A 56174-nucleotide genomic window follows, 5' to 3' on the forward strand; every position below is an offset into this window, starting at 1 on the left:
GGACGACCCGTGGGGCTACGGCAACTCACTCGAGTGGGCCACCAGCACCCCGCCGCCACGGCACAACTTCACCGAGATGCCCCGGATCCGCTCCGAGCGGCCCGCGTTCGACCTGCACTACCCGCACGCGGTCGAGGAAGCTCACCGCGACAAGTACGTGGGCGCGTTCAGTGGCAAGCACAAGACGACCGTGCCGGACGCGCCGTCCGAGAAGCTCTCGTCGATCATGGAGGACAGGCCACCCGACGACACCGCAGCCGGGACCTGAGAGCACCCGGCGCCGATATGTGGAGTCATCGGCGCGCCGATCCTCTGACGGTCGGCCTGGTGACGTGAAGCGCGGCGAGTAACTCTGCCAGCTCGGTGGCGTGGGCGCGATCGGACCGACCAGTCGAGGACGAGGCGTAGCTCTGCTTCGGTCAGCTGTCCCTGCTCGAAGCGGACACGCACGACCGCCACCCGTAGCGAGCCACGTGATCCCTGCCGCCGCAGGATCACGGCGATTCCGACTCTGATGGCATTCGGTGAGGGTGTCCTCGTCCTCACCAGGCTGGAGCCCTGCCCGCCGCGACTCTCGCGCAGGTCGTGGACGCGGTCAAACGCCTCGACATGGACGAGGTCGGCAAGGAAATCGCCGCTCGCCCTCGGTCCGGCGGTGCGGGCGCGCGAGGACACGTCGTACGTCACGTCGTGGGCGGGTGACCAGCAGACCCGCCTGCTCGGCGACACAGAGAGCGGCCGGGCCTCACCGCCTGAGCTCGTTACCCTTGAGCACGTGAGTCTTCGCCTGTACGACACCAAAACCCGCAGCGTACGCGGCTTCGAGCCGCTCGACCCGCCCAAGGTGACGGTGTACCTGTGTGGCGACACTGTCTACGCGCCGCCGCACATCGGGCATGCGCGCAGCAAGGTGATCTTCGACGTGCTGTGGCGGTGGCTCGAGCGGTCCGGCCACGACGTCGTCTTCGCGCGCAACATCACCGACGTCGACGACAAGATTTTCGTCCGTGCCGCCGAGGAGGGCGTCCCGTGGTGGCAGGTCGGCCAGCGGGTGATCCACCAGATGGAGCGGGCCTACGACGTGCTCGGTCTGCGCCCGCCGACGGTGGAGCCGCTCGTCACCGGGCACATCACGCAGATGATCGAGTTGATCCAGCAGCTGATCGACCGGGGCCACGCGTACGCCAGCGGCGGCGACGTGTATTTCGACGTGCGCTCGCTGTCCGAGTACGGCGCGCTGTCCGGCCAGCAGCCGGACCAGATGGTCAAGACAGAGAAGACCGACCCGGACCGGCCGAAGCGCGACCCGCTCGACTTCGCGCTGTGGAAGGGATCCCGGCCGGGCGAACCGTCCTGGCCGGCGCCGTGGGGCCCGGGCCGGCCCGGCTGGCACCTGGGGTGCTCGGCGATGGCGACGACGTACCTCGGCCCGACGTTCGACATCCACGGGGGTGGTACCGACATCGTGTTCCCGCACCACGAGAACGAGCTGGCGCAATCCCGCGGCGTGGGCGACAGGTTCGCGCGCTACTGGCTGCACAACGGGTTGCTGAACCTCGGCGCGCAGAAGATGAGCAAGTCGATCGGCAACACGTTGCTGATCACCGAGCTGGTCAAGCGGTGGCGTCCGGTCGAGCTGCGCTACTACCTCGTCGCGCCGCACTACCGGTCGACCGTCGAGTATGCCGAGGAGGCACTCGACAAGGCCGCCGCGGCGTACCGGCGCATCGAGGGCTTCGTGACCCGGGCCGTCGAGGTAGCCGGTGCCGTGCCGGCGGCGTCGGACGTGCCGGCGGCGTTCCGTGATGCGATGGACGACGACCTCGGCACGCCGCAGGCACTCGCCGTCGTGCACGCCGCGGTGCGGGAGGGCAACGCGGCACTCGCCGCCGGCGACAAGGAGGCGATCGACCGACTGCTGGGCGAGTTGCGTGCGATGCTCGACGTGCTCGGGCTCGACCCACTCGCCGAGCCCTGGGCCGAGCAGGCGGGCGCCGGTGACGGGTGCTGCGACGCGCTCGGCAAGCTCGTCGACGTCACGCTGGAGCAGCGCCGGCTGGCCAGGGCGCGCAAGGACTACGCGACGGCCGACGCGCTGCGGGACGGGCTGGCTGCGGCCGGGGTCGTCGTCGAGGACACGCCGAACGGGCCGCGCTGGTCGCTCGGCCGATGAGTTCGCGGCAGGCCGGGAACCGTGGCAGCGCAAGGGATCCCGGTGACGTTCGTCGCCGGTCGCGACCCGGTCGTCGAAGCGCTGCGGGCGACGGTGCCGGCTCGCGCCCTGTACATCGTGGAACGGCGGCGACGACCGTCGTCGCCGAGGCCGTCCGTCTGGACACCGTGCGCTTGCCGAACGCGCGCTCACGACCGTTGAGCAGGTAGTGGGCGCCGATGCCGCCGATCATGAGGCACGCGGCGACCACACGCTGCAGGTGTACCGGGTTCGTCCGGCGGACCTGGCCTGACTCGCGGCGAAGCCACGGTCTCGCCGAGTTGCCGTGGTTTCCCGCGGGCGCCCGGGCTACGGATGCGTACGGGCACGTCCGCAGCCCCGCCGGCGCCATCCCCGCGTTACGTTCGAGGGTCAGTTGCGGCCGGCCATGATGCCGCCGTCGACGTCGACGATGGCGCCGGTCATCCAGCTCGACTTGTCCGACAGCAGGAACGACACCGTGTTCGCGATGTCCTCCGGGCTGCCGACCCGCCCCAGCGGGTGGAAGCTGTCGAAGCCGTCGACCGTTTCATCGAGCTTGTCCGCTGGGACGAAGCGCAGGTACAGGGGTGTCTTCACGACCCCGGGCGCGACCGCGTTGACCCGGATGCCGTGCGGCGCCAGCTCAATCGCGAGCGCCTTCGTGAGCGCGTGGATGCCGCCCTTCTGCACGGAGTAGCCGGTGTGCGGCGTCGCCGCGATGCCCTGGTGCGCCCACATCGAGCCGATGTTGACGATGGCGCCGCCCTGGCCACCGGCGACCATGCCCTCGACGACGGTCTGCGTGATGAAGAACAGCGCGCGGTTCAGTTCGTTGTACGAGTCGTAAAAGGCTTCGTCGTACTCGCTGAACGCCTTCGGGACGAAGAAACCCGCGGCGTTGACGAGCAGGGTCGCGTCGGCGTGCTCGGCGGCGAGCTGCTTTCGGACCTCGGGCACCTGGTCACGGTCGGTCAGCTCAGCCGTGATGCCCCACGCCTTTCCGTTCCGCGACAACGCTTCGACCGCGGCACGCACCTTGTCCTGGTCTCGGCCCGTGATCACGGCGGTGCCGCCCCCGGCGACCACCTGGTGGGCCGTGGCCAGGCCCATGCCGCTGCTACCGCCGACGACCACAACCTTGCGGCCCTCGAAGCTCTCACTCATGACAGTTGCTCTCTCCCCACCGAATCGCGGTGTTTGCAGAACCCGGCTCCCCGGGAGTAGCGCGACGTCCGTGGAGCTCGACGCCGGTTGGTCCAGTCGCACAGTTCGTCGCTAGCGGAGGCACACAGGCGGACGACCCCGAACCTAGCCCCGGCATAACTGGTCGGTCAAGTCCACTATGAGATCGCCGGGCGCTACCGCGCGTGGCGACGTACCCCAGGTCACATGTGCCGACCGCAGCATCAATGCCAAGCCGCTCCCAGCTATGGTTTCGGACTAAATAGTCCACAGAAGGCAGGATCCGCGGGAATACGACCGGCCCGTGGGGTGTCTGTACATGTGCGTGTCCAGGTGCGTTTCACCTGGTTCCCCAGCTTCGCGCCGCAAGGCCGGGAACGGAGAGCTGTGCCCCAGCAGACCCAGTACCACAAGAACCCGGAAGCCGTTTCGCGGCTCGATCCGGAGCAGTACCGCGTGACCCAGCAGGACGGCACCGAGCGCCCGTTCGTCAACGCCTACTGGGACAACCACGAGCCCGGTATCTACGTCGACGTCGTGTCCGGCGAGCCGCTGTTCGCATCGGTCGACAAGTACGACAGCAACTCCGGCTGGCCGAGCTTCACGACGCCGATCGCCGAGACGAACGTCGTCGAGCGCGAAGACTCCGGCCACGGGATGATCCGGACAGAAGCCCGCTCGCTGCACGGGGACAGCCACCTCGGCCACGTCTTCGACGACGGTCCCCCCGACAAGGGTGGACTGCGCTACTGCATCAACTCAGCGTCGTTGCGGTTCATCCACGTCGACGACCTGGAGGACGAAGGGTACGGCGAATACCTCACCCTGTTCACGAGTGACACCGACACCGACGACAAGTAAGGAGACGACGTGACCACCGAGAAGGCGATCCTCGCCGGCGGCTGCTTCTGGGGCATGGAGGAGCTGTTCCGCCACCAGCCCGGCGTCGTGTCCACGCGCGTCGGCTACAGCGGCGGCGACGTCCCGAACGCCACCTACCGCAACCACGGCACCCACGCAGAGTCCATCGAGGTCGTCTACGACCCCGAGAAGACCGACTTCCGCGCGCTGCTCGAGTTCTTCTTCCAGGTGCACGACCCCTCGACGAAGTACCGCCAGGGCAACGACATCGGCACCAGCTACCGGTCGGCGATCTTCTACACCAGCGACGAGCAGAAGCGGGTCGCCGAGGACACGATCGCCGACGTCGACGCCTCGGGCCTGTGGCCCGGCAAGGTCGTCACCGAGGTCACCCCGGCGGGCGACTTCTGGGAGGCCGAGCCCGAGCACCAGGACTACCTGCAGAAGTACCCCAACGGCTACACCTGCCACTTCCCCCGCTCCGGGTGGAAGCTTCCGAGGCGGGCGACGGCCTGACACCTCCGGCGCGTGGACCCGGGTCCGCGCGCCGGTCCGGGCCGAGGTGGTCGGCTTGGACGAGGAGTCAGCCAGATGGGTGCGGGCTCTCTTCGGCACCGGTGTCGAGCGAGACGTGGCATCCGATCGGTGCCGGTGGGTTTCTTGAGGCGGTGGACGGTGGCGCCGTCGAGCGGGGTGTCATCGTCGTTGACGGTCAGCCAGAGCACTGCGCACCCGGTGGCGAGGAGGCGGTCGAGGCGGGTTTGCGCGTCGCGGCGTTGGTCGGTGCTGTACTTGCCGTCGGAGACGATCACAACGAGGCGGGCGGCGTTCGGGGTGGACAGGTCGAGCGCGCCGTCGAGGGCGTCGAGGGCGTTGCCGAGTTTGTGGCCGCCGCCGTCGGCGTGGAACTCGGTCACCCGTGCGGACGCGGTGCCGGGTAGGTGATCGGGCGGACCTCGTAGTTGCAGGTCACGGTCGCGGTGGTCGCGGGCACGGTGGTGAGGCGGGCGGCGTTGGCCATGATCCACGCCGCTGAGGCGACCGGGCGGGTGAAGTCGGCCATCGACCCGGTCACGTCGCATGCGATCCCGAGCCGCAGTGGCGGGGTCGGGACGGTGGTGCGGGTGAACGGTTCGGCGGTCGGGATGCGACCGGCGACGAGTTGTGCCTCGCGGGCGAGGGCGCCTCGCATCCGCGACCGCCCGGGCGGTAGGGGCGCGGTCGCCTTCGTGGCGACCCGGTCACGGGTACCGGCAGTCGACAGTGCCCGGGCGAGCACGCGGGCGGCGGTGCGTTCGGCGGCGGTCGGTGCCCGGTGACCCGCCGGGGCGGTGGTGCCGCCGCCGAACACCTGGCTTTGTCTGTGAGAAGTGACCGCACTCGGTGGTTGTGTGGTGGTCTGTCAGTGGCCAGTGGGAAGTGGCTCTGTCCCACATTCCGTGATTCGGTGGTCGTTAGTCGCTGAGGAGGATGCGGAGTCGGAGCAGGTCGGGTTTGGCTCGGCCGTACATTTGTCGTTTGATGGCCTTGATTCTGGTGACGTTGCCTTCGACGCCGCCGGAGTTGTAAGGCAGGGTGAGTCCGGCTGTGACGGCGTGCCAGTCCTTGCGTAGTCCGGTGGCGAAGGCGCGTAGCTCGCGGACGGGGCCGTTTTCGGCTTTGCAGACCCATTCTTCGAGTTTGGCGCCGCCGAGGTGGCAGAGCATTTTCGCGAAACTGGCGACGAGGTCGCGGGTGGCCGCCAGCTCCGCGCAGCGACCACAGGCGTCTTCCAGTCCGGCGCGGTCGTCGTCGGTGAGGTTGTCGGGGTTGCGGACGATCCAGCCGACGACGTCGCGCGCCTTCGGCGCTGGTGGTGGCTCTGGTTTGGTGAGCGTGGCACGCAGCTCGGCGGTGTAGCGGCGCAGGGTGCGGATACTGCCGTGGAACCCGCGGTCGCGGATTTCCTCGAGCAGCTGGTTGGTGCTGGTGCAGCCCTCCTCCCAGCGTTGGCGTAGGTAGGGCTTGTAGGGCTTCAGGGTGCTGGTGCGCCCGGTCGGGTTCGCGCCGATGAGCTCGTCCGGGCTGGCGGCCTGGGCGTAGCGGCGGACGGTTTTGCGGTCCAGCCCGAGGGTGTGGCTGATCGTGGTCAGTGACAGGCCTCGGGCGAGTAGCGCGTGAATTTCGGCATGCCGGGCGCGGGTCTGCTCGGCGCGTAGTCCCTCGACTGCGTCACCGATCGAGGGTGTTGCGATGGACTGAGCCGGGTCGGGTTCGGCGCGCAGGCAGCGGCGATGCCGTCCGACCACGCGTTTCACCGCGCCGGTGAGGTTGTGCAGCAGGTGCCAGCGGTCGGCGACCTGCACGGCCGCCGGAGCGCCACGGTTGGCGCCCTCGGCATAGCATCCGGCGCGGTCGCGGCAGATCACCTCAACCCCAGGGTGGGCGTCCAGCCACGTCGCCAGCGAGTCGGCCGACCGATCAGGCAGGACGTCGACCGGCTTACCGGACTCGATGTCGATCAGCACTGTGCCGTAGTTGTGCCCGCGCCGCAGGGCGAAGTCGTCCACCCCCAGCACGCGCGGTGTCGACATCTCGGGCTCGGGCAGGTTACGGATCAACCGCAGTAACGTCATCCGGCTCACCGCAGCGGCCAGGTGACTGGTCAGCCGTGCGCCAGCACGGCCTCCCAGAGCGAGCGCGACCGCACGCGACGCCGCGGTGAGCACCGTGCTGCGACGTCCATAACGGACGGTCAATCCCGGGACCTGTTCCGCGAAGGTTTCTTGGCGCACTCGAAGTTGTCGCACAAGAACGACGCACCCGCAACTGGACCAGCATTTCCCGGCCGCCGACCGCGGTGTCGGACAACCGCCGCTCATAGCTGCTATGCACCCGACCCGACGCAACCCCACAGCCAGAACACGAGGCCTCGGCAGCCTGCGTGCTCGCCTCGATCCGCACCGACCGGCCCCTCGCGCACACACCATCGATCCGCACACCAGCCAAATGCGGGAACAGGACCCCTACCAGACCAAGATCATCGCACTTCGATCATGATCAACTATCTGGGAGGGTCAGCTCCGACTGGCCCGCACTGACAGACTCTGGCCATGAACGATGAGGCAGACGGTGACGGCCTGAGAGCGAGCGAACTCGTCCCGGCCACCGGTGGGCAGTGGGATGGGCTGCTGTTCGACAACCCGACGCTCGGCATGATGCCCTGGTTGAGTTGGAGTTTCACCTTCCTCTTCGCTGACGTGTCACGCGACGACGGGAGCAGCCCTGTGTCGCTGTGCATCGAATGGGTTCCCCTCACAACGGCAACCTGGCGCGACATGGCCGGGCAAGCCCTGCGCAACTCGAGGTTTGCCGAACCTGCGGAGGCGAGCGTCTATTTCTTCGAACACCACCGCTATGACACAGTCGACCTACAAGTCGTTGAGCAGCACGGCCTGGAGATCCGTGTCGCCGCGACGGTCTCCGGTGACCTGGACGGACTCGGCGTCGACCAGCTCACTGTCGATCAATGGATGACCTTTGCCGGCATCCATGTGTCGCTCAGCACCGCACGGTCAGCTGAAGCGGCTTCGGCACGACTTAAGGACTTCACCGATGTTATCGGCCTGTCCTGCTCCCCGCGCCGTACAGCCGGCAACTTCATGTTTAGCCCAAGCGGCTGAAGCCGGGCCCAAGTGGAGTCCATGGTCACCGACATTGATCACCCGACCTCGGTGACCACCACTGCCGAAGTCACGAAAAGTGGGACAGAGCCACTCCAGACTGGCCGCTGGCAGTGGTCAGGGTTGGTGGGGCCAGCGGCTGTCGGCGATACTCCTGCCGGGGAGGCGCACCGGCTGTCGGAGCGCAGGCTGGTGGCGGTCGAGCAGTTGTTCACCGCTGAGCTGGCCTGTGCTCGTCATGCCGAGATCGTCGCTGAGCCGTCCGATGTGGTGCGAGAGCACCCGCTGCGTGAGCGGTTGCACGGCCTGTTGATGACCGCGTTGTACCGCGCTGGACGGCAGGGTGAGGCGCTGGCGGTCTATCGGGAGGTGCGGCGGACGCTGGTCAGAGAGCTGGGGTTGGAGCCGGGGCCGGACCTGCGGGCCTTGGAAGGGCGGATCCTGGCCGGTGAGCCGCTCGGTGCGCCGAGTACGGCGGCAACGCCTCTGCCGGCACCGGCTCAGCTTCCAGCCGATGTCTCCGACTTCGTCGGCCGAGCCGCCGAGTTGTCCAAAGTGGATGGTCTGTTGTGTGCGGGTGATCCGTCGGCTCGTCTGGTCGCGGTCACGGGCGCCGCTGGTGTCGGCAAGACGGCTCTCGCGGTTCGGTGGGCGCACCGGGTCGCTGGTCGCTTTTCCGGACGGTCAGCTGTATGTGGACCTTCGCGGTTATGGCCCGGACCAGCAGGTGACGCCGGGCGACGCTCTGGCGGGTTTTCTACGTTCCTTCGGCGTGCTGGGCGCCGCGATCCCTCCAGAGGACGCCGAGCGGGCGGCCATGTTCCGGACATTGGTCGCCGGCAGGCGAGTGCTGCTGTTGTTGGACAACGCGCGCACCGCGGACCAAGTACGGCCATTGCTGCCTGGATCCGCGTCGTGTTTCGTCGCGATCACCAGCCGGGACCTCCTGACCGGGCTGGCCGCGCGGGACGGGGTGCGCCGCATTGACCTGGACCGGATGACCCCTGCGGAGGCCGTCAGCCTGTTGGGCCGGTTGATCGGCGACCACGCCCACGCCGACCAGGACGCGATCGCGCACCTGATCGAGCGGTGCGCCCGGTTGCCGCTGGCCCTGCGAATCGCCGCGGAGCGGGTCCGCGAGCGCCGGGGCAGGCGGGGTCGCCGACCTGGTTGCCGAACTCGGTGACGAGCAGGCCCGGCTGGACGCATTTGAGGTCGGGACCGACGCACACACCTCGGTGCGCGCGGTGTTGTCGTGGTCGTACCAGCAGCTAGAACCTGCCGCCGCCCGGCTGTTTCGGTTGTGCGGCCTGCATCCCGGCCACGATGTGGACGTCTACGCGCTCACCGCGTTACTCGGAGCCGACACGCCCCGGACGACTCGCCGCCTGCTCACCACCCTGACCCGTGCACACCTGATCGAGCGGACCGGCACGCACCAGGAGAGGTACCAACAGCACGACCTGTTGTGGGGGTACGCGGCCGAACTCGCCGAGTCCACTGACGGCGACGACAGCCGCGCCGCAGCGCTGACCAGGTTGTTCGACCACTACCGGTACACCGCGTCGCTGGCAGTGGACTCCGTCTATCCCGACGGCGCGGACGCCAGGCCGCGGTTTCCGGAGCCGGCAACACCGGTGCCGGATGTCCACACCACGAGCAGAGCCGAACACTGGCCGGAGGCAGAACACGCCAACCTGCTCGCCGCAGCCGTCCACGCCGGCAACCACGACTGGCCGCACTACGCCGGCGACCTCTCGGCCACCCTGTACCGGCACATACGCCGCCGCGCCCGTCATGCCGACACCCACACCCTGCACAGCCAGGCGCTCGCGGTCGCCCGCACGCTGGGCAACCGCGACAACGAGCAGACCGCACTAGCCGGGCTCGCGCACACCTACCAGCGGACCGGCCGTTACGAGAAGGCAGCCGAGCACTACCGGCAGGCTCTGACAGTGGCACGTGAGTGCGAGAACTCGCACGGCGAGCTGACCGCACTCGGCGGCCTGGCCGACAACCTGCTGCTCACCGGCAACTACCGACAATCTGCCGAGTATTACCGCCAGGTACTCGCCGTCGCCAGCGAAACCGGCTCCCGGCTCGGCGGACTCAAGGCCATCGCCGGGCTCGGCCACTGCGACCTGTTGACCGATCGCTACGAGGACGCCGCCGGGCACTACCGGCAGTCGTTGGCCATGGCGCGGGAGATCGGGAACCGCTCCAGCGAGTTGTCCGCCATCGTCGGTCTGGGCCGCATCAGCAAGCGGATCGGCCACTACCAGCAGGCAGCGGACTACTACCAGGAAGCACTAGCCGGTGCCCGCGCGACTGGTCACCTCCTCGCCGAACTGTTCGCGCTGGCCCGCCTTGGCGACGTGTACGCGATGACCGGCCACTACGAGCAGGCGGAGGACAGATCGCGGACACGTCCACCGTCGGCATGACCGGTCATGTCAACCAGATCAATCCACCCGTGATCTGAAAGTCCACTTTGGACACTAGTGGGAGGTGTCATGGGAATCCGGATGTCCTTGCTGCGCCAGCGAGTTCAGGAGCACGTCGCCCGAAGGATGGCGCTGGCCGAAAGCATCGACGCGGAGCTGTCCGGTCGGCGGTTCGCCGCGGCCTCGGACGGCGGGTTGGTGGTTGCCGAGGCCGACCACACCGCCCGCCTGGTCAACCTCCGGTTCACCGCAACCGCGTTGACCCGGAGCACGGGCCGTGCGCTGGGCACTCAGGTCGTGCAGGCAGTCACCCGCGCGCAGGCAGACGCACGCTCGGCGATCGAGAGTGCGGTACGGGCCAAGGCTCGGGAACACCAGATTGCGGTGTCGGAGCTTGCGCGATGAGCCACTCGTACGAATTGCGCCTGTTCGACCACGACGACGTCGGCGACTACCGGGAAGATCGTTTCACGGTACGCAACGAACCGGCCGGCGACTACTTCGCGGCGGTGCCAGTCGACGCCAGTCTCGGCTGGGTCGGAGTCGACCGGACCGGCACGCTGACCGGCGTGGAACCGGACGGCCCGACGATGGCGAGAATGCCCCAGGACCGTGTGGCGGGTCTGCTGATCGCCGCCATCAACCAGGCAGAACTCACGGCACGCCGCCACCTGCGACCGTGATGATCCCGCGTCGGCCAGGAAGTTGACCGGTGAACACCCGGCAGGCCGGCCCGTGAACGGGACCGGCTTGCTGTGGAATGTCCCGACGGCACCGGTGCGGAGCCGCAGTGGCGCGAGGACCGGATCGACGCGCTGTTGTGGCGGTCCGCCTGGACCTCCTCGGCCAATCGTTGCTTGGCTTCGTTGGCCAACTCGGCAGCGTGTCGATGCTTCCCTTGGGCTGAGGACGGCTCTTGCCGTCCTGCGGGCGCGAACGCGCCCGCAGCCCCGATCTTGTTCCCCCATAGATCGAGAGTAACCCCGGGTGATGTCACGGGCCCATGTCATGCGATCCCATCAAGATCGCTGACAGAGAGCGTTAGACCAGGTCAAAGGGGGCGCCCTTGGCAGGATTCGAACCTGCGACACCTGCCTCCGGAGGGCTACACCGGCACAGGGCGCCGCGAGTCTGACCAGCGGTTTTGGTGGTGGCCGGCGCCCGGTGACCCCGGCCTTGTTCACGCATTGTCCACAGCGTGCTCGACCGGGCATCATGCACGTGAGCGAGGCGACACGGATGGGCATTGTCCACTTGCCCACGTGTCCGTACTCTGTGTGTGGAGAGGAGGCTGCCATGACAGCAGTGGACGGGTTCCGCCCCATCGCGGAGGTCACCGCCGATGAGCGCGCGAGGATCGCCTTCGGCAAGGCCGGCGTGCACAAGGACGACCGCTACGCGCTGGCCGTCAACGACGAGGGCGCCATCCTGCTCACGCCGCTGGCGAGCATCCCCAAGCGCGAGCTGCTGGTCTGGGAGAACGAGGACCTGAAGGCGTCACTGTTCCGCGGCCTGGCCGACGCCGCCGAGGGCAAGATCAAGCGCCTGGACTGGCTGACCGAGGATGAGGAAGACGAAGACGAGTGAGTGCTCCTCCCTACGTCCTCAAATACACCGCTGAGGCCGAGAAGGTCATCGAGGACCTGCAGAGCCCGCAGTACAAGACGAAGCTCAAGAAGGTTCGGAAGACGCTGCGCCTGCTGCAGAACCCAGGGCCGAGTCACCCGGGCCTGAACTCGCACCGCTACCAGTCGGTGCCCGGCCCCGGTGGCGCCGCGCTGTGGGAGTCCTACGTCGAGAACAAGACCCCCTCAGCGTGGCGCATCTGGTGGATCTATGGCGCCGCCGACGAGATCATCATCGTCACGATCGGTCCGCACCCGTAGGGCTGTGAGCTCGCCGGGATCGGGGACCAGCGGTGAGAAGTGCAACGAGTGCCTTGCCAAGCAACAGGCTGGCACGTGTCGCGCTGGATAGTGATCTCACGATGCCGGGTTCCTGCCATCTCGTCGACCGGACGGGTCAAGGAATGGCAGGCCTCCTTGCGCTCTGACAGTGATCGCCCAGACCGTTGATCGACTTGTCCACGCATTGTCCACGGGGAGCCGCAGGTGGCCGGGTTTCGTCGGACACAGCCGGATACGGCGAAACCGCCGCGACCAAGCGTTTTTGCTAGTCAGCGGCGGTTTGACTGGGCGCCCTTGGCAGGATTCGAACCTGCGACACCTGCCTCCGGAGGGCAGTGCTCTATCCCCTGAGCTACAAGGGCCCTTGTCATGTGACCGGTACCTTAGCGTACTCGGTGGGGGCCGGCGGCCGGCGGCTACCGTGAGCCGCATGGATGGGTTGCGCAGGCGGTGGGTGGAGTCCGGCGGGGTGCGGCTCCGCGTGGTCGAGCAAGGGGCCGGGCCCACGGTGATCCTCGTGCACGGCTACCCGGACAACCATTCCGTCTGGGACGGGGTGGCCGCGCGGCTGCGCGACCGGTTTCGGGTCGTGCGGTACGACGTGCGGGGGCACGGCTCGTCCGGGGAGCCCCCGAACAAGGACGGCTACCGGATGGCGGCGCTGGGCGACGATCTTCGTGCCGTCGCGAACGCCGTCTGTCCCGGTGAGGCCGTGCATCTCGTCGGGCACGACTGGGGGTCCATCCAGGGCTGGGCCGCGCTCGATCCGGACCTCGTCAAGTCCTTCACGTCCATCTCCGGGCCCGACCTCGACCAGATCGGCGTCTGGCTGCGGGGCTGGCCCCGGCGGCCGCTCCGGGTCGGGCGGCAGGCGCTGCACTCCTGGTACCTCGCGGCCTTCCAGCTCCCCGTCATCCCCGAGCTGGTCTGGCGGCTGCCGCGGCTGCGGACGACGTTCCGCGCCGACTACCGGGACGCACGCAACGGCATCCAGCTCTACCGGGCCAACCTGATGAAGCCGCCGAAGGACCCGAAGACGATCACCGTCCCGGTCCAGCAGATCGCGCTCACCCAGGACCCCTACGTCACCCGCTCCCTGCTCGACGCCGCCGATCCCTGGTGCGAGAACCTCTGGCGCCGCGAGCTCGTCGCCGGGCACTGGGCACCCCGCACGCACCCCGACGCGGTCGCGCGGCTCATCGCCGACTTCGTCCGGCACGTCGACGGGGAACCGGCGCCGCGCGAGCTCGCCCGGGCGAAGCGACCGGCGCGGACGACTCGGCCGGGGAACGCGGGGCGGGTGACGCCGGGCAGGCGGGCGAGGAGGAGCGCAACGGTGCCGGACCTGGCGGGGCAGCTCGCCGTCGTCACCGGTGCCGGTAGTGGGATCGGCCGGGAGACGGCTCTCGCCCTGGCCGACGCCGGTGTCGAGGTCCTCTGCGTGGACATCGACCTCGACTCCGCCGAGGCGACCGCCCGCCGGGCGAACAGTGTCGCCTACCGGCTCGACGTCGCCGACGGGTCGGCCACCGAGAAGCTCGCCGCGCACGTCAACACCGAGCACGGCGTCCCCGACCTCGTCATGGCCAACGCCGGCATCGGGGTCAGCGGCTCCTTTCTCGACACCAGCGAGGAGGACTGGCGCCGCGTCCTGGACGTCAACCTGTGGGGTGTGATCCACACCCTCCGCGCATTCCTCCCCGCCATGGTCGACCGGCGCGAGGGCGGCCACGTCGTGATCACGTCGAGCGCCGCCGGCTACCTCCCCACGCCGACGCTCCCGGCCTACAGCACGACCAAGGCCGGCGTGCTGATGCTCGCCCAGTGCCTCGCCGGCGAGCTCCGGGAGGCCGGCATCGGGGTCAGCGCCATCTGCCCCGGCTTCGTGCACACCAACATCACCGCCACCACGCGCTTCGCCGGCGTCGGGCCGGAGGAGGAGCAGGACCGCCGGCGACACGCCTTCGCGATGTACGAGAAGCGTGGCTACGGCCCGGAGAAGGTTGCCCGGGCCGTGGTGGCCGCCGTCGGCGCGGGCAAGCTCGTCGTGCCGGTCACGCCGGAGGCCCGGGTCGGCGCGCTCGGTGCCCGGTTCGCACCCGCGGCCACCCGGGCGATCGGCCGCTGGCTCGGCTCGCTCGCCGCACGATGAACGTTGCAAGCATGCGCATGTGACTATATGTTGGCGCCCGGGTAGGAAGGAGCCGGGTATGAGCCACGAGCACGCGAGCGCGTCCCGCCGCCACCTGGGCGTGCTGACCGCCGCGTTCGCGATCACGGCCGCGTTCATGGTGGTCGAGGTCGCCGCCGGGCTCGCGACCTCCTCGCTCGCGCTCATCTCCGACGGTGCGCACATGGTCACCGACGTGATCGGGGTCGGCCTCGCGCTCGTCGCGATCCTCGCCGCCGGACGCGCCCGCCGCACCCCCGGCCGGACCTTCGGCCTCTACCGCGCCGAGGTGCTCGCCGCCCTCGCCAACGCCGTCCTGCTCTTCGGGGTCGCCGGCTACGTCCTCGTCGAGGCCGTGCAGCGGTTCCGCGATCCGCCCGTGGTACCCGGCGGCACCGTGCTGGCCGTCGCGCTGCTCGGGCTGGTGGCCAACACGGCCGCGTTCCTGTTGCTGCGCAAGGGGTCCGCGGAGAGCCTCAACGTCCGCGGCGCCTACCTGGAGGTGCTCGCCGACCTCGTCGGCTCGCTCGGCGTGCTGCTCAGCGGCGCGCTGACGCTGCTGTTCGGCTGGCGCTGGGCCGACCCCGTCCTCGGTGTCGCGATCGGACTGTGGGTGCTGCCGCGCACCTGGGCACTGGCCCGCCGCTCGCTGCGCATCCTGTTCCAGCACGCCCCCGAGCGGGTCGACGTCGAGCGGCTCACCCACGCGCTGGGCGCGCTCGACCGGGTCAGGGAGGTGCACGACGTGCACGTCTGGACGCTCACCTCGGGCATGGAGGTCGCCTCCGCGCACCTCACCGTGCTCGCCGGCGCCGACCGGGAGGAGATCCTGCGGGCCGCGCGCACGCTGCTCGCCGACGAGTACCAGATCGAGCACGCCACGCTGCAGGTCGAGACCGGCGAGTCCGCGGTGAGCTGCCACGAGCTCCAGTGGTGACCGCTCAGGGGAACGGCAGGGGCTCGGCGCCGCGCTGGTTCAGGTACGCGGTCATCAGCCGGATCTCGTTGTCCTGGCTGGAGACGACCTTCTGCGCGAGGTTGCGCACGTAGCCCTCGGACGCGTGCTCGGCGGCGTACTGCGCCATCTCCAGCCCACCCTGGTGGTGGCGGAGCATCAGCTGCAGGAACAGCACGTCCAGCTCCTTGCCGGACAGCGTGCGCAGCCTGTTGAGCTCCTCGGTGGTGGCCATGCCGGGCATCCGCTGCACGGCCCCGGTCGTGGTCCCGCCACTGCCGTCGCTGTGCGAGTGGGTACCGCCCTCGGACATCCAGCCCATGTGCGGGGCGCCCGGAGCGGGCAGGGCGGGCTGGCCCCACACGGTCAGCCAGCCCGACATCTCGCTGAGCTGCGCGAGCTGCGTGGACTCGATGTCGTACGCGATGCCGCGCAGCACCTGGTCGGTCGTACGGTCGCGCTCGATGCCCGCCATCGTCACCGCCTGCAGGTGGTGCACCCGCATGTCCTGCGCGAACCCGACGTCGACCGAGCCCGCGTCGGGCGGCGCGGACGAGTCGGTCCGGGAGAGCGTCACGAGCATCCCGACGGTGGCACCGACCAGCAGCAGGACGACCGCGGCGGCGACGTACACGAGCACCCGGGGACCGCGCGACTGCCCCTCGTAGTGACCGGCGTCGCCCGTGTCGCGGTCGTCCCCGTCGGGGATCTCGTCGGGGTCGTCGGCCGTGCGGTCGTTGTCGTCGGGGGCGGGGTCGCCGACGGTCTCGTTGGTGTCCTCCGGTGCGGCCGGTTCGCGTGACCCGGTCACTGGCTCGGCGGGGGCGCGTTCGTGGCCGGGGCGGACGGGGGCACGGTGGCCGCTGGCGGCTGCTGGCCTGGCGGGAGCTGCTGGCCGGGCGGTGGCTGCTGGCCGGCCGCGCCCTCGTCCGTCGCCTCGATCGCGCCCTTGCCGTCCATGGTCACCGCGTCCTTGCCGGGCTTCTCGGCCACGAACGGCGGCGGGTTGATCGGGTCGAAGCCGGTGCCGTCGGAGTCGCAGCGCCCGCCCGGCTCGGGGTTCTGGTACTGGTTCTCCCGCAGCGAGTTGGTGAACTGGTCGATCCGCTCGTCGTCGGCGCTGTCGAGCTTGAGCTGGTGTCCCCAGGACTGCAGTGAGATCGGCCTGTCGAGGCCGGGGTAGGGCGACAGCATCATGTACGGCTGGCCCTCGACCTTGCTCTTCAGCTTGTCGAGCGCGCCACCCTTGATCTCGTCCGGGTTGTACGCGATCCACACCGCGCCGTGCTCCAGCGAGTGGACCATGTTCTCGTTGCGGACGGCCTTGTCGTAGACCGTGCCGGAGCAGTTCGCCCACGCCTGGTCGTGCGGTCCGCCGAAGGGCGGGGTCTGGTCGTAGGCGACCCGCTGCTGGGGCGCGACGTGCTGGGCGCCGTCGTAGTTGACGCGCGTGACGCCGTCGATGTTCTCCGAGGGGTCCTGGTTCTCCTCCGACGCGATCCACTGCTCCTTCTCGTTGATCTGCGTGAAGGCGTAGGTGAACACGCCGCCCGCCAGCAGCAAGACGACGGCCGCCCCGAGGATCGTGGCCCACGGGATGGGCTTACCCGCGCGCGAGATGGAGGTGCGCGTCCGCGCGTTCTTGGCGGAGCCGCCCTTGCCCTTGGGCTTGCCCTTGCTCTTCGTCCCGCTCGCCATTCCGGTCTCGGACCTCGTCTCGTACAGGGAAGACAGACTGCAGCGGACAAGTGTAAGGAACGAGCATGTGGGGTCGGCGTCAGGGACCTTCGACCGGCGCCGCGTCCGGACCGGGTGGGCTCGGGTCGAACGGCGGCGGGTCGGTCACGTCGAACTGGCTGGGGTTCGTGCCGCAGGGCGCGCCGTGCTCGGGCGTGGTGTACGGGTTGTTCCGCAGCGCCGTGATGAACTGGTCGACCCGCTCGTCGTCGGCGCTGTCGAGCTTGAGCTGGTGTTCCCAGGACTGCAGCGAGAGCGGCGCGTCCAGCTCCGGGTAGGGGGAGAGCATCAGGTACGGCTGGCCGTCGACCTTGTCCGCGAGCCCGTCGAACGCCGCGCCCGTCACGCGCGCGGGGTCGTAGGCGATCCACACCGCGCCGTGCTCCAGCGCGTGGACCATGTTCTCGTTGCGGACCGGCTCGGCGTAGACGGTCCCCGAGCAGTCCGCCCAGCTCGGGTCGTGCCGGCCGCCGTAGGGCGGGGCCTTGTCGTAGGCGACCCGCTGGCCCGGGTCGGCGTGCGAGGGCTCGTACTCGGTGATGACCACGCCCTCGATGTCCTTGGACGGGTCCTGGTTCTCGTCCGACGGCTCGAACCCCGGCGCGCCCACCGCGGCCGACGTGGGGTCCCGCTCGTCGGACTCGCCACCGGTCCGGCTGCTGCAGGCGGCGAGCAGCGTGAGGCCGGCGGCGGCCACCACGAGCGCGCGGCGCGCGTACGACGTGTCGATGGTGCTCCACCCTCCCGGTCCGGGGCCCCACGCGACAGCCTATGGCCGAGGTCTCTCGGTCGTGTCGGGGGCGGGCTACCTAGACTTCCCAGGGTGACTCCTGCCGCGCTTGCCGACCTCGTCCGTGCCGTCGCCGTGGACGTGCTGACCAGCCGAGACCTCGATGACACCGCCCTGCCACGGACGGTGACGATCGAGCGACCGCGTAACCGCGAGCACGGCGACTACGCGACGAACGTGGCCCTGCAGGTGGCCAAGAAGGTCGGGGTGGCGCCGCGCGACCTCGCCGGCTGGCTGGCCGACGGGCTCGCCGGCCGGGACGGGGTGGCCTCGGCCGAGGTGGCAGGGCCCGGCTTCATCAACCTCCGGCTCGCCGCGGACGCCCAGGGCGTGATCGTCCGCCAGGTGCTCGACGCGGGGGAGCGCTACGGCCGGGGTGACGCGCTCGCCGGCCGGCGGATCAACCTCGAGTTCGTCTCGGCCAACCCGACCGGGCCGCTGCACCTGGGCGGCACCCGCTGGGCCGCGGCCGGGGACGCGCTGGGGCGGGTGCTGTCCGCGCAGGGCGCCGAGGTGGTGCGCGAGTACTACTTCAACGACGCCGGCGCGCAGATCGACCGGTTCGTCCGCTCGCTGATCGCGTCGGCCAAGGGCGAGCCGCCGCCCGAGGACGGCTACGCGGGCGCGTACCTGTCCGACGTCGCCGCGGAGGTGCTGCGTACCGAGCCGAACGCGCTGTCGCTGCCCGAGGACGAGTGCGCGGAGACCTTCCGGCGCATCGGCGTCGGGCGGATGTTCGACGAGATCAAGCGCAGCCTGCACGAGTTCGGCACCGACTTCGACGTCTACTTCCACGAGGACTCGCTGCACGGCTCCGGCCAGGTGGGCGAGGTCGTGGCGGAGCTCAAGGCGCACGGGCACCTGTACGAGGCCGACGGCGCGTGGTGGCTGCGCTCCACGGAGTTCGGCGACGACAAGGACCGGGTCGTCATCAAATCCGACAGCGAGCCGGCCTACATCGCCGGTGACATCGCCTACCTGCGGGACAAGCGCCGCCGCGGGTTCGACCTGTGCATCTACCTGCTCGGCGCCGACCACCACGGCTACATCGCCCGGCTCAAGGCCGCCGCGGCCGCGCTCGACGACGACCCGGCCGTGGTCGAGGTCCTCATCGGACAGATGGTGAGCCTCGTCAGCGAGGGCAAGCCGGTCCGGATGTCCAAGCGCGCGGGCACCGTCGTGACGATGGAGGACCTGGTCGACGCCGTCGGCGTGGACGCGGCGCGGTACGCGCTCATCCGCTCGTCCGTGGACGCCACGCTCGACATCGACCTGGACCTGTGGAGCCGGCGCACGAGCGACAACCCGGTGTTCTACGTGCAGTACGCGCACGCCCGGCTGTCCTCGCTGGAGCGCAACGCCGCGGAGCTGGGCATCAAGGTGCCGACGGCGGCCACCGGGCTGGACGACGACGTCGACCTCGGCCTGCTCGCCCACCAGCGGGAGGGCGAGCTGATCCGCACGATCGGCGACTTCGGCAAGGTCGTGGCCACCGCCGCGCAGCTGCGTGAGCCGCACCGGATCGCGCGCTACCTCGAGGAGCTGGCGAGCGCCTACCACAAGTTCTACGACAGCTGCCGGATCCTGCCGCAGGGCGACGAGGTGGCCACCCCGCTGACCACCGCCCGCCTCGCCCTGTGCGCGGCGGTCCGCCAACTGCTCGCCAACGGCCTCGCCCTGCTCGGCGTGTCCGCCCCAGAACGGATGTAACCCGATGCCCACGCAAGCCTGGAAGGACGCCTTCCGGACGTTCAATGCCATGATGGGCCCCTTCCAGGCATTGGCCCGCTCATGAGGGCGCATCCGGCAGGGCCGCTGCACGCCGAAGTCCTGCCGCCGGGCAACACGGCCGGACCGCGACCGTCCACAGCGGACGAGCTGGACGAGCTGCTGCCCGATGTCTGGCCGCGCAACGCCCGGCGCGACGAGGCGGGCGTGGTCCGCCTGGCCGGGGTGGACGTGCGGCGCCTCGCGGAGGAATACGGCACCCCGCTGTTCGTCGTGGACGAGGCCGACTTCCGGGCCCGCTGCGCCGAGCACGCCGCCGCGTTCGGCGACCCGGCCCTCGTGCACTACGCGGCCAAGGCGTTCCTCTCGGTCCAGGTAGCCCGCTGGGTCGCCGAGGAGGGCCTGTCGCTGGACGTGTGCAGCGGCGGCGAGCTGGAGATCGCGCTGCGGGCCGGCTTCCCGCCGGAGCGGATCACCTTGCACGGCAACAACAAGTCCGCACCGGAGCTGGCCGACGGGGTGGCCGCCGGGGTCGGCGCGGTCGTGCTCGACTCGTTCTACGAGATCGCCCGGCTGAACCGGATCGCCCTCGACCAGGGCCGGGTGCAGGACGTGCTCGTGCGCGTGACGGTCGGGGTGGAGGCGCACACGCACGAGTACATCGCGACCGCGCACGAGGACCAGAAGTTCGGCTTCTCGCTCGCCGGCGGCCTCGCCGCGGAGGCCGTGCGCCGGGTCCTCGGCTTGCCCGGGCTGCGGCTCGTCGGGCTGCACAGCCACATCGGCTCGCAGATCTTCGACGCCAACGCGTTCGAGGTGTCCGCGCACCGGGTCATCGGGCTGCTCGCGGACCTGCGCGACGAGCACGGCGCGGACGCCGTCGCCAGTGTGTCCACTGTGGACCTCGGGGGCGGGCTCGGCATCGCCTACACCGCGGCGGACGACCCGCCGCCGCCCGGCTGGCTCGCCGAGCAGCTGCGCAACATCGTGGCGAAGGAGTGCGAGCAGGCCGGGCTGGACCTGCCGAGGATCGCGGTCGAGCCGGGCCGGGCCATCGTCGGTCCCGGCACCGTGACGGTCTACGAGGTCGGCACGATCAAGGACGTCGAGCTCGGCCACGGTTCCGCTCGCCGCTACGTCAGCGTCGACGGTGGGATGAGCGACAACATCCGCACGGCGCTCTACGACGCGACCTACGACTGCCGCCTGCTGTCCCGGTTCTCCGACGACGGCGGCCGCGGCGGCGAGGCCGTGCTGTCGCGGGTGGTCGGCAAGCACTGCGAGTCCGGCGACGTGGTCGTACGGGACTGCTGGCTGCCGGAGAACCTGGGACCCGGCGACCTTATCGCGGTGGCCGCCACCGGTGCGTACTGCTACGCGATGGCGTCGAGCTACAACCGGCTGCCGCGGCCCGCGGTCGTCGCGGTGCGCGACGGTGCGGCGTGGCTGCTGCTGCGCCGGGAGACCGTGGACGACCTCCTGCGGCTGGAGGTCTCATGAACGGAACCCGCGAGTCCAACCGTCAGAACCCGCGAGTCCAACCGTCCGGGCCCGCGAGTCCGGCATTCGGCACGGGCGCGAATGTTGGACTCACCCGTCGGGAACGTTGGACTCGCGGGTTGGGGGCGTCGTGAGTATCAAGGTCGCCATGCTGGGGTGTGGAACCGTTGGGGCGGAAGTGGTCCGGCTGCTGCACGAGCAGGCCGGCGACCTCGCCGCGCGCGTCGGCGGGTCGATCGAGCTGGCCGGGATCGCCGTGCGGCGGCCCAACCGGCACCCGGACGTGCCCGCGGACCTGCTCACCACCGACGCCGCCGGGCTCGTCGCGTCCGATGTGGACATCGTGGTCGAGGTGATCGGCGGCATCGAGCCGGCCCGCTCGCTGCTGACCGACGCGCTGCGCGCCGGCAAGTCCGTGGTGACCGCGAACAAGGCGCTGCTCGCCGAGCACGCCGCGGACCTGTTCGCGGCCGCCGGCTCCGCGGGCGCGGACCTGTACTTCGAGGCCGCGGTGGCGGGTGCGATCCCGCTGTTGCGGCCGCTGCGCGAGTCGCTCGCCGGCGACCGGATCACCCGGGTGATGGGGATCGTCAACGGCACCACCAACTACGTACTGTCCGAAATGGACGCGTCGGGCGCGGGCTACGCGGAGACGCTCGACGAGGCCTCCCGGCTCGGCTACGCGGAGGCCGACCCGACGGCCGACGTGGAGGGCTACGACGCGGCGTCCAAGGCGGCCATCCTCGCCTCGATCGCCTTCCACACCAGGGTCACCGCGGCCGACGTGTACCGGGAGGGCATCACCGCGGTCACGCCGGCGGACATCGCCGCCGCGCGGACGCTCGGCCGGACGATCAAGCTGCTGGCCATCTGCGAGCGGGTGAACGGCGGCCCGGACAGCGCTGCCGGCGAGGCGGTCGCGGTCCGCGTGCACCCGGCGATGATCCCGCGCGGCCACCCCCTCGCGACCGTGGGCGGCGCGTTCAACGCGGTCTTCGTGGAGGCCGACGCGGCCGGCTCGCTGATGTTCTACGGCCAGGGCGCGGGCGGCTCGCCCACCGCGAGCGCGGTGCTCGGCGACCTCGTCGCGGTGGCACGCAACAAGGTCGTGGGCGGGCGCGGGCCGGGGGAGTCCTCTTACGCCGCGCTCCCGGTCCGCCCGATCGCCCAGGTGGACACCCGCTACCACATCAGCCTGGACGTGGCCGACCGCCCGGGTGTGCTGGCTTCGGTGGCCACGGTGTTCGCCGAGCACGGCGTGAGCATCGCCGCGGTCCGCCAGCAGGGCCGCAGCGCCGACGCGAGCCTGGTCATCGTCACGCACTCCGCCCCCGACGCCGCCCTAAGGTCCACTGTCGACAAGATCGCGGGGCTGGCGGTCGTGCACGAGGTAGTCAGCGTGATGCGGGTAGAAGGCGAGGAACCATGAGGTCAGATCGGACCCCCGGGCTCTCCAACCGCACCTCAGGGGAACGTGACGCAACCCAGCCACAAGTACGTGACCAAACAGCACTTTCCCTCCCCCAAGGTGACCACAACAATGAATTTCGGGGAGGCGGTACTGCTTGGCCCGGGGTGATCCACGCCTACTCCGACCGGATCCCGCTCCCGGACGGTGCGAAGGTGGTGACCCTGCAGGAGGGCGGCACACCGCTGCTGGAGGCCCACCACGTCTCGGCGGCGACCGGCTGCCGGGTGCTCCTCAAGATCGAGGGCGCCAACCCGACCGGCTCGTTCAAGGACCGCGGCATGACCGTGGCGATCACGCACGCGCTGGCCACGGGCGCCACCGCGGTGATCTGCGCGTCCACCGGCAACACGTCCGCGGCGGCCGCCGCGTACGCCGCGCGCGCCGGGCTGACCTGCGCGGTCCTCGTGCCGAGCGGCAAGATCGCGATGGGCAAGCTCGCGCAGGCCGTCGCGCACGGCGCGCGGATCCTGCAGATCAGCGGCAACTTCGACGACTGCCTCGAGCTCGCCCGCAAGACCGCCGCCGAGTACCCGGTGGAGCTGGTCAACTCGGTCAACCCGGTGCGCCTGGTGGGGCAGCGGACCGCCGCGTGGGAGATCTGCGACACGCTCGGCCGCGCGCCCGACGTGCACTGCCTGCCGGTCGGCAACGCGGGCAACATCACCGCGTACTGGCAGGGCTACCGAGACTACGCCGAGGACGGCGTGGTCGCGGGGACGCCGAGGATGTTCGGCTTCCAGGCCGCGGGCGCGGCGCCACTGGTGCGCGGGGAGCCCGTGCGTGACCCGGACACCGTGGCCACCGCGATCCGGGTGGGCAACCCCGCCTCGTGGGCGGGCGCCATCGCCGCGCGTGACGCGTCGGGCGGGCTGATCGACGCGATCACCGACGAGCACCTGCTGGCGGCGTACCACCTGCTCGCCACGCGCGAGGGCGTGTTCGTCGAGCCGGCGGCGGCGATCAGCGTGGCGGGCGCACTGGCGACGGCCGCGGACGGCCGGCTGCCGGCGGGCTCGCTCGTGGTCTGCACGGTGACCGGGCACGGCCTCAAGGACCCGGACACGGCGCTCGCGGGCATGCCGCCGGTGGAGCCGGTGCCGGTGTCGCCCGGTGCGGTCGCGGCCGCGCTGGAGCTGACTCGAGCGTGAGTGGAGCCGCGTCCGCCATGAGCGGCACGGTCCGGGTCACGGTTCCCGCCTCGACGGCGAACCTCGGCTCGGGCTTCGATGCACTCGGGCTCGCGCTCGGCCTGTACGACGTGGTCGAGGTGGCGGTCACCGACGAGGGCGTCACGGGCACGGTGACCGGCGAGGGCGCGGGCCTGCGCGTCGACGAGAACCACCTCGTCGTGCGCGCGCTGCTGGCCACCGCGAAGGAGCTCGGCCTCGACCTGCCCGGCGTGGAGTTGACGTGCGTGAACGCGATCCCACACGCACGCGGGCTCGGGTCCTCGGCCGCTGCCGTCGTCGCGGGCATCGCGGCCGGATACGCGCTCGCCGAACGTGAGCTGGACAGTGCGGCGCTGCGGCTCGCCGCCGGGTTCGAAGGGCACGCCGACAACGTCGCCGCGAGCCTGCGCGGTGGCCTCGCGTTGGCGTGGACCGAGTCGACGCCGAACGAGACCGGGCACACGTATCACGCGGTGCGCTTCGAGCCGCACCCGTCGCTGCGGCCGGTCGTGCTGATCCCGGCCGAGCACTCCGCCACGTCGCTGACCCGCGGCTTGCTGCCAGCCTCGGTGCCGCACGTCGACGCCGCGTTCGCGGCCGGCCGGTGCGCGCTCGCCGTGCACGCGCTCACCACGTGGCCGGAGCTGTTGCTGACCGCGACCGAGGACCGGCTGCATCAGGACTACCGCGCGCGGGCGTGGCCGAACACGATGCGCCTGGTGCGTGCGATGCGCGAGAACGCTGTCGCCGCAACGGTTTCCGGCGCCGGACCGACCGTGTTCGCGGCGACGCTGGACGGCCGGTTGCCGGCCGGAGTGGACACGTCGGGCTTCCTCGTGCGCGAGCTGGCGGTCGACCGTGACGGGGTACGAACCGAGCGGGTCGGAACAAATTCCAGGTAGGCGGTGTTGTACAGGTCAGCCACGCCGGGCACCCGGTTGTTGCACGCGGATGCGGGGCCGTCTACCCTCAGGGGCGTTCAGTCACCGCGCGTACCGGCGCCCGGTGTCGTTCCCGGGGAACTCTTTCCGGGTCGCATCATCATCCGTTGAGATGCCGACTCGGCCCATGGCCGAAGTCGACGCTGGCGGATACCGAAAGCCGCGGTGACCGAGGTAGCTCAGCGTTGACGAACCGTCGTCCGCGATGGCGAAACTGCCAGGTGGCCACGGTAGTGATGGCGGTCGGTCAACCCGGGGCGTAGCGCCGTGCCGAGTTCGTCGGGCGGCGGTCCGCTGGTACACGGGTCCACCAAATGGAGGCGGGGACCTGGTCAGGAAGGACATGAGTGAGCAACACTGATCTGCTGGGTAGCGAATCCACAAATGGCACGGTCGAAGCCGCACCCGCGGCGGAGACCGATGCCACGCCACGCACCAGTGCAAACGGGGGTACGACCAAGCGACGCGCCGGCCTGTCGGGCATGGTGCTCGCCGAGCTTCGCGAACTCGCCGGACAGCTGGGCATCACCGGCACGGCGGGAATGCGTAAGGGGGACCTGATCGCCGCGATCAAGGAGCGGCAAGGCAGTTCGTCCGGCGGTGCACAGGAGCGTGCCGTGACCGACTCGGGACGTGGTTCGAAGACTGGTTCGGAGACACTGCCGCTCGGCATCGAGTCCGAGCGTGCGACCCCGGCCGAGAAGCCGGAGAAGCCCGCGACGGACAAGCCGGCCGAGTCCGGCGCGCCCGCCGAGCAGGCCGGCGGGGAGACCGGTGAGGACGGTGGCCGCCGCGAGGGCGGTCGGCGTCGGCGCGGGTCCGGCCGTGCGGCCGGCAGCCCGGACACCGAGCAGCGCGACGACAAGCGCGAGGACAAGCGCGAGGAAGGCAAGCGGGACAACGACCGCGGCGGGGACCGGGGTGAGCGGAACCAGGAACGCCAGGGTGGCGGCCGGGACCGCAACCAGGGCGGCCGCAACCAGGGCGGGCGCAACAACGACCGCAACAACGACCGCAACAACGACCGCGACAACGGGCCGGACGACGACGACGAGGAGGGCGGCCGCCGTCGTGGCCGGCGCTTCCGAGACCGTCGTCGCCGCGGCGGTGGCGGCCGGGGCGATTCGCCGGACACCGAGGTGCGCGAGGACGACGTCCTGCTGCCCGTCGCCGGCGTGCTCGACGTGCTCGAGAACTACGCGTTCGTGCGGACCTCGGGCTACCTGTCCGGGCCCAACGACGTCTACGTCTCGCTCTCGCTCGTGCGCAAGTACGGCCTTCGCCGCGGCGATGCGATCACCGGCATGGTGCGCCAGCCGCGTGAGGGCGAGCAGCAGCGGCAGAAGTTCAACCCGCTGGTGCGCGTGGAGACGATCAACGGGCTCGACCCGGAGCAGGCGAGGAACCGTGCCGAGTTCACCAAGCTGACTCCGCTCTACCCCAACGAGCGGCTGCGCCTGGAGACCGAGTCGCACATCCTCACCACGCGCGTCATCGACCTGGTGATGCCGGTGGGCAAGGGGCAGCGTGCGCTGATCGTCTCGCCGCCGAAGGCCGGCAAGACCATGGTCCTGCAGGCCATCGCGAACGCGATCACCACGAACAACCCCGAGGTCTACCTGATGGTCGTGCTCGTGGACGAACGGCCGGAAGAGGTCACCGACATGCAGCGATCGGTGAAGGGCGAGGTCATCGCCTCGACCTTCGACCGCCCGCCGTCGGACCACACCACGGTCGCGGAGCTGTCCATCGAGCGGGCCAAGCGCCTGGTCGAGATGGGCCACGACGTGGTCGTGCTGCTCGACTCGATCACCCGGCTCGGCCGCGCTTACAACCTGGCCGCGCCCGCGTCCGGGCGGATCCTGTCCGGTGGTGTCGACTCGACCGCGCTCTTCCCACCGAAGCGGTTCCTCGGCGCGGCGCGCAACATCGAGGACGGCGGCTCGCTGACGATCTTCGCCACCGCACTGGTGGAAACCGGGTCGGCGGGTGACACGGTGATCTTCGAGGAGTTCAAGGGCACTGGTAACGCCGAGCTGAAGCTGGACCGCAAGATCGCGGACAAGCGGACCTTCCCGGCCGTGGACGTCGACCTGTCCAGCACCCGCAAGGAGGAGCTGCTGCTCTCGCCGGACGAGCTCGCGGTCACCGTGAAACTCCGCCGCGTGTTGCACGCGCTGGACAACCAGCAGGCCATCGACCTGCTGCTGACCCAGCTGCGCAAGACCCGCACGAACATCGAGTTCCTCATGCAGGTGGCCAAGAACACGCCAACGGTCAATGACGACTAAGGCTGACGACTGAGCTCACGCTCGTCGTCATCGGCATCGGCCTGCCGGCACAGGATCACGAGCGTGACCAGTGCCGGCAGGCCGACCGCTATCGCGGCCCAGGTCGGGATCGCCGGCCCGCCGAGCAGCAGGCCGGCGACGAAGATCGCGGTGGGGTAGGCGATCCGCAGGCAGCGGCGCCGGCAGTTCGGCCAGTGGGCCGGGTGCACGTCGATGAGCGCCGTCACCGCCGCGGCGGCGCCGCACAGGGCACTGGACAGCGTCGCCTGCCATTGCGCGTCGATGAGCACCCGCAGCACGGCGACCAGGCCGAGGACGGCGGCCGTGAAGAGGATCGGGATGGCCAGCCAGGCACGCAAGGAAAGCGGCCGGCCGGACAGGTCGAGGGGGCCGGGCAGCACCCCAGCAGTGTGTCCGCGGTCCATGTACTCGATCGGGTGACATCGGTGAGTGTGCGACCAAGTGCGGCGGGCAGCCGCTCACGGACGACGAGCGGTCGGAATACGGCCCGAGCGGGGCGCGTTGAAGACTTCGCCAGGTCATCTGGCAAACTGTTGGGTCGAGTCCCGGCTCCGGTTCACCCCGAACGAACGGGGACCCGGCGGCCACTGAGAAAGGGCAAGATCTGTGAAGACCGGTATCCACCCCGAGTACGTCGTGACCGAGGTCGTCTGCGGCTGTGGGAACAAGTTCACCACGCACAGCACGAAGAAGTCGGGCAGCATCCACGTCGAGATCTGCTCGAACTGCCACCCGTTCTACACGGGCAAGCAGAAGATCCTCGACACCGGCGGCCGGGTCGCCCGCTTCGAGGCTCGCTACGGCAAGCGGCAGAAGTCCAAGTAGCTTCGCGTTCGGCGCCTACCCGACGAGGCCTGTTCAAAACACTCCGGTTCGTCGACCTCTTCGCACCTGGTCGACAGTTTTGAATTGGCCTCGGCCGTGTCGGGTGGGCGCCGTTTTGTGTCTTCCGGAGAGGAGGCCGCCGTGGACTCGTCGGCACTCGGTGAGCTGGTGAGCGAGTACGCCGAACTGGAGCGGGCGCTCGCCGACCCGGCCGTGCACGGTGACCAGGACCGAGCCCGCCGGCTCGGCCGTCGCTACGCCGAGCTGACCCCGACCGTGCGGACGCTGCGCGAGCTGGAGTCGGTGCGCGACGACCTGGCCGCGGCGCGTGAGCTGGCTGCCGAGGACGAGACGTTCGCCGTGGAGGCCGAGTCGCTGGCGGAGCGGGTGCCGGCGCTCGAGGCCAGGCTGACCGAGCTGCTGGCGCCGCGCGACCCGCACGACGGCTCGGACCTGCTGATGGAGATCAAGTCGGGGGAGGGCGGCGAGGAGTCGGCGCTGTTCGCCGGCGATCTGCTGCGGATGTACCTGCGCTACGCGGAGCGGCACGGCTGGCGGGCCGAGGTCCTGGACGGCACGGAGACCGAGCTGGGCGGGTACAAGGACGTCACGGTCGCGGTCAAGAGCCGAGCCGCCACACCGGACGGCGTGTGGTCGCGGCTGAAGTTCGAGGGCGGCGTGCACCGGGTGCAGCGCGTGCCGGTCACCGAGTCGCAGGGCCGGATCCACACGTCGGCGGCCGGTGTGCTCGTGTACCCGGACGTCGAGGACGTCGAGGTCGAGGTCGACGAGAAGGATCTGCGGGTCGACGTGTTCCGGTCGTCGGGCAAGGGCGGCCAGAGCGTGAACACGACCGACTCGGCGGTGCGGATCACCCACCTGCCGACCGGGATCGTGGTGTCCTGCCAGAACGAGCGGTCGCAGCTGCAGAACAAGACCCGCGCCATGCAGGTGCTGCGCGCCCGGCTGGTGGCGATGGCCGAGGAGGAGGCGGCGAAGCAGGCCGCGGACACCCGGCGCAGCCAGGTCCGTACGGTCGACCGGTCCGAGCGGGTGCGCACGTACAACTTCCCGGAGAACCGGATCTCCGACCACCGGGTCAACTACAAGGCGTACAACCTGGACCAGGTCCTGGACGGCGACCTGGACGGCGTCCTCGACGCCCTCGCCGCCGCCGATCGCGACGAGCGCCTCTCCGCGCACCAGTCGGCCTGATCCCGCGTGCCCAACGAGGCTCGTGGCTCCGGCCGCCGCGAGCGTGGGTGTGCGAGGGTGAGCCGGTGACCCGACAGCCGCTGCGCCTCGCCGTGCTCGAGGCCGAGCGCATCCTCGCCGCCGCCGGTGTGGCGTCGCCGCGCGTGGACGCGGAGCTGATCGCCGCGCACGTGCTCGGTGTGGAGCGGGGCACGCTGCCGCTCGTGCCGCTGGTCGACCCGCAGGTGATCGACGCGATCGGCCAGCTCGTGCACCGCCGGGCCACGCGGGTGCCGCTGCAGCACCTGCTCGGCCAGGCGGCCATGGGCGGCATCGCCGTCGAGGTCGGCGTCGGTGTGTTCGTGCCGCGGCCGGAGACCGAGCTGCTCCTCGAGTGGGGCCTCGGCGAGCTCAAGGATGTCGCCGATCCGCTCGTCGTCGACCTGTGCACCGGCTCGGGCGTGCTCGCGCTGGCGTTCGCCCACGAGCGGCCGGATGCCACCGTGCACGCCGTCGACGTGGACAGCTCGGCGCTGGCCTGGGCCCGGCGCAACGCCGACACCCGCGCCGCGGCGGGGGACCGGCCGGTCACGCTGCACAAGGGCGACGTCGCCGAGCCCGCGCTGCTCGCGGACCTGGAGGGCCGGGTCGACCTGCTCGTGTGCAACCCGCCGTACGTGCCGGTGGGCACCGAGGTGCCGCCGGAGGTGGGGGAGCACGACCCGTTCCGCGCCGTGTTCGCGCCCGGGGACGGGCTCGCGGTGATCCGCCACGTGGTGGCCGCGGCCGCGCGGCTGCTCGGGCCGGGCGGCCGCTTCGCGATGGAGCACGACGACTCACAGGCGGCGTCGGTGCCCGCGTTGGTCGCGGCGCGCCGGGTGCTGACCGACGTGGCGGACCACCGGGACCTCGCGGGCCTGCCGCGTTTCGTCACCGCCTGGCACGTCTGATCCGCCGGGTCCACCGACGGACGGAGGTGCGCGGACAGATGAGCGAGAACGATCCGCATATCCACGTGGAGCGGAATGTCGCGCGGACCGACGCCGGCGTCCGCGACATGATCGCGTCGACATTCGGCCTCGCGGCCGACTCCCCGAGCGTCGTCACCACCGGGTGCGGCATAGCGGTTCCCTACGCGATGACCTCCCCGCGCCCGGGGAGCATCACCTGCCTGGCGTGCCAGGAACACGCCCACCGCGAGCACCTGCGCTTCGCCGAGCAGGTCGAACGCCTGGGTGGGATGCCGGGCGTGAACGTCACCGGCGAGGAGGCGGCCAAGGTCGCGCAGTGGCACCGGGACCGCGCGGCGAGGTTCTCCGGCTGGCGCGCCCCGCGGCCGTGCTACGGGCGGGAGTGCGCCACCATCTCGTCGTAGATCGGCCGCATCCGTGACCACCCCTCGTCGGGCCCGGACGCGAAGATGAAGTACTCGGTGCCGTCGACGAGCCAGTACAGCGCGCGGACGTGCTGCACGCCGCTGCCGTCGTGGTGCTCGTACTCCCACTCGATCGCCGGATGGCCGCCGTAGGTCGCCCGGCTCAGGCCGAGGCGCTCGTAGCCGGTCGTGCGCTCGGCGAACAGCGTCTCGGACGTGAGGTGCAGCCGCTCGATGTCGGTCGACGCGGCCGGTGCGCCGCCGTAGCCGAGGGCGCGGCCGGCGTCGGACGGGTCGGACGCCCGCATCGCGCCCGGCCCGCCGGCCCGTGCTATCCGCCAGCCGACCGGGATCACGGTCTGGATCTCCGCCGGGCCGGACACGTGGCGGAAGCCCCGCGGCGGCGGACGTGTCGTGGCCGGAGTGCGCGCGCCCTCGTCCGCGACGTAGGTCGGCGAGGACGGCTCGGGGCTCGCGGCCGACGGAACCTGTGGCCGCATCAGCAGTGCCGCACCGAGCACCGTGCTGACCACGACGTACCCCGCCGCACAACAGACCGCCAGCCACCTCGTGCTCAGCGACCGCACGCTAGCCACCAATTTCACCTATCACTACCCCCCGACACGGGTGTACTGAGAGTAACGTGCCGGCGGGGGTGATCCAATGCTTCGCGCGTGGCAGGACGTGATCGTCAAGTGGCGGCTGGTGCCCGACGACCTTCCGGACTGGGACGTCGCGGGTCGCGAGCAGGCGTATTCGGCCAGGTCAGCCCTGCTCGACGGCCGCCTGGACGAGGCGCTGGAGAGGTTCGATGCCGCGGCCCGGCTGCGTGATCATCCGCTCGACCAGGTGGGGATCGGTGACGTGTATCTCGCGCGCGGCAAGTGGCGCACGGCGGAGGAGCACTACCGCCGGGCGCTGCCCGCCGGCGGGGTCGCGGCGTTGCTGGCCAAGCTCGGCATCGGCCAGGTGCTGATCGGCGAGGGCCGGGCCACCGCCTCGATCGCCGACCTGGAGCACCTCGTCGCCGACCGGCCGCAGGATCCGACGTTGCGGTACTACCTCGCGAGCGCCTGGTTCTCGGTGGCCGAGCAGAGCCGCTCCCGCACCGCCGACGACACCCTGGTGATCACGAGCGAGCAGCAGCTGCTGATCTGCGAGCAGGCGGCCGAGCGGATCCTGTCCCTGGAGGTCGACGACACCGAGCTCGACCGCGGCGCGGAGCAACTGCGGGGCGAGGTCGCGTTGGGCCGTCGGTGGACCTGGGCGCCGGAGGGGATCGCGGTCAGCCTGGCCGTGCTGGTCGTCGCGATGGGACTGATCACGGTCGTCGCCGGCGGGCTGATGGGCAGCCCGGCCCTGGTGATCGCCGGCGTCGTGCTGGGGGCCCTGTTGCTGTTCGTGATCGTGTGGCGCTTCCGCCGGCAGACCTGGCGCCGCCGCGCCGACGAGATGGCCCCACGGATCACCCGGCCCGGGGTCTAAGGTTTCGCCCGTGAGTGTGGTGTACGACTGCGGCAAGGAACCCGACCGTGCGGACGGGCTGGCCGCCGCCGCGAGCGCGGTGCGGGCCGGTCGGCTCGTGGTCATGCCGACCGACACCGTGTACGGCATCGGGGCGGACGCGTTCTCCTCGACCGCGGTGAAGGCGTTGCTGGCGGCCAAGAACCGCGGCCCGGACATGCCGGTCGGCGTGCTCGTCGGCTCGTGGTCGACGATCGACGGCCTCGTGCTGTCCGTGCCGCAGCCGGCCCGGGCGCTGATCGAGGCGTTCTGGCCGGGCGACCTGTCGATCGTGTTGCCACACGCGCCGTCGCTGTCCTGGGACCTCGGCCGCAGCCACGGCACCGTCATGATCCGGATGCCGCTGCACCCGGTGGCGATCGAGCTGCTCCGCGACGTCGGCCCGATGGCGGTGTCGAGCGCGAACCGCTCCGGGCACCCGCCGGCCGTGAACGCCGGCGAGGCACGTGATCAGCTCGGCGAGTCGGTCGCGGTCTACCTCGACGGCGGCCCGTCGGGGGAGCCGGTGCCCTCCACCATCGTCGACCTGTCCGGCGACGAGCCGGTCGTGGTGCGCGAGGGCGCGGTCAGCGTCGCCGCCGTGTCCGAGGTGATCGGCACCGAGGTCCGGACCGCCGGGTAACCGGCGTGACGCTCGGCCGGTAGGGATACTGACGTACGGATTGTTCAACCCACGAAAGGAAGTCCTTGATGCCGGTCGACAAGAAGCGTCGTTCGTTCCGCATGCTCGCCGTCCTGGCCGCGATGTTCGCCACGCTCGTGCTCGCCGCGTGCAACGACAGCGAGGGGGATGACGACGGTGACGACGACGAGGACGACGAGGGCATGCGCGCCCGGCCGGCGGTTGTCCTGACCGTGGCCGGCTGACGCCGGTCCGGAGCGTCGGACTCGCGGGTCTGGAGCGGTGGACGCGCGGTAGCCTGGCCCGACAACAGCGCCGAGAAGAGAGCTACTGGCTTGGACACGCCGTTCTGGGGCCCGGACTTCGACGCCCTGGCCAGCACGGATCCCGAGATCGCCGATGTCGTGCTCGGCGAGCTCGAGCGCCTCAGGGGCGGGCTGCAGCTGATCGCCAGTGAGAACCTGACGAGCCCGGCCGTGCTCGCGGCGCTCGGATCGACACTGTCCAACAAGTACGCCGAGGGCTACCCGGGTCGGCGCTACTACGGCGGCTGCGGGCAGGTCGACGTCGCCGAGGAGATCGGCATCGCGCGCGCGAAGGAGCTGTTCGGCGCGGAGCACGCGAACCTCCAGCCGCACTCGGGGGCGAGCGCGAACCTCGCCGCGTACGCGGCGTTCTGCGAGCCGGATGACGTCGTGCTCGCGATGGACCTCAAGCAGGGCGGCCACCTCACGCACGGGTCGAAGGTCAACTTCTCCGGCAACTGGTTCCGCCCGGTCGCCTACGGCGTGCGCGCGGACACCGAGCTGATCGACTACGACCAGGTCCGCGACCTCGCCATCGCGCACGAGCCGCGGATGATCATCGCGGGGGCCACCGCGTACCCGAGGCTCGTCGACTTCGCGGCGTTCCGCTCGATCGCGGACGAGGTCGGCGCGATCCTGATGGTCGACGCCGCGCACTTCGTCGGGCTGGTGGCCGGCAGGGCGATCCCGTCCCCGGTGCCGTTCGCCGACGTCGTGACGTTCACCACCCACAAGGTTCTGCGCGGTCCGCGCGGAGGCATGATCCTCTGCCGTGCCGAGCACGCGAAGGCGGTCGACAAGGCGGTGTTCCCGTTCGGCCAGGGCGGCCCACTGATGCACGCCGTCGCCGCCAAGGCGGTCGCGCTCCGCGAGGCGGCCACCTCGGAGTACCAGGACTACGCGGCCCAGGTCGTGGCGAACGCCGTCGCGCTGGCCAAGGGGCTGGAGGCCGAGGGCATGCGCGCGGTGTCCGGCGGCACCGACACCCACCTCGCGCTGCTGGACGTGCGGCCGCTCGAGCTCACCGGCGCGGAGGCCGAGCGCCGCTGCGACGCCGCGCGCATCACGCTGAACAAGAACGCGATCCCGTTCGACCCGGCTCCGCCGGCCACCGCGTCCGGCATCCGGATCGGCTCGCCGTGCGTGACCACGCAGGGCATGACCGAGCCGGACATGGCCGAGATCGCCCGGCTGATCGGCCGCGCCGTGCGCACCGAGTCGGGCACCGGCAGCGGTGACGCCGAGCTCGCGGACGTGGCGGCCGCGGTAACCCGCCTCACCGCCGCCCACCCCGCGTACCCGAGGGGCGTCGGGTGAACCTCGCGCAGGACTACCAGCCGGCCGGGCTCCCGATCAGGGAGTACATGCTGGTGGCGCTGACCACCGCGGTGGTGACGTTCCTGTGCACCGGCATGGTGCGGCGCCTCGCGATCCGCTGGGGCGCGGTCGCCCACCCCCGCCAGCGCGACGTGCATACGGTGCCGATCCCGCGGCTGGGCGGACTCGCCATGTACGTCGGTGTGTGCGGCGGGATGTTCCTCGCCCACCAGTTGCCGGTGCTGCGCCGCGCGTTCGAGTACACCCTCGACCCGATGGCCGTGCTGATCGGCGGCGGGCTGATCGTGCTGGTCGGCATGCTCGACGACCGCTACGAGCTGGACTCGCTGACCAAGCTCGCCGGCCAGACCACGTGCGCGGGCATCCTGGTGCTGCTCGGCCTGCAGTGGGTCATCGTCTGGGTGCCGTGGGGCGCGGAGGACGGGCTCGGCTCGCGCCTGGTGCTCGACCAGAACCAGGGCGCGCTGATCACCGTGCTGCTCGTGGTCACCATGGTCAACGCGATGAACTTCGTGGACGGCCTGGACGGGCTCGCCGCCGGCATCGGGCTCATCTCGGCGACCGCGACGTGTGCCTTCTCACTCAACCTGCTCAAGCAGACCGGCGGCGACGTCAGCAACTACGCGCCGGCACTGATCGCGGCCACCCTCGCGGGCGCCTGCCTGGGCTTCCTGCCGCACAACTTCCAGCCGGCCAAGATCTTCATGGGCGACTCGGGCTCGATGCTGCTCGGGTTGATGATGGCCGCCGCGACGACCTCGGCGTCCGGCCGGGTCGTCGAGTTCAACGCGAGCACGGCGATCGCCCTGCTCTCCCCGCTGCTGGTGGTCGCCGCGGTGCTGTTCGTGCCGCTGCTGGACCTGCTGATGGCGATCGTCCGGCGCACCCGCAAGGGGTTGAGCCCGTTCCACGCGGACAAGATGCACCTGCACCACCGGCTGCTGGAGATCGGCCACTCGCAGCGCCGGGCGGTCCTGCTGATCTACCTGTGGGCCGCCGTCCTGGCCTTCGGCGCTGTCGCGCTGACCCTTTTCGACACGTTCGCGGTCGTCTGGGGGATGGGTATCGGGCTTCTCATCGCACTCGTCATCTCGGCCATCCCACGGCTGCGGGAGACCGGCAGATCCTGACCTTGAACACCCCCGACTTCGCACCTCAGGCCGCCGAAAAGGGGGGGCGAATCGTGTGATAGCGTGCGATTCGTCCCCAAGGGAGGCATTGGGGACACGCCGGCCCGCGACGGCTGGATCCGCCAAGGGGCCTTGGCAGCACGACCGCCGTCGCTTCGACCGACAAGGAGCATGCGCATGAGTGATCATCACGTGCCTATAGCCGGCCGGTAGGCCTGGTCGTCGTGACACCAACGCCGCCCAGCCCCCGGGAGCTCCTCGGCGTCGGCTCCGCGATCGCCGTTCTGATCGCAGGCGGAATGTTGCTGGGTTGGTTCATCGACTCCAAGGCCAACACACTGCCGATATTCGCTCTTGTCGGTCTGGCGGTCGGAATCTCGACCGCATGTTTCTACGCGTATTTCAAGTTCCGGCGATTCATGAAGAATTGAGGTCGAGGTTCAGTCGTGTCAGCCTTGCAAGCCGCGGCGGCCAACGTGCCGGCCGCGACCGTGGTGAACCTCCGGCGACCGGTACTCATGGCCGCCGCGGTCGGTGCCGTCGGGCTGGTGGTGTGTGGCCTGCTCGGGCACATCGTGATGGGCATTCTCGGCGTGGTCGGCCTGGGTCTCGGGCTGCTCAACACGCGGCTGCTGCAGAAGTCCGTGGCCAAGGTCATCGCCAGCGATAACCCGAGCAAGAAGGCGGTCGGCTTCTCCTCCGTGCAGCGCCTGATCGCGATCACGGCGATCGCCGTCGCGCTCGGCATCTTCGTCCGGCCGGACGGCCTGGGCGTGTTCTTCGGGCTCGCGGTCTTCCAGGTGATCATCATCGGCAACACGGCGATGCCGGTAATCAAGGAGCGGCGCACCTCATGAGCGAAACCGTCCTCGCCGCCGAGACGATCGAGGTCGGCGTCCACTCGGAATGGCACGTCTTCGGCATGACGCTGCACGCCGACACGATTCTCGGCACGCTCGTCGCGGCGGCCGTCGTGGTCGCCCTCGGGTTCTGGGTCCGCGCCAGGGTCACCGCGGGAGTGCCGAGCGGTCCGCAGCTGTTCTTCGAGGGGGTCACGAAGTTCCTGCGCGACCAGATCGAGACCAGCATCGGTGTGCGTACCGCCCCGTTCCTGGTCCCTCTGTCGATCGCCCTGTTCGTCTTCATCCTGGTCTGCAACTGGCTGGTCGTCCTGCCGCTGCACCACTACCTGCCGCCGCCGACCGCGGACGTGAACCTGTGCTACCCGCTGGCCGTGATGGTGTTCATCTGGCGGCAGATCGCGGGTAGTCGCCGGCACGGCGGCGCGGGAGGGCAGTTCCTGCACATAGCCAAGGGCCACAACCCCAAGCTCGCGCCGATGTGGATCCTCGAGGAGATCACCGGCGTCGTTTCGCATTCGCTGCGACTTTTCGGCAACATCTTCGCCGGCGGCGTGATGCTGAGCCTGTTCACGTTGATGCCCGCGTACATCATGTGGCTGCCTTCTGCCGGCTGGAAACTGTTCGACCTGTTCATCGGTCTGGTTCAGGCGTTCATCTTCGCCTTCCTGACCATCATCTACTTCAGCCAGTCGATGGAGGACCGGGAGGAAGCGCACTGACCTTTCCGAATTCCCGACCGGTTCGTCCGTACACATTAGATCCGACCAGTACTTAGGAAAGATTAGGAGAGTTTCGTGGCACAGGGAGCTGAACTCGGAGACGCGATCGCCACCGCGGGTGCCTACATCGGTGGTGGCCTCGCCCTCGCCGGCGGTGCCGCCGGTGCGTCGATCGGTGACGGCCTCGCCGGTAGCCAGCTGGTGGCCGGTGTCGCGCGGCAGCCGGAGGCACAGGGCCGCCTGTACACCCCGTTCTTCATGACCGTCGCGTTCGCCGAGGGAAACTACTTCATCAACGTCGCGTTCGCCGCCCTCCTCCTGTTCGTCTTCGCCGGCGCCTAAATGCCTGCCACGAGCGCGCTCTTTCTGGCGCAGGAAGAGGAGAAACCGAACTTCCTGCTGCCGAATGCCACCATCATCGTCGAATCGCTGATCTTCGCGATCGTGCTGTTCGTGATGTGGCGGTTCGTCGTGCCACCCGTTCGCAAGGCCATGGCGGACCGCCGCGAGATGGTGCAACGGCAGGCCGACGAGAGCAAGAAGGCGGACGAGAAGTTCGCCGCTGCGGAGCAGCGGCACCGCGAGGCGCTGGCCGAGGCCCGGGCCGAGGCGGGCAAGATCCGCGACACGGCGCGAGCCGAGGGCCAGAAGGTGCTCGACGAGCTGCGTGGGCAGGCCAGTGCCGAGGTGACGCGGCTGCGCCGCGCGGGCGACGAGCAGCTGGCGGCCCAGCGCGAGCAGGTCGTGCGCGACCTGGAGCCTCACGTGGCCGAGCTGTCGCGGACCCTGGCGAGCCGGATCGTCGGTGAGAACGTCGCTGCGGGTGGAAGGAAGCGCTGATGGCTGAGTGGATCGGTGAGTTCGTCGGCTTCCTGGTCGTCCTGTGGGTGCTCTGGCGGTTCGTCGTGCCGCCGGTGCGCAAGATCATGAAGGGCCAGCGGGAGACGGTCGGCAAGCAGGTCGAGGACGCCCAGAAGGCCACCGAGCGGCTGGCCGCCGCGGAGAAGCAGTACAGCGAGGCGCTCGCCGAGGCGCGCACCGAGGCGGCCAAGATCCGTGACGCGGCCCGCGCCGACGGGCAGCGCATCGTCGAGGAGATGCGGGCGGCGGCCGAGCGGGAGATCGAGCGGATCAGGCAGCGCGGCCAGGAGGATCTGGCCACCCAGCGCCAGCAGGTCATCCGCGAGCTGCGTACGCGCATCGGTCAGCTATCCGCCGACGCGGCGGCCGACCTGGTCAACGCGCACCTGTCGCGCGACACCAAGCGCAAGGCGACCGTCGACCGGTTCCTCGACGAGCTCGAGGCCATGTCCGCGCCGGACGACACGGTCGGTGCCGCCGCGACCGCCACCAGGGGTGATGCGTGATGGTGATGCAGGCCGCGAGCAGGGAAGCGCTGGCCACCGCCACGCTGCGGCTGGACGAGCGGATCGAGGGCACCGCCGCCGAGGGCGTGCGGGACCTGTCGACCGAACTGTTCGAGATCGCCGGCGTACTGGTCCGGGAGCGGGCGCTGCGGCGGCTGCTCGCCGACCCGGCGACCGCGCGGGCCGATCGGACCCGGTTGGCCGACACGGTGTTCGGCGGCAAGGTCTCCGGCGCCGCGCTGGAGACGTTCACCGGGCTGGCGACGGCCAGGTGGTCGCGGTCGATCGACCTGGTCGACGCGACCGAGGTGCTCGCCAGGCACGCGATGCTGGCGGTGGCCGCGCAGGACGGCTCGCTCGAGGACGTGGAGGACGAGCTGTTCCGGTTCGCCCGGGTCCTCGACTCCGAGACCCGGCTGCGGGAGCTGCTGGTCGACGACGCCCAGCCGGCCGACCGCCGCCTCGAGCTGCTCGACGGGCTGGTGGGCGGCAAGGTCCGGCCGGTCACACTGGCGCTGCTGCGGCAGTCGGTGCGGCTGCCGCGGGGTCGCTCGCTGGAGGCCGTGGTCAACGACCTGGCCGAGCTCGCCGCGGCGCGCCGGGAGCGATCGGTCGCGCGGGTCACCGCCGCCGTCCCGCTGACGGCCGCGCAGGAGCGGCGGCTCACCGACGCCCTGTCGAGGATGTACGGCCGGGCCGTCTCGGTGCAGGTGGAGCTCGACCCGGATCAGCTGGGCGGGCTCGTCATCCGGGTCGGTGACGAAGTGATCGACGGCAGCGTCGCGACGCGGCTCGCGCGGGCCCGGCAGGAGCTGTCCGGCTGAGTGCGGGTGCACTCCAGCCCCAAGAACCAAGTTGAGCAATCAGAGAGCAGGGACCAGAGAGCCATGGCGGAGCTGACGATCTCCTCAGACGAGATCCGGAGCGCGATCGAAAACTACGTCTCCACCTTCTCGCCCGAGACCTCGCGCGAGGAGGTGGGCACCGTCACCCTGGCCGGGGACGGCATTGCCCGGGTCGAGGGCCTTCCATCGGCCGTCACCAGTGAGTTGCTCGAGTTCGAGGGCGGGGTGCTGGGCGTCGCGCAGAACCTCGACGTCCACGAGATCGGCGCGGTCATCCTCGGTAACTTCGAGAAGATCGAGGAGGGCCAGTCGGTCAAGCGGACCGGCCGGGTCCTCTCGGTGCCGGTGGGCGACGCCTTCCTCGGCCGCGTGGTGAACCCGCTCGGCGAGCCGGTGGACGGCCTCGGCGAGATCGCGGCCGACGAGCGCCGCGCACTCGAGCTGCAGGCGCCGAGCGTGATCAACCGGCAGCCGGTGAAGGAGCCGCTGCAGACCGGCATCAAGGCGATCGACTCGCAGACGCCGATCGGCCGCGGCCAGCGCCAGCTGATCATCGGTGACCGCAAGACCGGCAAGACCGCGGTCTGCGTCGACACGATCATGAACCAGAAGGAGAACTGGGAGTCCGGCGACGAGAAGCTGCAGGTGCGCTGCATCTACGTCGCGATCGGCCAGAAGGGCTCCACCATCGCCGGTGTCCGCCAGGCGCTCGACGACGCCGGCGCGCTCGAGTACACGACGATCATCGCGGCGCCCGCGTCGGACTCGGCCGGCTTCAAGTGGCTCGCTCCCTACACCGGCTCGGCGCTGGGCCAGTACTGGATGTATCAGGGCAAGCACGTCCTGATCGTGTTCGACGACCTCACCAAGCAGGCCGAGGCCTACCGCGCGATCTCGCTGCTGCTGCGTCGCCCGCCGGGCCGCGAGGCGTTCCCCGGCGACGTGTTCTACCTGCACTCCCGCCTGCTGGAGCGCTGCGCGAAGCTGTCCGACGAGCTGGGCGGCGGCTCGATGACCGGCCTGCCGATCATCGAGACCAAGGCCAACGACGTGTCGGCCTACATCCCGACCAACGTCATCTCGATCACCGACGGCCAGTGCTTCCTGGAGACTGACCTGTTCAACCAGGGCGTCCGTCCGGCGATCAACGTCGGCATCTCGGTCTCCCGGGTGGGTGGTGCCGCGCAGATCAAGGCCATGCGCAAGGTGGCCGGCTCGCTGCGGCTGGACCTGTCCCAGTTCCGCGAGCTGGAGGCGTTCTCCGCGTTCGCCTCCGACCTCGACGCCGCGTCCCGCGCGCAGCTCGACCGCGGCGAGCGGCTGGTCGAGGTCCTCAAGCAGCCGCAGTACTCGCCGCTGCCGGCCGAGGAGCAGGTGGTGGCCATCTACGCCGGCACCCGGGGCCACCTCGACACGGTCCCGGTCGGCGACGTGCGCCGGTTCGAGACCGAGCTGCTCGAGCACGTGCGTCACCACGAGGCCGGCGTGCTCGCGGAGATCCGCGACACCAAGGACCTCTCCGACGACAACGAGGAGCGCCTGGTCAAGGCCATCAACGACGTCAAGCAGCAGTTCACCGCGTCCGACGGCAGCTCGGTGGTCAACGAGCCGGAGGCCGAGGCGCTGGACGAGAGCGAGATCGGCCGCGAGTCGGTCAAGGTCCGGCGCGCCGCACCGGCGCGGAAGTGACCGGGTAGACCCATGGCTGCACAGGTACGCATCCTTCGTCGGCGGATCCGCGCGACCCAGTCGATGAGGAAGATCACCAAGGCGCAGGAGCTGATCGCCACCTCGCGCATCGCCAAGGCACAGGCGCGGGTGGAGTCGGCACGGCCGTACACCGACGGGATCATCGGTGTGGTCTCCGCGCTGGCCGAGACCGCCGCGCTGGATCACCCGCTGCTGGTCGAGCGGGAGAACCGCGACCTGGCCGCGGTGCTGGTGGTGACCAGCGACCGGGGACTGTGTGGCGGCTACAACGCCAACGTGCTGCGCAGGGCGGAGGAGCTGATGACCCTGCTGCGCGAGCAGGGCAAGGAGCCGCTGCTGTACGTCATCGGCCGCAAGGGCCTCAGCTACTACAAGTTCCGCCAGCGCGCGATCGCCGGCTCGTGGACCGGTTTCTCCGAGCAGCCGAACTACCCGGCCGCCGCGGAGGCGGCGCGGACGCTGGTTTCCGCGTTCCTCGCCGGCACCGAGTACGCCGAGGACGAGTCGGCTCCGCTGGGCACCGGCGAGGGTGGTGAGCCGCTCAACGCGGACGAGATCCACATCGTCTACACCGAGTTCGCCAGCATGCTCACCCAGACCGCGGTGGCGCACCGGCTGGCGCCGATCGAGGTCGAGTACGGCGCGGAGGACGTCGGCCCGACGCCCTCGTACGAGTTCGAGCCGGATCCGGAGGAGCTGTTCGGGTCGCTGCTGCCGCGGTACCTGTCCGCCCGGGTGTGGGCGGCGCTGCTGGAGGCGGCGGCCTCGGAGTCCGCGTCCCGGCGGCGTGCGATGAAGGCCGCCACGGACAACGCGAACGACCTCATCCGGGACCTGACCCTCGAAGCCAACCGGGCCCGCCAGGCCCAGATCACCCAGGAGATCAGCGAGATCGTCGGGGGCGTTGACGCGCTCGCGGCCGCCGCAGGAAGTGATGACTGACCTATGACTGCCACTGTTTCCTCGCCAACGTCCGCATCGACGACCGACGGTCGCGTGCTGCGGATCACCGGGCCGGTCGTCGATGTCGAGTTCCCCCGCGACGCGATGCCGGAGCTGTTCACCGCACTGCACGCCGAGGTCGAGTTCGAGGACCTGTCCAAGACGCTGACCCTCGAGGTCGCCCAGCACATCGGCGACAACGTCGTGCGCACGATCTCCATGCAGCCCACCGACGGCCTGGTGCGCGGCAAGGACGTCGTCAACACCGGCCGGCCGATCTCCGTGCCGATCGGCGACGAGGTCAAGGGCCACGTGTTCAACGCGCTCGGCCACTGCCTCGACGAGCCCGGCTACGGCGAGAACCTCGAGCACTGGGGCATCCACCGTCCGGCGCCGGCGTTCGACCAGCTCGAGGGCCGCACCGAGATGCTCGAGACCGGTCTGAAGGTCGTCGACCTGCTCACCCCGTACGTGCGTGGTGGCAAGATCGGCCTGTTCGGCGGCGCGGGCGTGGGCAAGACGGTGCTCATCCAGGAGATGATCAACCGCATCGCCCGCAACTTCGGTGGTACCTCGGTGTTCGCCGGCGTCGGTGAGCGCACCCGTGAGGGCAACGACCTGTGGCTGGAGCTGCAGGAGGCGAACGTCCTCAAGGACACCGCGCTGGTGTTCGGTCAGATGGACGAGCCGCCGGGCACCCGCATGCGGGTCGCGCTGTCCGCGCTGACGATGGCGGAGTGGTTCCGCGACGTGAAGAACGTCGACGTGCTGCTGTTCATCGACAACATCTTCCGGTTCACCCAGGCCGGCTCCGAGGTCTCCACGCTGCTCGGCCGCATGCCGTCCGCGGTGGGCTACCAGCCGACGCTGGCCGACGAGATGGGTGAGCTGCAGGAGCGGATCACCTCGACCAAGGGCCGGTCGATCACCTCGATGCAGGCGATCTACGTGCCCGCGGACGACTACACCGACCCCGCGCCGGCCACCACGTTCGCCCACCTGGACGCCACCACCGAGCTCTCCCGGGCAGTGTTCTCCAAGGGCATCTTCCCGGCGGTGGACCCGCTGGCCTCGAGCTCGACCATCCTCGACCCGGCGATCGTCGGCGAGGAGCACTATCGGGTCGCGCAGGAGGTCATCCGGATCCTGCAGCGCTACCAGGACCTGCAGGACATCATCGCCATCCTCGGCATCGACGAGCTGTCCGAAGAGGACAAGCAGCTGGTCGGCCGGGCGCGGCGGATCGAGCGGTTCCTGTCGCAGAACATGATGGCGGCCGAGCAGTTCACCGGGCAGCCGGGCTCGACCGTGCCGCTCAAGGAGACCATCGAGGCGTTCGACAAGCTCACCAAGGGCGACTTCGACCACATGCCGGAGCAGGCGTTCTTCCTGATCGGTGGCCTCGAGGACCTGGAGCGCAAGTACAACGAGATCACCAAGAAGTGACGCCGGACGGTATCGACCACCGCACCGAACGAGGAGACTCACGTGGCTGACATGCGCGTCGAGCTGGTGGCGCCGGACCGGCTGCTCTGGTCCGGGCAGGCCACGTTCGTGTTCGCCCGGACCACCGCGGGCGAGATCGGCATCATGCCGCGGCACGTCCCGCTGGTCGCCGAGATCGTCGAGGGCGAGATGGTCCGGATCGACACGGTGGACGGTGAAGAGTTCCACGCCGCCGTCCACGGTGGCTTCCTCTCGGTCACCGAGGAGGGCGTGGCGATCCTGGCCGAGGGGGCCGAGCCCGCCGAGGAGATCGACGTCGACCAGGCGCAGCGCGACTTCCAGAGTGACGACGAGGAACTGCGGAGGAAGGCCCGGGCGCGACTGCGCGCGATGGGTCACTCGCCGGTCTGACCGGCCTTCATCCACGAGCGACGCCCCTGGCAATGGCCGGGGCGTCGCTCGTTGTGTCTACTTCGGACAACGAGCCTGGGTGACTGGTCTCACCCAGATGAAAATCGGCCTGAGTGGTGACGTCGTCTCCAGACCAATTACACTGCGAAAGCCTCGGATCGATGCTCCGGACAAGGGAGGTACGGCGTGGCCGACATGTCTCTCCAGCTGACCGTGGTCGCGCCGAGTGGACGGATGAGCTTGTGTGCCAGAGTGATCCGCCGGCCCCGCGCCGCAGGGCAGATGGACTGAGGTCGGCGGGACGGGCAGGGACGGGCCGTGGACATCACCGTGATAACCGGAGCGGTCCTCTTCCTGGTCCTCGTCGTGCTGGGGTGGCTCACGGTGCGCAGGCTGCGCGCGCTGCGTTCGGGTGGCGTGCACACCGCGCTCCGCACCAGGCTGGACCCGTCGGGCAAGGGGTGGCACCTCGGGGTCGGCCGCTATCAGGGCGATGAGTTCGTCTGGTTCCGCGTGCTCAGTCTCCGGCTGGGCCCGGACCGCGTGATCCACCGCAGCGGCCTGGAGATCGCCGACCGCCGCGACCCGTCCGGCACCGAGCTGTACGGCATGCCGCCGGGCTCGCGAGTGCTCCGCTTCTCCGACCTACATGCCTCGGCCGGCGAACCGGAGATCGAGATCGCCATGAGCCCGGACGCGCTCACGGGTTTCCTGTCCTGGCTCGAGTCCGCCCCGCCCGGCCGCCTCCCATGGGCGTCCTAGGCACGGGCTAGACCGGAACGGTCAGCGTCGCGGCGTATCCGTTGGTGGCGTCGCCGGTCACGTCGGCCAGTTGGGTGTCCCACCCGTCGCTGAACACGCCGTCGCTCTCCAGCGAGGTCCGCGCCAGGTTCGCGACGCTCTGTTCGTAGCCGTCGGTGGCGTAGACGGCCTCGCACGCGTCCTGGGGGAGCGCGAGCTGCGAGGTGACGAGCCGCGTGCCGGCCGATGTCGCGTCGGCCAGGGCGGGGTAGACCTCGAAGTGGACGTGCGGCCACCGGCCCGCGTACGCCGCCGGGAAGATGCTGGTGAACGCCAGCGCGCCGGCGCCGTCGGCCTCTTGCACGCCGCGCAGGTAGTTCTTCTCCTCGGCGCCCGGGGAGTACAGCGAGTAGGCCCCGCCACGGTCGCAGTGCCACGCGTACACCGCCACGCCGGGCAGCGGGTCGCCGGTGTCGGCCTCGACGACGGTCAGCTCGATGCGCAGCGGCACGCCGTCGGCGGTCCCGCTCGCGGAGCCGAAGCTTGGGCGGATGTCGGCGCGGACGATGCCGCTCTCGGTGAGCACGTTGGGCCCGTTGGAGCCGTCGCCGGGGAAGGGGCCGGCGGTCTCCTCGCGGATCTCCTCGAGCCGGCCGCCGGTCGCATCCGTGCCCTCCGTCGTGGGAGGCGGGGTCGGGTCCGTGCTGCCGCAGCCGGCGAGGGCCGCGAGCCCCGCGCCGCCGAGCAGGGTCAGGGCCGCGCGTCTGTCGAGCAGCGTCGCGAGGTCGAACTGGAGGCCCCGGTCGAGGGCGTGCATCGGCTCAGCGACCGCCGCCCGGGGCCCAGAGCACGTCGCCGCCCGGGTTCGCCACCCGGGACAGGACGAACAGCAGGTCGGAGAGCCGGTTGAGGTACTTTGCGGCGAGCGTGTTGGTGCGCTCGGCGTCGGTCTCGACGAGCCGCCACGCGCTGCGCTCGGCGCGCCGGGTGACCGTGCGGGCGACGTGCAGCAGCGCCGCGCCCGCGGTACCGCCGGGCAGGATGAACGAGTTCAGCTTCGGCACCCGGGCGTTGAAGTCGTCGCACCAGCCCTCGAGCCGCTCGACGTAGGGCTCGGTGATACGCAGCGGCGGGTACTTCGGGTCCGCCACCACCGGCGCGCACAGGTCGGCGCCGACGTCGAAGAGGTCGTTCTGGACGGCGCGCAGCACGTCGGCGATCTCGTCGGTGAGCCCGCCCATGGCGACCGCGACGCCGATCGCCGCGTTCGCCTCGTCCACGTCGGCGTACGCGGCCAGGCGTGCGTCGGTCTTGGGCACCCGGCGCCCGTCACCGAGCGCGGTGGTGCCGTCGTCGCCGACCTTCGTGTACACGCGAGTGATGTGAACGGCCATGACCCGACCTTACGGGCTCAGCCCGCTACCTCCAGGAGGGTCTTGCCCACTGTGGCGCGGGACTCGATCGCCGCGTGTGCGTCCGCCGCCTGCTCCAGCCCGAAGCGCTGGCCGATGACCGGGCGCAGCCGTCCCGCGGCCGCCTCCGCGAGCGCGCTGCGCGTGCAGTCGCGCAGCTCCTCCTGGGTCGGCGTGCTCCGCACCAGCGTGACGCCGCGCGCGGCCGCCTCCTCCTCCGTCACCGAGGTCCAGCTGCCGCTCGCCAGGCCGAAGCGCAGCATCCGCCCGCCGCGGGGGAGCAGCTCAAACGCCGCCCGGCCGACCTCTCCGCCGACCCCGTCGAACACGACGTCGACCGAGCCGGCCCGGTCCGGCCAGCCCGGCGACCGGTAGTCCACGGCCTCGTCGGCGCCCAGCGCGCGTGCCAGGTCGAGCTTGCGTGCCCCACCGGCCGCCGCGACCACGTGCGCGCCGGCCGCCTTCGCCAGCTGCACGAGCAGGGTGCCGACCCCGCCGGCGGCCGCCTCGACGAGCACCCGCTCGCCCGGCTTGGGCTCGGCCGTGCGGACCAGCATCGTCGCCGTGCGACCGTCCGCCAGCAGGGCCGTCGCCGTGTCGAGCGCGAGGCCGTCGGGCACCGGGTACACGCCGTCCGCGTCGACGGCGGCCCGGGACGCGTAGCCGCCCGAGCCGCCGGTGCCGCTGACCACCCGGGTGCCGACCAGGCCCGGGTCCACCCCGTCGCCGACCGCGACGACCACGCCGCCGACACCGTTGCCGAGGATCAGCGGCGGCGCCAGCCGGAACGGGCCGGTGCCGGTGGCCCGGAACTGCGTCTCGATGAACGTGATGCCGGCGTGCGCCACCTCGATCAGCGCCTGCCCCGGCCCGGGCTCCGGGTCGGGTGTGTCCCGAGCGACGAGCACCTCCGGCCCGCCGAATTCCGTCAACCACACCGCACGCATGCCGCAAGCGTGCAACCTCCACCTAAGTCGAGGTCAAGCCCGTCCGTCAGTCCGACTCGGTTCGGTCCTGCCTGGACCGCCAGATCGGCCCGGTCGACGGCCCGGGCGACCGACCGGTAGACGGAGGCCCGCTCCCGGGGAAGATCCGGTCCCGGTAGACGAAGCCCACGCTCGCCAGCACGAGCACCACCAGCAACACCATCGCGAGCCAGAAGCCGACCCCGGAGTGGACGAGCTGGGCGACGTCGTCCGCACTGGGCGGCGGCTGCTCGTCGGTGGCCAGGCCCCGCGCGTAGTCGGTGAGCCGAGCGGTCAGGTTCGACTGGGCGACGACCTGCGTGACGATCGCGACGATGCCGGCGACCACCGCGAGCGCGGCGCCACCGAACATCCGCAGCCGCACCTGGTGCGCCAGTCGCGGCAGGAACGGCAGCACGACGCCCGCCACGAGCACGACCGCGAGGATGATCGCGAGCACCTGCACCCCGGGATCCGGCGCCGGGTCATCGGGTGAGCCGGGCAGCTCCTCCGTGATGCCCTCCAGGCCCTGCGGGACCTCGACCTCGGGCCGCGCGTCGGTCGCGAGCCCCGCCCCGGTGTAGTCGGCGCCGATGGTGCCCAGCCCCACGTCGCAGGACACCGACAGGAACGGCAGGAACAGGAACAGCATCAGCACCAAGGCGAACCCGGCCGGGCTCGCCAGTCTCGCGGCCTTCATCGCATCCTCTCTGCGCCCAATGGCCGCAGGGTAGCGGACCCGTGGCGGGCGACGCCCGGCGAAGGCGAACGCCGGCCGTGGGGCATGATGGGCGCTCGTGACGGAGCACTTCCAGGTTCATGGTGGGGCGCGGCTGTCCGGCGAGGTCGACGTCGTCGGCGCCAAGAACAGCGTGCTGAAGCTGATGGCCGCCGCGTTGCTCGCGGAGGGCACGACCACGCTCACGAACTGCCCGCAGATCCTGGACGTCCCGCTGATGGCCGAGGTGCTGCGCAGCCTCGGGTGCGAGGTCGCCATCGCGGCCGACACGGTCACCATCACCACGCCGGCCGAGCTCAACCACCGCGCCGACTCGGCGGCGATGGGCAAGCTGCGCGCGTCGGTCTGCGTGCTCGGCCCCCTGGTCGGCCGCTGCAAGCGCGCGGTCGTCGCGCTGCCCGGCGGCGACGCGATCGGGTCGCGGCCGCTGGACATGCACCAGAACGGCCTGCGCCAGCTGGGCGCGCACAGCGAGATCGAGCACGGCTGTGTCGTCGCCGAGGCCGAGGGCCTGCACGGTGCGCAGATCTGGCTGGACTTCCCGAGCGTGGGGGCCACCGAGAACATCCTGATGGCCGCCGTGCTGGCGAACGGGACCACGGTGATCGACAACGCCGCGCGCGAGCCGGAGATCGTCGACCTGTGCACGATGCTGCGGCAGATGGGCGGCAAGATCGAGGGTGCGGGCACGTCGACGCTCACCGTGCACGGCGTGGACGCCCTGCGGCCCACCGAGCACCGGGTCATCGGCGACCGGATCGTCGGCGCCACGTGGGCCTTCGCGGCGGCCATGACCCGCGGCGACGTCACCGTGCGCGGGGTCGATCCGCACCACCTCGACCTCGTGCTGGAGAAGCTGCGTACCGCGGGGGCCGAGGTGTCGATCCTGAACGGCCAGGCGTTCCGCGTGGTGCAGCACGACCGGCCCACCGCGATCGACTTCGTGACCCTGCCCTACCCGGGCTTCGCCACCGACCTCCAGCCCTTCGCGATCGCGCTGACCTCCATCGCCGACGGCACGTCGATGATCACGGAGAACCTGTTCGAGGCTCGGTTCCGGTTCATCGAGGAGATGGTCCGCCTGGGCGCCGACGCCCGCACCGACGGCCACCACGCGGTGGTTCGCGGCGTGGAGCGGCTGTCCAGCGCACCGGTCTGGGCGTCGGACATCCGGGCCGGCGTGGGCCTGGTGCTGGCCGGCCTGTGCGCCGAGGGCGTGACCGAGGTGTGGGACGTCTTCCACATCGACCGCGGCTACCCGGGCCTCGTGGAGAACCTGATCAACCTGGGCGCGGACGTCCGCCGGGTGGCCGCGGCGCCCGAGCGCTCCTGACCCGTCAGTGTGCGTTGATGGTCACCTCGGCGCGTGCATACCGCTCCCGCGACACGAGCAGCTTGACGTCGTCCACGAGCGCGGCGAGCACCTTGTCGTAGCTGATGCGGATCTCGTCGAGGTCGCTCTCCTGGATCTCGTCGATCTCCGAGTAGGTGAACATCTCCTGCCATTCGGTGCGCCAGTGGTTTCCCGCTGCCTCACGACGCCTGACGAAGCCGCTGCGGATGCGCGCGTCCGCGCCCCACCGTCCGAATGTTTCGAAGCAGTGGCCGAGGAAGTTCTCGTATGCCTCGACCGCACCCTGGCTGAACAGCGGTGAGACGGAGAAGAAGAGGCGGTCGGTGTCCCGCTTGATCGCCACCACTTGGGGCGGGGTCAGCTCCTTCCACCGGCCGATGAAGGTGAGGTAGCACATCAGGTCGTTCAACATCGGCGCGAGCTGACCGAAGTACTGGAGTCTCGCCTTGATCAACTCCTGGTTGCGCCACTGGTCCGCCTCCAATTGCTTGAGGCGCCGGTTGAGTTGGTAGCCGACGACCGCCACGACGATCGGTACCGACACGGCGGCGAGCGTCCGCACGAGATCGATGATCACGGGTCGATCGTGGCACGGGACTTGCCGGACCTCTTCCTCCCGGGTCGTTGTGCGCGGCCGTCCGGGCGGGTAAGACAGTGGGGCACTTTCGCGCCCACCCGAGAAGGAGTCGGCATGCGCACTCGCCGGATCGGTTCGGCCCTGTCGGTAGGAGTTCTGCTCGTCTCCGCGCTCGCGGCCGGCGGTACCACGGCCGTTGCCGACCGGGCGCCGGCCAAGGAACCGGTGGCCGTCGGGTACGGCGGGGCGGTCGTGTCGGACACCGCCGAGTCGACCGAGGCCGGCCTGGCCGTGCTGCGCAAGGGCGGCACCGCGACCGACGCGGCGGTCGCCGTCGCGGCGACGCTCGGCGTCACCGACCCCTACGTCGCGGGCCTCGGCGGGGGCGGCTACTTCGTCCACTACGACGCGCGCACGCACCGGGTGTCCACGATCGACGGCCGCGAGACCACCCCGCGGGCCGGCAGCGAGACGATGTTCGTCGATCCGGTGACCGGCGAGCCCTACCCGTTCCCGGTCGCGGTGACGAGCGGGCTCGGCGTCGGCGTGCCGGGCATGCTGGCGACCTGGGAGCGTGCGCTGCAGCGGTGGGGCCGCTTCGACCTGGCGGACAACCTGGAGCCGGCCATCGAGGTGGCCGACGAGGGGTTCACCGTCGACGCGACGTTGCGCGAGCAGACCCGGCAGAACGAGAAGCGGTTCCGGCAGTTCGGCTCCACGCGCGAGCTGTTCCTGCCCGGCGGCGAACTGCCGGTGGTCGGCTCGACGATGCGCAACCCGGACCTCGCGGACACCTACCGCGAGATCGCCCGCCACGGCACCGGCGCGCTGTACGGCGGCTCGGTCGGCCGCGACGTGGTGGACGCGGTGCGCACGCCGCCGGTGGCCCCGGACGCGACGATCGACCCGCTGCCGGGCCTGATGACACTGCCCGACCTCAAGCGCTACCACACGATCGACCGCCGCCCGGCGCACGCGCGCTACCGCGGGTACGACGTGTACGGCATGGCGCCGTCGTCCAGCGGCGGCATCACGGTCGGCGAGTCGCTGAACGTCCTCGAGCGGTTCGAGCTGTCCGAAATGGACCCCGTACAGGCACTGCACCACTATCTGGAGGCGACCCGCCTCGCGTTCGCCGACCGCGGGCGCTACCTCGGCGATCCGGCCTATGTGGACGTTCCACAGCGGCAGCTGCTGTCGGACCGGTTCGCCAGGCAGCGCGCGTGCGAGATCGACCCGGCCGCGGCGGCCACGAGCCCGGTGCCCCCGGGCGACCCGTTCGGCCCGGGCACCTGTACCGCGCCCGGTGCCGCCACGCCGGACGCCAACCAGGGCGCGCACACGAACCACTTCGTGGTGAGCGACCGGTGGGGCAACGTGGTGTCCTACACCAACACCATCGAGCAGCTCGGCGGCAGCGGCATCGTCGTGCCGGGGCGCGGTTTCCTGCTGAACAACGAGCTGACGGACTTCAACTTCGCCCCGACACAGGGTGACGCCCCCGACCCGAACCTGGCGGCGCCGGGCAAGCGGCCGCGCTCGAGCATGTCGCCGACCATCGTGCTCGAGCACGGCAAGCCGTTCCTGGCCGTCGGTTCCCCGGGCGGCGCATCGATCATCACGACGGTGGTGCAGATCCTGCTGAACCGCGTGGACCTCGGCATGACGCTGCCGGAGGCCATCGCCGCCCCGCGTGCCTCCCAGCGCAACGGGTCGACCACGCAGGTCGAGCCGTCGTTCCTGGAGCTGCCGGTGGTGGCGGGCCTGGAGGCGCTCGGGCACGAGTTCGCGGTGAACACGACGTCGCCACTGGACCCGGACATCAGGACCAGCGGCGACATCGGCGCGGCGTCGGGCCTGGAGTTCCTGGGCCGTGGCGAGGTGCTGGCCGCCGGCGAACCGGAGCGCCGGGGCGGCAGCGCCGCCGGCGTGGTGTATCCATCGCAATAGGACAGACGGTGGCCGGGTCGCCGACCCGGCCACCGCCGGCTCAGCGGACGGTCACCGGGATCCGCTGCGCCAGGTTGTTCGCCATCCCCTGCACGTTCCACGGCTGCTCCACCGGCTGCACGCCCTCGGCGTCCGCCGCCCGGCAGCACAGGGTGTACTCGCCGGGTACCGCGTCCCACGTGCACGACCACGGCCGCCACGCGTGGCGCGAGCGGCTCGGCCCGAGCGAGGCCGACGTCCACGTCAGCCCGTCGTCGACGCTCACGTCCACTCCGGACACCAGGGCACGGCCCGACCACGCGCGGCCGAACAGGGTCACCGGTCCCGCGTCCACGACCCGCCGCCGGGTCATGAAGTCCGGGAACCCCGGCGGGACGGCCAGCGCCCGCGGCTGGATCCGCGACACCGGCACGCCGGGATCCTCGGCCGAGGTGCGCAACCGGTAGGCGACCTCGTTCTGGAACCCGGTGAACGGCGTGAACAGCACCGTGATCTCCCGCAGCCACTTCACGTGCGCCATCCCGTACCAGCCCGGCACGATCAGCCGCACGGGCGCGCCGTGCTGCGGCGGCAGCGGCGCCCCGTTCATCTCGTACGCCAGCAGCACGTCCTCCGCCGTGGCGTCCGCGAGCGGCAGCGCCCGGCCGTAGTCCTGCTCGACCCCGCGCTCGGTCCCGTGGTCGAGCCCGGTGAACGCGACGTCGACCGCGCCGTCGAGCACGCCCGCCTCGGCCAGCAGCGCCGGCAGCGAGCAGCCGGTCCACGCCGCGGTCCCGACCGCCTCGTCCAGCCACGGCTGGCTGACCGGGCGGGGTGCAGCCGCGCCCGGCCGTTGCCCGCGCACTCCAGGGTCACCGTCCGGGTCATGGCGGGCCGGGCCCGCAGCGCGGCGAGGTCGAGCGTCAGCGGGTCGCGGACGTGGCCGCCGACCCGCAGCCGGGTCCGCCTCCCCGGAATTCATTGTGTTGGTTGCGTTGGGGACGGAAGGGTCTGTTTGGTCACGTACTTGTGGCTGGGTTGCGTCACGTTCCCCTTAGGTGCGGTTGGGAAGGCCTCGGCTTGGTTTGATCTTGGGTGTCACAAGGGGTTTCATGACGGCCACCTCCCGGCACCAGGGTGCACCCGCGGCGGGGCGTCGGGCTAGGCCGGTGACTATGGGGAGTTCCGCAACAGCACGTCGATCGCGGTCGCCTCGTCGGACGGGAAGACGAGGATGCGCAGTCCGACCCCGTCCTCGGCGGGGACCGTGGTGGCCGCGACCCCGGCCCGCTTGAGCTGGGACTCGACCACCCGGGCCGCGGTCGAGGACGGAACCTTGGCCACCTCGCGCAGCAGCCCGTAGTCCTTTCGGTGCGCCTTGTCCGTGTCGAGGCTGGACGCCCACCGCAGGACCAGCGCCAGCAGTCCGAGGACCACCAGCGGGATCAGCAGGGTGTAGTCGCCCACGCGACCATTGTCCGACTCCGGCGCCGAAAGGGCACCCACCAATGCGTCGCGAACGGTGCGAGCACGTGCCGGCACCGCCCGTCCTGTGAGGAATGGCACCACGGTGTCCGCGGTTACCGGCCAGTACTCTCGGTAGGTGCACCCGTCGACGGAGGTGTCCGATGCCGTACCCGACCGATGACGAGCGGGACCGCCCGTGGGTGATGCGCACCTACGCCGGACATTCCTCGGCGGCGGCCTCGAACCGGCTCTACCGGCGCAACCTGGCCAAGGGGCAGACCGGGCTCTCGGTCGCCTTCGACCTGCCGACCCAGACCGGCTACGACCCCGACCACGTGCTGGCCCGCGGCGAGGTCGGCAAGGTCGGCGTCCCGGTCGGCCACATCGGCGACATGCGCCAGCTCTTCGACGGCATCCCGCTGGCCGAGGCGAACACCTCGATGACGATCAACGCCACCGCCATGTGGCTGTTCGCCCTCTACGTCTCGCTCGCGCAGGAGCAGGCCGACGAGCAGGGCGCCGACTGGCACGAGGTCGTCGCGAGGCTCACCGGGACCACGCAGAACGACATCATCAAGGAGTACCTGTCCCGCGGCACCTACGTGTTCCCGCCCGGGCCGAGTCTGCGACTCATCACCGACATGGTGGCCTGGACCGTCGCGAACGTGCCGAAGTGGAACCCCACCAACATCTGCAGCTACCACCTCCAGGAGGCCGGCGCCACGACGGTGCAGGAGGTGGCCTACGCGATGTGCACCGCGATCGCCGTGCTCGACGCGGTCCGCGACTCCGGCCAGGTGCCGCGGGACCAGATGGGCGACGTCGTCGCGCGCATCTCCTTCTTCGTCAACGCCGGCGTGCGGTTCGTCGAGGAGATGTGCAAGATGCGTGCCTTCACGCGGCTGTGGGACGAGATCACGCGCGACCGCTACGGCGTGGCGAACCCGCGCCACCGTCGGTTCCGCTACGGCGTGCAGGTCAACTCGCTCGGGCTCACGGAGGCGCAGCCGGAGAACAACGTGCAGCGCATCGTCCTGGAGATGCTCGCGGTGTCCCTGTCCCGCGACGCCCGCGCCCGCGCGATCCAGCTGCCGGCGTGGAACGAGGCGCTCGGCTTGCCGCGCCCGTGGGACCAGCAGTGGGCGCTGCGCATGCAGCAGGTGCTCGCCTACGAGACGGACCTGCTGGAGTACGAGGACATCTTCGACGGCTCGGCCGTGATTCAGTCCAAAGTGGACGAGATCGTCGCCGGCGCCCGGGCGGAGATCGAGCGGGTGCAGGACATGGGCGGCGCGGTCGCCGCGGTCGAGAGCGGGTACATGAAGACCCGGCTCGTCACCTCGCTCGCGGAGCGGCGCCGGCGCATCGAGACCGGCGAGGAGGTCGTCGTCGGCGTGAACCGCTTCGACACCACCGAACCCGGCCCGCTGGCGGGCGAGGGTGTCGTCGAGACGATCGAGCCGCACGTCGAGCGGGAGGCCGTCCAGGCGATCAGGCGGTGGCGCGAGGGACGCAGTCAGTCCGAAGTGGATAAAGCGTTGGAGCTGCTGACGTCCGTGGCCCGCACCGACGCCAACCTCATGGAGGCCACGCTCGAGTGCGCGCGGGCCGGCGTCACCACGGGGGAGTGGGCCGGCGCGCTGCGTGAGGTGTTCGGCGAGTACCGGGCGCCGACCGGGGTGTCCGGCGCCGCCGCGACAGGGGAGGTGTCCGGCGAGCTCGCGGCGGTCCGCGACCGGGTCCGGGCGACCGGGGAGAAGCTCGGCGGCCGGCTGCGCATGCTGGTCGGCAAACCCGGCCTCGACGGCCACTCCAACGGTGCCGAGCAGATCGCCGTGCGGGCCCGCGACGTCGGCTTCGAGGTCGTCTACCAGGGCATCCGGCTCACCCCGGCCCAGATCGTGGCGGCCGCCGTGCAGGAGGGCGTGCACGTGGTGGGCCTGTCGATCCTGTCCGGCTCGCACCTCGCGGTCGTGCCCGAGGTGGTGGACGGGCTGCGCGCGGCCGGCGCGGACGACGTCCCGGTCGTGGTCGGCGGCATCGTCCCGCCCAAGGACGAGGGGGTGCTACGCGAGCGCGGCGTCGCTAGGGTGTTCACGCCCAAGGACTACGAGCTCACCGAGATCATGAACGAGATCGTGGACGTGGTCCGCGAGGCGAATGGCATGCCCACGGAAGTCCCACGATGACGGGGTGACCCATGGCCTGGACGCGGCGCCAGTTCCTCTACGGCACAACGGTTCTCGGCGCCGCGGTCACGGCGGGCTGCTCGTCGCGGGTCGGCGGTACCCCGCGGGCCGACCCCAGGGCGCGTCCGGCCGCGGAGGCGTCGAGCTCCGCGCCCGAGGCACCCGCCCAGATGATCATCGGCGTGCTGGAGCACGAGCCGTTCGTGACCCAGGAGGGACCCGCGGTCACCGGCCAGGTGCCCGAGGTGGCCCGTGCCGTGCTCGACCAGCTCGGTGTCGCCGATCCGGAGTTCAAGCTCATGCCCACCAGCGAGGTGCTCCACGTCGCGCTCGTGGCCGGGGAGCTCGACATGGTCGGCGGCATGATCATCACCAGGAACGCCTGCGCGGGCGTGACGTTCTCGGTGCCCGACTTCGTGTCCGGGACCGCGCTGATCGTGCCGCTCGGGAACCCGAAGGGCCTGGCCGACTACGCCGACATCAAGGCCAAGGGCGCGAAGGTCGCGGTCCTGGCCAACCTGCCTGAGCAGGCGGACGCCGCGGCGGCCGGCGTGCCCCGGGCGAACGTCATCCTGGTGCCCGACCCGACCGAGATGGTGGACTCGGTGCGCCGCGGCCGGGCGGACTGCGCCGCGTTCGACGACATCGGCTCGCGTTCGCTCATCAGGTCGGCCGGCAACGACCTGGCCGTCGAGAAGCCCTTCTCCCCACCGAAGCGGTTACCCACGGTGGGCGCGTTCGCGTTTTCCGAGAACGCGTCGGGCATGCTCGACTCGTTCAACAACCGGTTGCGGGACCTGCACGAGAGCGGCGACTGGCTCGCCATCTCCAGTCCGTTCGGCTTCACCGAGGCCAACGTACCGCCCCCGGATCTCACCACGGAGCGGGCCTGCACGGGCCCCTGAGAGCGGGCGTTCCCGACAGGCCTCGCGGACACCTCGCGGACACGATTGGGCAGTTCAGGGCTACCGTTTTCGTCGGCGAGGTCTCGGTTTGCTAACGGCCCGTCGTGATCTTGCAGCTTGGCTTTGACCCCGTCTGGACGATGGCCCTACGTTCGGGGCCCATCGACGACGTGAGAACGCCGGTTTCATCAGACAAGGGACATGACAAATGGCGACCGACAAGTGGACACGGCGGGATCTCTTCAGGCGCGGCGCTG

General features: G+C 70.6%; 60 protein-coding genes, 1 tRNA gene and 4 pseudogenes (1 of these 65 running past the window's edge). 47 read left to right on the forward strand and 18 right to left on the reverse strand.

The features are described from left to right. Both ACRDTB_RS10220 and cysS read left to right on the forward strand, forming a co-directional pair. Positions 1-268 (forward strand): annotated as a pseudogene (locus ACRDTB_RS10220) (cytochrome ubiquinol oxidase subunit I); the annotation flags it as partial. A gap of 507 nt (positions 269-775) precedes the next feature. Beyond that, positions 776-2173: a cysteine--tRNA ligase gene (cysS, locus tag ACRDTB_RS10225; protein WP_431429807.1), complete on the forward strand. Its 1398-nt coding sequence runs from the start codon at positions 776-778 to the stop codon at positions 2171-2173. Positions 2174-2584: 411 nt separating this feature from the next. On the opposite strand, the gene ACRDTB_RS10230 is transcribed toward cysS, so the two are convergent. Then, a complete protein-coding gene (locus tag ACRDTB_RS10230) occupies positions 2585-3358 on the reverse strand; it encodes an SDR family NAD(P)-dependent oxidoreductase (RefSeq protein WP_431429808.1) in 774 nt (257 codons plus the stop codon). Positions 3359-3763: 405 nt separating this feature from the next. Between ACRDTB_RS10230 and msrB the strand changes: the two genes are divergently transcribed. The 3 genes from msrB to ACRDTB_RS10245 all read left to right on the forward strand — a co-directional run bounded on the left by msrB (position 3764) and on the right by ACRDTB_RS10245 (position 5178). Beyond that, positions 3764-4237, forward strand: coding sequence for a peptide-methionine (R)-S-oxide reductase MsrB (gene msrB, locus ACRDTB_RS10235; RefSeq protein WP_431429809.1), 474 nt, complete (start codon positions 3764-3766; stop codon positions 4235-4237). Between the two features lie 9 nt (positions 4238-4246). Next, positions 4247-4753, forward strand: a complete 507-nt coding sequence (gene msrA / locus ACRDTB_RS10240; RefSeq protein WP_431429810.1) for a peptide-methionine (S)-S-oxide reductase MsrA — start codon at positions 4247-4249, stop codon at positions 4751-4753. A 101-nt stretch (positions 4754-4854) separates the two neighbouring features. Next, positions 4855-5178 (forward strand): hypothetical protein, encoded by a 324-nt coding sequence (locus ACRDTB_RS10245; RefSeq protein WP_431429811.1) that lies wholly within the window; start codon positions 4855-4857, stop codon positions 5176-5178. Here the strand turns inward: ACRDTB_RS10245 and ACRDTB_RS10250 are convergent. From ACRDTB_RS10250 to ACRDTB_RS10260, 3 genes and pseudogenes are all read right to left on the reverse strand, one after another. Continuing rightward, positions 5151-5588, reverse strand: coding sequence for a hypothetical protein (locus ACRDTB_RS10250; protein ID WP_431429812.1), 438 nt, complete (start codon positions 5586-5588; stop codon positions 5151-5153). The two genes, ACRDTB_RS10245 and ACRDTB_RS10250, sit on opposite strands and share 28 nt — an antisense overlap. A 103-nt stretch (positions 5589-5691) precedes the next feature. After that, a complete protein-coding gene (locus ACRDTB_RS10255; RefSeq protein ID WP_431429813.1) occupies positions 5692-7098 on the reverse strand; it encodes an ISL3 family transposase in 1407 nt (468 codons plus the stop codon). Continuing rightward, positions 7043-7216 (reverse strand): annotated as a pseudogene (locus ACRDTB_RS10260) (hypothetical protein); the annotation flags it as partial. The gene ACRDTB_RS10255 and the pseudogene ACRDTB_RS10260, both read right to left, overlap by 56 nt. Before the next feature lie 113 nt (positions 7217-7329). On the opposite strand from ACRDTB_RS10260, the gene ACRDTB_RS10265 reads away from it, so the two are divergent. The 8 genes and pseudogenes from ACRDTB_RS10265 to ACRDTB_RS10300 all read left to right on the forward strand — a co-directional run bounded on the left by ACRDTB_RS10265 (position 7330) and on the right by ACRDTB_RS10300 (position 12229). Further along, positions 7330-7899, forward strand: coding sequence for a hypothetical protein (locus ACRDTB_RS10265; RefSeq protein WP_431429814.1), 570 nt, complete (start codon positions 7330-7332; stop codon positions 7897-7899). A 21-nt stretch (positions 7900-7920) separates the two neighbouring features. Beyond that, positions 7921-8331: pseudogene (locus tag ACRDTB_RS10270) on the forward strand (AfsR/SARP family transcriptional regulator); the annotation flags it as partial. Between the two features lie 139 nt (positions 8332-8470). Beyond that, positions 8471-9085: a hypothetical protein gene (locus tag ACRDTB_RS10275; protein ID WP_431429883.1), complete on the forward strand. Its 615-nt coding sequence runs from the start codon at positions 8471-8473 to the stop codon at positions 9083-9085. 61 nt (positions 9086-9146) lie between these two features. Beyond that, complete coding sequence (locus ACRDTB_RS10280) at positions 9147-10343, forward strand: tetratricopeptide repeat protein (protein WP_431429815.1); 1197 nt, start codon at positions 9147-9149, stop codon at positions 10341-10343. A gap of 81 nt (positions 10344-10424) precedes the next feature. Next, entirely contained in the window at positions 10425-10748 is a 324-nt protein-coding gene (locus ACRDTB_RS10285; RefSeq protein WP_431429816.1) for a hypothetical protein, read from the forward strand. Beyond that, positions 10745-11026, forward strand: coding sequence for a hypothetical protein (locus ACRDTB_RS10290; RefSeq protein WP_431429817.1), 282 nt, complete (start codon positions 10745-10747; stop codon positions 11024-11026). The genes ACRDTB_RS10285 and ACRDTB_RS10290 overlap by 4 nt, the downstream gene beginning before the upstream one ends. 613 nt (positions 11027-11639) lie before the next feature. Further along, entirely contained in the window at positions 11640-11930 is a 291-nt protein-coding gene (locus ACRDTB_RS10295) for a hypothetical protein (RefSeq protein ID WP_431429818.1), read from the forward strand. Further along, entirely contained in the window at positions 11927-12229 is a 303-nt protein-coding gene (locus ACRDTB_RS10300; RefSeq protein WP_431429819.1) for a hypothetical protein, read from the forward strand. The genes ACRDTB_RS10295 and ACRDTB_RS10300 overlap by 4 nt, the downstream gene beginning before the upstream one ends. Positions 12230-12539: 310 nt before the next feature. Here the strand turns inward: ACRDTB_RS10300 and ACRDTB_RS10305 are convergent. Beyond that, positions 12540-12612 (reverse strand) — tRNA-Arg (locus tag ACRDTB_RS10305). A gap of 68 nt (positions 12613-12680) precedes the next feature. On the opposite strand from ACRDTB_RS10305, the gene ACRDTB_RS10310 reads away from it, so the two are divergent. After that, positions 12681-14402 carry an SDR family oxidoreductase gene (locus ACRDTB_RS10310; protein ID WP_431429820.1) on the forward strand — a complete coding sequence of 574 codons (1722 nt, stop codon included), beginning with the start codon at positions 12681-12683 and terminating at the stop codon, positions 14400-14402. Between the two features lie 58 nt (positions 14403-14460). Continuing rightward, positions 14461-15357, forward strand: coding sequence for a cation diffusion facilitator family transporter (locus ACRDTB_RS10315; RefSeq protein WP_431429821.1), 897 nt, complete (start codon positions 14461-14463; stop codon positions 15355-15357). Positions 15358-15361: 4 nt separating this feature from the next. Here the strand turns inward: ACRDTB_RS10315 and ACRDTB_RS10320 are convergent, their stop codons facing one another. The 3 genes from ACRDTB_RS10320 to ACRDTB_RS10330 all read right to left on the reverse strand — a co-directional run bounded on the left by ACRDTB_RS10320 (position 15362) and on the right by ACRDTB_RS10330 (position 17809). Next, the gene (locus ACRDTB_RS10320; RefSeq protein WP_431429822.1) at positions 15362-16186 is read right to left on the reverse strand and encodes a DUF305 domain-containing protein; all 825 of its coding nucleotides are present in this window, start codon (positions 16184-16186) and stop codon (positions 15362-15364) included. Further along, positions 16183-17073 carry a DUF3105 domain-containing protein gene (locus tag ACRDTB_RS10325; protein ID WP_431429823.1) on the reverse strand — a complete coding sequence of 297 codons (891 nt, stop codon included), beginning with the start codon at positions 17071-17073 and terminating at the stop codon, positions 16183-16185. The genes ACRDTB_RS10320 and ACRDTB_RS10325 overlap by 4 nt, the downstream gene beginning before the upstream one ends. Positions 17074-17152: 79 nt before the next feature. After that, positions 17153-17809 carry a DUF3105 domain-containing protein gene (locus tag ACRDTB_RS10330; RefSeq protein WP_431429824.1) on the reverse strand — a complete coding sequence of 219 codons (657 nt, stop codon included), beginning with the start codon at positions 17807-17809 and terminating at the stop codon, positions 17153-17155. Between the two features lie 126 nt (positions 17810-17935). Between ACRDTB_RS10330 and argS the strand changes: the two genes are divergently transcribed. From argS to rho, 6 genes are all read left to right on the forward strand, one after another. Beyond that, complete coding sequence (argS, locus tag ACRDTB_RS10335; RefSeq protein WP_431429825.1) at positions 17936-19612, forward strand: arginine--tRNA ligase; 1677 nt, start codon at positions 17936-17938, stop codon at positions 19610-19612. Between the two features lie 81 nt (positions 19613-19693). Further along, positions 19694-21130, forward strand: coding sequence for a diaminopimelate decarboxylase (lysA, locus tag ACRDTB_RS10340; protein ID WP_431429826.1), 1437 nt, complete (start codon positions 19694-19696; stop codon positions 21128-21130). 106 nt (positions 21131-21236) lie between these two features. Next, positions 21237-22559 (forward strand): homoserine dehydrogenase, encoded by a 1323-nt coding sequence (locus tag ACRDTB_RS10345; protein WP_431429827.1) that lies wholly within the window; start codon positions 21237-21239, stop codon positions 22557-22559. A 146-nt stretch (positions 22560-22705) separates the two neighbouring features. Next, positions 22706-23749, forward strand: a complete 1044-nt coding sequence (gene thrC / locus ACRDTB_RS10350; RefSeq protein ID WP_431429829.1) for a threonine synthase — start codon at positions 22706-22708, stop codon at positions 23747-23749. A gap of 17 nt (positions 23750-23766) precedes the next feature. Then, positions 23767-24672: a homoserine kinase gene (gene thrB / locus ACRDTB_RS10355; protein ID WP_431429830.1), complete on the forward strand. Its 906-nt coding sequence runs from the start codon at positions 23767-23769 to the stop codon at positions 24670-24672. Between the two features lie 386 nt (positions 24673-25058). Then, complete coding sequence (gene rho / locus ACRDTB_RS10360; protein ID WP_431429831.1) at positions 25059-27002, forward strand: transcription termination factor Rho; 1944 nt, start codon at positions 25059-25061, stop codon at positions 27000-27002. On the opposite strand, the gene ACRDTB_RS10365 is transcribed toward rho, so the two are convergent. Next, positions 26999-27403 carry a hypothetical protein gene (locus tag ACRDTB_RS10365; protein ID WP_431429832.1) on the reverse strand — a complete coding sequence of 135 codons (405 nt, stop codon included), beginning with the start codon at positions 27401-27403 and terminating at the stop codon, positions 26999-27001. The two genes, rho and ACRDTB_RS10365, sit on opposite strands and share 4 nt — an antisense overlap. A gap of 226 nt (positions 27404-27629) precedes the next feature. Between ACRDTB_RS10365 and rpmE the strand changes: the two genes are divergently transcribed. From rpmE to ACRDTB_RS10385, 4 genes are all read left to right on the forward strand, one after another. After that, positions 27630-27848 carry a 50S ribosomal protein L31 gene (rpmE, locus tag ACRDTB_RS10370; protein WP_431429833.1) on the forward strand — a complete coding sequence of 73 codons (219 nt, stop codon included), beginning with the start codon at positions 27630-27632 and terminating at the stop codon, positions 27846-27848. 141 nt (positions 27849-27989) lie between these two features. Continuing rightward, positions 27990-29063: a peptide chain release factor 1 gene (gene prfA / locus ACRDTB_RS10375; RefSeq protein ID WP_431429834.1), complete on the forward strand. Its 1074-nt coding sequence runs from the start codon at positions 27990-27992 to the stop codon at positions 29061-29063. A 65-nt stretch (positions 29064-29128) separates the two neighbouring features. After that, positions 29129-29992, forward strand: a complete 864-nt coding sequence (gene prmC / locus ACRDTB_RS10380) for a peptide chain release factor N(5)-glutamine methyltransferase (RefSeq protein ID WP_431429835.1) — start codon at positions 29129-29131, stop codon at positions 29990-29992. Positions 29993-30030: 38 nt separating this feature from the next. Further along, entirely contained in the window at positions 30031-30417 is a 387-nt protein-coding gene (locus ACRDTB_RS10385; RefSeq protein WP_431429836.1) for a hypothetical protein, read from the forward strand. Here the strand turns inward: ACRDTB_RS10385 and ACRDTB_RS10390 are convergent. After that, entirely contained in the window at positions 30384-31013 is a 630-nt protein-coding gene (locus tag ACRDTB_RS10390) for a hypothetical protein (protein WP_431429837.1), read from the reverse strand. The genes ACRDTB_RS10385 and ACRDTB_RS10390 overlap by 34 nt on opposite strands. A 67-nt stretch (positions 31014-31080) precedes the next feature. Between ACRDTB_RS10390 and ACRDTB_RS10395 the strand changes: the two genes are divergently transcribed. The 17 genes from ACRDTB_RS10395 to ACRDTB_RS10475 all read left to right on the forward strand — a co-directional run bounded on the left by ACRDTB_RS10395 (position 31081) and on the right by ACRDTB_RS10475 (position 44401). Next, entirely contained in the window at positions 31081-31902 is an 822-nt protein-coding gene (locus ACRDTB_RS10395; RefSeq protein ID WP_431429838.1) for a tetratricopeptide repeat protein, read from the forward strand. 10 nt (positions 31903-31912) lie between these two features. Next, the gene (locus ACRDTB_RS10400) at positions 31913-32563 is read left to right on the forward strand and encodes an L-threonylcarbamoyladenylate synthase (RefSeq protein WP_431429839.1); all 651 of its coding nucleotides are present in this window, start codon (positions 31913-31915) and stop codon (positions 32561-32563) included. A 68-nt stretch (positions 32564-32631) separates the two neighbouring features. After that, the gene (locus ACRDTB_RS10405) at positions 32632-32808 is read left to right on the forward strand and encodes a hypothetical protein (protein ID WP_431429840.1); all 177 of its coding nucleotides are present in this window, start codon (positions 32632-32634) and stop codon (positions 32806-32808) included. A gap of 90 nt (positions 32809-32898) precedes the next feature. Next, entirely contained in the window at positions 32899-34185 is a 1287-nt protein-coding gene (gene glyA / locus ACRDTB_RS10410) for a serine hydroxymethyltransferase (protein WP_431429841.1), read from the forward strand. 47 nt (positions 34186-34232) lie between these two features. Beyond that, positions 34233-35336 (forward strand): glycosyltransferase family 4 protein, encoded by a 1104-nt coding sequence (locus ACRDTB_RS10415; protein WP_431429880.1) that lies wholly within the window; start codon positions 34233-34235, stop codon positions 35334-35336. A gap of 224 nt (positions 35337-35560) precedes the next feature. Continuing rightward, entirely contained in the window at positions 35561-35767 is a 207-nt protein-coding gene (locus tag ACRDTB_RS10420) for an AtpZ/AtpI family protein (RefSeq protein ID WP_431429842.1), read from the forward strand. Between the two features lie 15 nt (positions 35768-35782). Then, entirely contained in the window at positions 35783-36193 is a 411-nt protein-coding gene (locus ACRDTB_RS10425; protein WP_431429844.1) for an ATP synthase subunit I, read from the forward strand. Then, positions 36190-36918 carry a F0F1 ATP synthase subunit A gene (gene atpB / locus ACRDTB_RS10430; RefSeq protein ID WP_431429845.1) on the forward strand — a complete coding sequence of 243 codons (729 nt, stop codon included), beginning with the start codon at positions 36190-36192 and terminating at the stop codon, positions 36916-36918. Before ACRDTB_RS10425 ends, atpB begins: the two co-directional genes overlap by 4 nt. 75 nt (positions 36919-36993) lie before the next feature. Further along, entirely contained in the window at positions 36994-37260 is a 267-nt protein-coding gene (gene atpE / locus ACRDTB_RS10435; RefSeq protein WP_431429846.1) for an ATP synthase F0 subunit C, read from the forward strand. Then, positions 37261-37758, forward strand: coding sequence for a F0F1 ATP synthase subunit B (locus ACRDTB_RS10440; RefSeq protein WP_431429847.1), 498 nt, complete (start codon positions 37261-37263; stop codon positions 37756-37758). Then, positions 37758-38285, forward strand: a complete 528-nt coding sequence (locus ACRDTB_RS10445; RefSeq protein WP_431429848.1) for a F0F1 ATP synthase subunit B — start codon at positions 37758-37760, stop codon at positions 38283-38285. The genes ACRDTB_RS10440 and ACRDTB_RS10445 overlap by 1 nt, the downstream gene beginning before the upstream one ends. After that, positions 38285-39109 (forward strand): F0F1 ATP synthase subunit delta, encoded by an 825-nt coding sequence (locus ACRDTB_RS10450; RefSeq protein ID WP_431429850.1) that lies wholly within the window; start codon positions 38285-38287, stop codon positions 39107-39109. Before ACRDTB_RS10445 ends, ACRDTB_RS10450 begins: the two co-directional genes overlap by 1 nt. 63 nt (positions 39110-39172) lie before the next feature. Next, positions 39173-40819 (forward strand): F0F1 ATP synthase subunit alpha, encoded by a 1647-nt coding sequence (gene atpA, locus ACRDTB_RS10455; RefSeq protein WP_431429851.1) that lies wholly within the window; start codon positions 39173-39175, stop codon positions 40817-40819. 12 nt (positions 40820-40831) lie between these two features. Further along, entirely contained in the window at positions 40832-41782 is a 951-nt protein-coding gene (locus ACRDTB_RS10460; RefSeq protein WP_431429852.1) for a F0F1 ATP synthase subunit gamma, read from the forward strand. Between the two features lie 3 nt (positions 41783-41785). After that, positions 41786-43228: a F0F1 ATP synthase subunit beta gene (gene atpD, locus ACRDTB_RS10465; RefSeq protein WP_431429853.1), complete on the forward strand. Its 1443-nt coding sequence runs from the start codon at positions 41786-41788 to the stop codon at positions 43226-43228. 42 nt (positions 43229-43270) lie between these two features. Further along, positions 43271-43639 carry a F0F1 ATP synthase subunit epsilon gene (locus ACRDTB_RS10470; RefSeq protein ID WP_431429854.1) on the forward strand — a complete coding sequence of 123 codons (369 nt, stop codon included), beginning with the start codon at positions 43271-43273 and terminating at the stop codon, positions 43637-43639. Positions 43640-43957: 318 nt separating this feature from the next. Next, complete coding sequence (locus ACRDTB_RS10475) at positions 43958-44401, forward strand: DUF2550 domain-containing protein (protein ID WP_431429855.1); 444 nt, start codon at positions 43958-43960, stop codon at positions 44399-44401. Positions 44402-44408: 7 nt separating this feature from the next. Here the strand turns inward: ACRDTB_RS10475 and ACRDTB_RS10480 are convergent, their stop codons facing one another. Genes ACRDTB_RS10480 through ACRDTB_RS10495 form a run of 4 tightly spaced genes read right to left on the reverse strand, consistent with a single transcriptional unit; the run spans position 44409 to position 47457 of the window. Beyond that, on the reverse strand, positions 44409-45197 hold the full coding sequence (locus ACRDTB_RS10480; RefSeq protein ID WP_431429856.1) for an intradiol ring-cleavage dioxygenase: 789 nt from the start codon (positions 45195-45197) through the stop codon (positions 44409-44411). Positions 45198-45201: 4 nt separating this feature from the next. Beyond that, the gene (locus ACRDTB_RS10485; protein ID WP_431429857.1) at positions 45202-45774 is read right to left on the reverse strand and encodes a cob(I)yrinic acid a,c-diamide adenosyltransferase; all 573 of its coding nucleotides are present in this window, start codon (positions 45772-45774) and stop codon (positions 45202-45204) included. 17 nt (positions 45775-45791) lie between these two features. Further along, a complete protein-coding gene (locus ACRDTB_RS10490; protein WP_431429858.1) occupies positions 45792-46739 on the reverse strand; it encodes a zinc-binding dehydrogenase in 948 nt (315 codons plus the stop codon). 46 nt (positions 46740-46785) lie between these two features. Next, entirely contained in the window at positions 46786-47457 is a 672-nt protein-coding gene (locus tag ACRDTB_RS10495; protein WP_431429859.1) for a hypothetical protein, read from the reverse strand. A 97-nt stretch (positions 47458-47554) separates the two neighbouring features. On the opposite strand from ACRDTB_RS10495, the gene murA reads away from it, so the two are divergent. Continuing rightward, complete coding sequence (gene murA, locus ACRDTB_RS10500) at positions 47555-48829, forward strand: UDP-N-acetylglucosamine 1-carboxyvinyltransferase (protein WP_431429860.1); 1275 nt, start codon at positions 47555-47557, stop codon at positions 48827-48829. Positions 48830-48833: 4 nt separating this feature from the next. On the opposite strand, the gene ACRDTB_RS10505 is transcribed toward murA, so the two are convergent. After that, complete coding sequence (locus ACRDTB_RS10505; protein ID WP_431429861.1) at positions 48834-49427, reverse strand: hypothetical protein; 594 nt, start codon at positions 49425-49427, stop codon at positions 48834-48836. A gap of 114 nt (positions 49428-49541) precedes the next feature. Between ACRDTB_RS10505 and ggt the strand changes: the two genes are divergently transcribed. Then, the gene (gene ggt / locus ACRDTB_RS10510; protein ID WP_431429862.1) at positions 49542-51377 is read left to right on the forward strand and encodes a gamma-glutamyltransferase; all 1836 of its coding nucleotides are present in this window, start codon (positions 49542-49544) and stop codon (positions 51375-51377) included. A 40-nt stretch (positions 51378-51417) separates the two neighbouring features. Here the strand turns inward: ggt and ACRDTB_RS10515 are convergent, their stop codons facing one another. From ACRDTB_RS10515 to ACRDTB_RS10525, 3 genes and pseudogenes are all read right to left on the reverse strand, one after another. Beyond that, positions 51418-51897: a hypothetical protein gene (locus ACRDTB_RS10515; RefSeq protein ID WP_431429881.1), complete on the reverse strand. Its 480-nt coding sequence runs from the start codon at positions 51895-51897 to the stop codon at positions 51418-51420. Then, positions 51898-52334: pseudogene (locus ACRDTB_RS10520) on the reverse strand (molybdopterin-dependent oxidoreductase); the annotation flags it as partial. It lies immediately after the preceding gene. Between the two features lie 195 nt (positions 52335-52529). Then, the gene (locus ACRDTB_RS10525; RefSeq protein WP_431429863.1) at positions 52530-52823 is read right to left on the reverse strand and encodes a hypothetical protein; all 294 of its coding nucleotides are present in this window, start codon (positions 52821-52823) and stop codon (positions 52530-52532) included. A 161-nt stretch (positions 52824-52984) separates the two neighbouring features. On the opposite strand from ACRDTB_RS10525, the gene ACRDTB_RS10530 reads away from it, so the two are divergent. The 3 genes from ACRDTB_RS10530 to ehuB form a co-directional block, all read left to right on the forward strand. Beyond that, positions 52985-55012 carry a protein meaA gene (locus ACRDTB_RS10530; protein ID WP_431429864.1) on the forward strand — a complete coding sequence of 676 codons (2028 nt, stop codon included), beginning with the start codon at positions 52985-52987 and terminating at the stop codon, positions 55010-55012. Between the two features lie 11 nt (positions 55013-55023). After that, positions 55024-55917 (forward strand): transporter substrate-binding domain-containing protein, encoded by an 894-nt coding sequence (locus tag ACRDTB_RS10535; RefSeq protein WP_431429865.1) that lies wholly within the window; start codon positions 55024-55026, stop codon positions 55915-55917. 208 nt (positions 55918-56125) lie between these two features. Beyond that, positions 56126-56174: the 5' end (the start) of an ectoine/hydroxyectoine ABC transporter substrate-binding protein EhuB gene (ehuB, locus tag ACRDTB_RS10540; protein WP_431429866.1), read on the forward strand. 860 nt of this gene lie beyond the right edge of the window; 49 of the gene's 909 nt are visible here — the first part of the coding sequence; it begins with the start codon at positions 56126-56128; the stop codon falls past the right edge of the window.

This window comes from Actinophytocola sp. (assembly GCF_050699935.1).
Taxonomy (GTDB): Bacteria; Actinomycetota; Actinomycetes; order Mycobacteriales; family Pseudonocardiaceae; genus Actinophytocola.

Bases quoted from the DNA above. Each gene is read 5' to 3' on its own strand.
- ACRDTB_RS10230 (WP_431429808.1), bottom strand. From the start codon at position 3,358: ATGAGTGAGAGCTTCGAGGGCCGCAAGGTTGTGGTCGTCGGCGGTAGC.
- ACRDTB_RS10255 (WP_431429813.1), bottom strand. From the start codon at position 7,098: ATGAGCGGCGGTTGTCCGACACCGCGGTCGGCGGCCGGGAAATGCTGG.
- ACRDTB_RS10265 (WP_431429814.1), top strand. From the start codon at position 7,330: ATGAACGATGAGGCAGACGGTGACGGCCTGAGAGCGAGCGAACTCGTC.
- ACRDTB_RS10285 (WP_431429816.1), top strand. From the start codon at position 10,425: ATGTCCTTGCTGCGCCAGCGAGTTCAGGAGCACGTCGCCCGAAGGATG.
- ACRDTB_RS10290 (WP_431429817.1), top strand. From the start codon at position 10,745: ATGAGCCACTCGTACGAATTGCGCCTGTTCGACCACGACGACGTCGGC.
- ACRDTB_RS10295 (WP_431429818.1), top strand. From the start codon at position 11,640: ATGACAGCAGTGGACGGGTTCCGCCCCATCGCGGAGGTCACCGCCGAT.
- ACRDTB_RS10310 (WP_431429820.1), top strand. From the start codon at position 12,681: ATGGATGGGTTGCGCAGGCGGTGGGTGGAGTCCGGCGGGGTGCGGCTC.
- ACRDTB_RS10315 (WP_431429821.1), top strand. From the start codon at position 14,461: ATGAGCCACGAGCACGCGAGCGCGTCCCGCCGCCACCTGGGCGTGCTG.
- ACRDTB_RS10325 (WP_431429823.1), bottom strand. From the start codon at position 17,073: ATGGCGAGCGGGACGAAGAGCAAGGGCAAGCCCAAGGGCAAGGGCGGC.
- lysA (WP_431429826.1), top strand. From the start codon at position 19,694: ATGAGGGCGCATCCGGCAGGGCCGCTGCACGCCGAAGTCCTGCCGCCG.
- thrB (WP_431429830.1), top strand. From the start codon at position 23,767: ATGAGCGGCACGGTCCGGGTCACGGTTCCCGCCTCGACGGCGAACCTC.
- ACRDTB_RS10385 (WP_431429836.1), top strand. From the start codon at position 30,031: ATGAGCGAGAACGATCCGCATATCCACGTGGAGCGGAATGTCGCGCGG.
- ACRDTB_RS10395 (WP_431429838.1), top strand. From the start codon at position 31,081: ATGCTTCGCGCGTGGCAGGACGTGATCGTCAAGTGGCGGCTGGTGCCC.
- ACRDTB_RS10405 (WP_431429840.1), top strand. From the start codon at position 32,632: ATGCCGGTCGACAAGAAGCGTCGTTCGTTCCGCATGCTCGCCGTCCTG.
- ACRDTB_RS10415 (WP_431429880.1), top strand. From the start codon at position 34,233: ATGCTGGTGGCGCTGACCACCGCGGTGGTGACGTTCCTGTGCACCGGC.
- atpB (WP_431429845.1), top strand. From the start codon at position 36,190: ATGAGCGAAACCGTCCTCGCCGCCGAGACGATCGAGGTCGGCGTCCAC.
- ACRDTB_RS10440 (WP_431429847.1), top strand. From the start codon at position 37,261: ATGCCTGCCACGAGCGCGCTCTTTCTGGCGCAGGAAGAGGAGAAACCG.
- ACRDTB_RS10445 (WP_431429848.1), top strand. From the start codon at position 37,758: ATGGCTGAGTGGATCGGTGAGTTCGTCGGCTTCCTGGTCGTCCTGTGG.
- ACRDTB_RS10450 (WP_431429850.1), top strand. From the start codon at position 38,285: ATGGTGATGCAGGCCGCGAGCAGGGAAGCGCTGGCCACCGCCACGCTG.
- atpA (WP_431429851.1), top strand. From the start codon at position 39,173: ATGGCGGAGCTGACGATCTCCTCAGACGAGATCCGGAGCGCGATCGAA.
- ACRDTB_RS10460 (WP_431429852.1), top strand. From the start codon at position 40,832: ATGGCTGCACAGGTACGCATCCTTCGTCGGCGGATCCGCGCGACCCAG.
- atpD (WP_431429853.1), top strand. From the start codon at position 41,786: ATGACTGCCACTGTTTCCTCGCCAACGTCCGCATCGACGACCGACGGT.
- ACRDTB_RS10480 (WP_431429856.1), bottom strand. From the start codon at position 45,197: ATGCACGCCCTCGACCGGGGCCTCCAGTTCGACCTCGCGACGCTGCTC.
- ACRDTB_RS10485 (WP_431429857.1), bottom strand. From the start codon at position 45,774: ATGGCCGTTCACATCACTCGCGTGTACACGAAGGTCGGCGACGACGGC.
- ACRDTB_RS10490 (WP_431429858.1), bottom strand. From the start codon at position 46,739: ATGCGTGCGGTGTGGTTGACGGAATTCGGCGGGCCGGAGGTGCTCGTC.
- ACRDTB_RS10495 (WP_431429859.1), bottom strand. From the start codon at position 47,457: ATGAAGGCCGCGAGACTGGCGAGCCCGGCCGGGTTCGCCTTGGTGCTG.
- ggt (WP_431429862.1), top strand. From the start codon at position 49,542: ATGCGCACTCGCCGGATCGGTTCGGCCCTGTCGGTAGGAGTTCTGCTC.
- ACRDTB_RS10515 (WP_431429881.1), bottom strand. From the start codon at position 51,897: ATGGCGCACGTGAAGTGGCTGCGGGAGATCACGGTGCTGTTCACGCCG.
- ACRDTB_RS10530 (WP_431429864.1), top strand. From the start codon at position 52,985: ATGCCGTACCCGACCGATGACGAGCGGGACCGCCCGTGGGTGATGCGC.
- ACRDTB_RS10535 (WP_431429865.1), top strand. From the start codon at position 55,024: ATGGCCTGGACGCGGCGCCAGTTCCTCTACGGCACAACGGTTCTCGGC.